This window comes from Spirosoma liriopis, from assembly GCF_023196085.1.
GTDB classification, from domain to species: Bacteria; Bacteroidota; Bacteroidia; order Cytophagales; family Spirosomataceae; genus Spirosoma; species Spirosoma oryzicola.
In genome coordinates, this window is sequence record NZ_JALPRF010000002.1 from 1,728,101 (window position 1) to 1,785,771 (window position 57,671).

Below are 57,671 nucleotides of genomic sequence, written 5' to 3' on the forward strand. Positions count from 1 at the left end.
TCCCCAATCGACGTAGCGAAGCTCGCCCGGCTTGGATTCATTGATAAACGTTGATCCGTTGAACTGACCTACGTAATACTGCATTCCCGATCCGCCAGCCGGGCCGTTGTTGCCCATCGATAGCATCAGTACCCATTTTCGCTCCATCGTGCCATCGACCGGGACTTCTACCAGGTCCGGACACTCCCAGATACTGGCTGGGCTATCGTTCGCGGTAAATTCCCCGGCTTTGGTCCATTCTTTCAGATTAGACGACTTATAGAACAAGGCTTTTTTGTCGGTAGGCAACAACACGATCATGACCCAATGTTGGGAAGGCTCGTGCCAGAAAACCTTTGGATCACGAAAGTCTTTCCGTTTAAGGTCGATAATCGGATTACGGGCGTATTTAATCCAGGTGCGGCCTTTGTCCAGACTATACGCAATGTGCTGACTCTGATTATCCTGACGCGCTCCGGTATAAATAGCTACCATCGGTACGCGTCCGTCCTGCCCAAAACCACTTGTGTTCGTTTTGTCGATAACGCAGCTACCCGAATAAATCATGGTTGCGCCTTCTTCGGGAATAGCCGGAGGAAGCTCTTGCCAATGCACCAGATCACGACTGATGGCATGTCCCCAGGTCATATGCCCCCACTGGTTGCCAAACGGATTGTGTTGGTAAAATAAATGATATTCTCCGTCGTAATAGACCAGGCCATTCGGATCATTGATCCAGTTTGTTCGGGAAGAAAAGTGATATTGCGGGCGGTAAGGTTGCTTATAGGTTGTATCGACCGTTATTCGCTGGGCCAGCAAAGTAGAAGTCATCAAACCGAAAGCGAGCAATACCACAAGGGTACGAGTCATAAATAGTTTACGTCAACAGGTCATTCGTATAATAATTCAGTAAGTTGGTAAGTATTTTTCGCTTATCGTATGCTAACTTATCAACTGGCTGCATTATTCGCATTAAAATAATTCGCGGGCGATTTTCAGGATATTATCGGCTTTTCCCATCGTGTAGAAGTGCATAACGGGAGCCCCATAGGCGATTAACTCGCGGCACTGCTGAACACTCCACTCGATACCGACCTGCCGCGCCTGCTGATCGTTTTCACAGTTTTCAATGGCTTTGACGAGATCCTGAGGCATTTCGAGATGAAAAATTTTGGGCAGGATCTGAAGCTGTTTGCGTGTACTGATTGGCTTTAGGCCCGGAATGATCGGCACCGTGATACCTTCCTGACGGCAGCGCTCCACGAAGTCAAAGTACTTCTGATTGTCAAAAAACATCTGGGTCACGATGTAATCCGCGCCCTTGTCGATCTTCTGCTTCAAGTACTGAAAATCCGTATCGTGATCGGTAGCTTCGAAATGTTTTTCGGGATAAGCCGCCACGCCGATGCAGAAATTGCTGGCCGCCAGCGGAGTATCTTCTTCGTGCAGATAGATGCCCTGGTTCATATTCGCGACCTGTTCGACGAGTTCGCTGGCATACGAATAGCCGTTGTCCTTAGCCTTGAAGGTCGTGAAGGGCTTGGCCGGATCGCCCCGGAGCACCAGCGCGTTGTCGATACCCAGGTAATGCAGATCGATCAGGAAATCTTCGGTTTCTTCGCGCGTAAAGCCGCCACAAAGCACATGCGGTACCGGGTCAACACCAAACCGGTGCATAATTGCCGAACAAATACCGACAGTGCCGGGCCGTTTGCGCGTCACAATTTTCTGAATGGTGCCGTCGGGTAGGGGACGCTCGATGTATTCTTCGCGATGGTAGGTAACGTCAACAAAAGGAGGTTTGAACTCCATCAACGGTTCAATGTTGTCGAGCAGACTCTTTAGGTTGTCACCTTTGATCGGCGGAATTACTTCAATCGAGAAAATCGGTTTGCCGTTGGCGGCTTGTATGTGATCGGTAATTTTAGTCATTCAACAAATCGATTGCTTACCCCTTATTTTGTATATCGCTGGAGACCGCTTAGGTAAACGACTACCACGAACTGCGACAGCAAGCTTGTCCACCTATCGCGAAAACACCAGCAGCCGTGCGTTAATTCCAGTAGCGAAACCGTTGTTCCAGGGCTGTATATGGAGTCGTTGGCTTAATGTGGATTGCCTTTTGACTTCGTGTAATTTAGGAATCCCCCAACCCGCAACGGACCCAAACAAAGCGCCAACCAGGATGTCACTCGGAAAATGATACCCGGCTTCATACCGCATCAGGCTGGTTGTCGAAGCCAGTCCGAGCATCACAACCCAGACAACAGGCTTTAGTTTCGAATTCGGATAAAAATGCCGGAACATCTCTGACGCGAAGACAGCGGATGCAAAAGCGGTTCCAGCGTGCCCCGAAAAAAAGGATTGTCTGCCATTCGGAGCCAGTTTTGGGTCGAGGGGAGCGTCGGGATTGTACACGTAAGGACGTGTTCGCAAGGCGATGTTCTTAACCGTTTGCTGGATGAGTGTTGGTAAAGCGAGGACTTCAATGTACATCAGGGGTACCGTCGCCCAATTCTTGTGGCGAAACAGGGTCGGTACGGCAATCAGACCGGTTGCCACAAAATTGGTGGTCAGCGTCTGATCGCTTAGTTGAAACGCGCCAGGTGACCATTTATACGTTGCCCCCCTATCGAAAGCATTGACCTGACTACGATCAAATTGGCTAAGATCACCGACTTTAAACGGCTGAACCTGTTGTTCTAAAAGAAGTGACGAAACGCCCGCAACACCAACCAATCCCATCAATGTAGCGTCCGTTTTCCAGCTAAGTCGGTACGGATCTGGCCGGAGCCGTGTTGTCGATTGGGAAAGCGTATCCTGTGCCTGCGTAACGGATAGCTGCACGAGAAACAGGACGGAAAAAACGATACGGGTGGTTCTCAACGGGAAACGGTATTTACGACGCAAAGTTACGGATAAAGCCGAGACCTTGAATGAAACTGAAAGCGGGTGTACAGGCCCGTCGATGAACCGTTCGTCCAAGGCTGAATGTCGAACCGACGTCCTACCTTACCCCGGTTCTTTACTTCGTGTAATTTCGGAATGACCCAGCCTACCAACGAGCCAAAGGCCGCTCCAGCCAGCAAATCCGTGTAATAGTGGCGACCGCTCTCATACCGCATAACGCAGGTGGCCGTGGCCAATCCGAGCGTACCCGCCCAGACGACGGGCTTTAGTTTTGAATACGGAAAATAGTGCCGGAATACTTCACTCGTGAAAACGGCAGTAGCAAAGGCGGTGGTGGCATGTCCCGAAAAAAACGATTGCCGGGCATCGCGGTTGAGTTTTCGTTCGAGCGGCACATCCGGGTTAAAGACGAAAGGGCGGGGGCGTTGGGAAAGTGCTTTGACGGTACTCTCAACGCCGTTAGCCAGCAACAACGTTTCGATGTACATGATCCCCAGCGTTTTCACATCCTGGCGCATCGGCTTAAGCCCCAGCGTTAGCAAAGCGGGCAGCGCAACGTTAGTGTACAGCGTAATGTCGCTTGCCTTGGCAATGGATGGGTTCCAGTTGGCTGTCGCGGGGCGATCAAAGGCGTTAATGTCGTTTCGGTCCAGTGCCGATACCTGATCCGGCGTAAGCGGGTCAACCGCTTTGTCGAGTAGTACCGATACGCCATACGTGACTACCCCGGCCCCCAGTAGGCCAAGTTCCCGGCCGGATTTAAGCTCATACGGTGAGTCGGCATACTCTGTATTGAGTAGGCGTGGACTGGTAAACTGCGCCGTGCTGACCAGCGACTGAATGGTTAACCAAAGGAATAAGACCGAAGATGAATGACGGAAACGTAATCGCATATTTTTTACCATTAAACTACCCGTACTACTTGAGGTTCGTCTGCTAAGTAAACCAATCGGCCCTCCACCTCAGGAAAGCCCATGTCACGGTAAAGACTCGTAAAATATTTCAACGAACCGGTGGGGTCTGACTCCTGATCAGGAGCTGATTCCGGCGCTGGCAGCGATTCGTACTGGACCAGCACGACATGACCGTCGGGATAATGAACAACACGATGCGGTGCGCCATGAACGCGTTTCTTACTCAGAATACTCCGGTCGGTATCAATGCGCAGTGTCGAATCGAACAAGGCCGACAAGGTCGGGTGCGATACAACCGCCGTTAGCACCTGCTTCAAATCCGCACATTCGGCGTTACGGACGAGTCCCTCGCTGACGAGCTGCCGGAGTGTTTTATCGATGCTTTCCGGTCCTTTTATCAGGCTCAGAGCTGCACAGAGTTTGCGGTCGCGTTCGCGGGTTCGCTCAAATGTAGCCACGTCAAACACCCGATCCGCCTGCCGACGAAGTTGCAGATCCTGACCACGGTGTCCGCTAATGACATCATCCAGCACAATCTCATCGATTACCTCCTCGGTTTTCTGGTGCGAAAAAGCATCGGCGCACAAACTGATTTCGTAGCTCAGTTGCCCATCCTGCCAGGCACAGCCGCAGTTACGCGCTATCTCACTATCCCGCAAAAAAGCGTGTAACCAATGACTAATGGTATTGGGCTGTCCCTTGCCGAAATCTTTGGCTTCGCTGATAATGTACAACCGGTCGGTTGGGCGCGTAAAGGCGACGTAAAGCAAGTTCATGTTTTCCAGAAACGTGCGCGTCAACTCTTCTTCGTACTGAGCGGCAATCGCGTCGGGAGCACCGCGTAATTTACTCGTCGTGTTGGCCGGGGCCGACAGTAATCGGGCGAGCTGCCCGGAACCGCTTTCATGGGTCAGCATGTCGGTTCGAATCGCCGTTAGGTCAAGCCAGATCGTGCTGTCGTTGATGGGTTCGACTTTCCAGTTGGCGAACGGAATGATGACAACCGGAAATTCGAGTCCTTTCGACCGGTGAACCGTCTGGATGCTGACGGCATTACGCGCGTTTCCTTCCACGGATACTTTCTGACGAACCCCTTCCCAATACACCAGAAAATCGCTCAGGTGACCGCTCCGTTTCTGATTAAACGTGAGCACTTCGTCCAGAAAGCGGAACAGGAACGGATTGTGATCGGCCTGGCTGAACAGGTTAAACTGAGCAGTCAGTCGCTCGGCTAGCTCATACGGGTTGAGTTGACCCAGCGCGTACGGATCGAGCGGATAACCCTGATCGGTCAGGTACGTGTATACGCCCATCGCGTCGCCTTCGGCCACGAGTCGCAGCTCTTCGGTCAGTGCGTCGTCCGGGAAGATACCGCGTACCACCCGGTGAAAAAGATACAGCAATTCGTAGCGCAGTAACTTCTGATCGGGCTGTTGCAATAGTTGCATCAGCGTGACAATCCACTTCACCGGGTCCGAAAATTCCAGTGACAGCGAATCGGCTGATACCAGCGGAATTCGCCGGGCGTTTAACTCATTCGCCAGCGCTTTCGCATGGACTTTTTTGCGGCATAAAATAGCAATGTCGCCGTAGCTGTACCCATCCGCTAACGCCTGTTCCAAATGCCTGATGGTCTGATCGAGCATGAGCGTCGTCAGGTCGGCGTCGTCCTCTTCGTTTTTGGCAACGAAGTCGATCTGAACATGCCCTGCCTGCCGCGCTTTGGGCTGAGGTTTCTGGTGAAACAATTTCTCGCTGTCGAAAACGTCGGCCAGTTTCGGATGCTGGTGTTCAAACTTGCGGGCCGTAAATTCGAAAAAATCGTTGTTAAACCGGACAATCGGCTCGGCGCTACGCCAGTTGGTATCGAGCATTTCGTCCTGCAAATGCCCGTCGAGCATATCGATCCGGTCGGCGGTCCAGGAACCAGGGTTGTGTGCCTGCTTAAGTCCTTCCAGATCTTTTCGGTGCAGGGCCACAATCTGATCCATATCCCCCCCCCGGAATCGGTAAATAGCTTGTTTGCCATCGCCAACGGCCAGGTTGAAATGGTCGCCACCCAACGCGTTTTCGATCAGCGGCAGCAGGTTCGCGAATTGCAGCCGCGATGTATCCTGAAACTCGTCGATCAGGATGTGATTGTATTTCGTGCCCAGCCGTTCGTATAGGAACGGTACCGGCTCCGAAGCGACAATGTTGAGAATTTTCTTATTGAATTCTGAAATGTGCACGCGTCCATCCTTGCGCAGCAGATCGTCAAACTCAATCCGCATCTGTTTCAGGAGCGCCAGTTTCTGAAGGTGCGGCAACAAGCAGTCGAACAAGGTTAGCTGCTGGCCGTTGTCGTCCCGGATCGTATTGATCTGAACCAGGCAGTCGCACAAATCAGCCGCCATGCCGTCGATGATCGCCTGCACCGGTTTGGGCGCTTTTTTTCCGTACCAATCGCCGTTGTTGATGGCATTGTGCACCCGCGTTCCGGCTTCTTTCTTGGCGTTACCTTCGGCAATCGCTTTCAAATAACCGCCAACCCCGCTGGCTCCGTAGCTGAAATCCGTTTCGTCAAGACCCGCGTTGGTGATGAGTTGCCAGGCTCGTTGACCATGCCCGACAATACGGGTTTCGATCTGTTGATTGTAGTTGAGTAGCTGCGTTCGAATGGTTCGCAAAGCGCTGGGCGACAATTCCTGAGCTGCATTGACCGCTTCGTAAAACTGATCGGACGTCAGGTTTTTGCCAAACTCTTTCAGCAGTTCCGGTAGCTGGTTCCAGCTTTTGCCCTCGGCGGCTGTATGCGTGTAGTACTCGCTTAAAATGGTCGTAATCTCGTCCATCTCGTCGGTGCCTGCCTTTTCAATGAGGTTATCGATTGCCAGCTCGAGCACTTCGTCGGTATCAAGCTCGACTTCAAACGAGTAGGGAAAGCCCAGCTCGTCGGTAAACGCCATCACGACGCGCTGTGTAAACGAGTCGATGGTCGTGACACTAAAATCAGCGTAGCGGTGCAGGATCGTTCTGAATACCGATGCGGCTTTCTGGCGCAGGCTGGCTTTGGCCACATCGAACGCGTCTGTGTTCGGCGCAACACCGTGTAATTCCGTAGTCAGCTCATCCAGCAGCGGAAGTTCTTTTCCACCGGCAATGTCGGACAGGCGTTCAAGAATACGGTTCTTCATCTCATTGGCAGCCGCGTTCGTAAAGGTTACCGCCAGAATATGCCGGAAATAGCCATCCGACCCATCCGGCCGGAGCGCCAGTTTGAGGTATTCTTTGGTGAGCGTGTACGTTTTGCCCGATCCAGCCGAAGAACTATAAATCTTGAACATACCCGTGCGCAGAGAAACCAGACGGCCAATGCTCGCTACTATTGCTATTAGAAATTATACCGTAGCCCTAGACCCGTGTTGAGGTTCAGGAAAAACGGAGCCTGGAGCAACTCAACGTAAACGCCGGTTTCCAGAAAAAACGAATACGGCTTGCCGGTGGGGAAAAATTCCAGTCCGCCGATGCCCGAACCGCCCAGCGAGAGTGCATTTTCGTACTCGCCGTTAAGCCGGGGTGGGTAGTAGCGACGCGTGTTGACCTGACCACCGAAGCCATAATAACCGCGTATGCTTTCGCTCTTAGTCAGCGCCTTATGCCAAAGGTAATGACCCTGAATGGCTAGCCCAACGCTTTTGTACTCGCCCGCGCGGTAGCTCCGCTTGGTGCCGTACAGACCGCCGTAGGTACCAATGTTGAGATCGAAAGCGTGGTTTTCGCTGAAATATTTTCGGACGTTGATGCCGGATGGCTCGCCAACGCGGAAGCCCACCGACCAGTTGTTGTATTGCGCCTGCGCCTGGTTTGGGATGAGTACCCAGCCAAACAAAAGGAATGCTACAAGAAGAAGTGATTTTCTCATCGACAATAAATCGAGTTAGGGAGTTGATACAAACTCAGGTTTGGTAGCATCTTCACCCGTGCCTAAAGACGCGTCTGCACCACTCACGTCTGCCTGAGACGAACGGGGCATCTGCCGAAGCGTATCGACAAACCGCTCGTTTTCGGCGCGGGTTCCGATAGAGATGCGTAGACAACCGTCGCAGAGTTTCACTTTTGAGCGATCCCGAACAATCACCTGCTGCTCGATCAGGTACTCAAATGTTTGTTTGGCATCCTCAAACTGAACCAGCAAAAAGTTTGCGTCGGACGGGTGAATAACCTGTACGAAGGGCAAAGAACGCAGAATTTCGGCTAAATTGGTTCGCTCCGTCAAAATAGTTGTAACCATTTCGTCTTTTTCGGCTTCACGGTCGAGCGCTTCGAGTGCCAGGGTCTGCGTAGGAGCCGAGATGTTGTAAGGCGGCTTAATCTTGTTCATGATTCCAATCAACTCTTCCGAAGCAAAACACATGCCTAAGCGCAGCGCTGCCAATCCCCAGGCTTTCGAGAAGGTCTGTAAAACCACCAGGTTGGGGTATTGGTCCAGTTGATTCGTCCACGAGGGGGTATCAGCGAAGTCGATGTACGCTTCGTCCACAATCACCAGCGAGTGGTCGGCGGCCTCAAGAATCGTGCGGATTGCCTCTTCCTGAAGCAGATTGCCCGACGGATTGTTAGGCGAACAGAGCCAGATTAGTTTTGTGTTCGCGTTGATGGCTTTCAATACTGCATCTGTATCAACCTGAAAAGCGGGCGTTAGCGGGACTTTGATAAGCGCAACATCATTGATATTGGCCGACACTTCGTACATGCCGTAGGTAGGCGGCATAATCAGAATGTTGTCTTTCCCCGGCGTGCAGGTCGCTCGTACCAGCAGGTCAATCGGTTCGTCGGAGCCATTTCCCAGAAAGATCTGTTCAGGCCGAACGCCTTTGATTGGAGCCAATTTTTGTTTGATGGCCCACTGGTGCGGATCGGGATAGCGGTTATAGTCACCTTCGGGCGTTGCCGAGCCCAGCGGGTTTTCGTTGGCATCCAGAAAAACGCCTTCTTTACCGGTATATTCATCGCGGGCCGACGAGTAAGGCGTTATACCCAGGATGTGAGGACGCAGGATGTTGTTAAGCGTAAACATGAAGCTAGTTAGTAAATAGCGGTTAAATAGGCGTTGGTCGCCACCGGAACGACTGGTTATCAATGGCGCGCATCGTGCAAAGAACCCCGTTCAGGTGATCGTATTCGTGTTGAATCAATTCGGATAAGCCCCAGTCGGTAACATCCCAAGTGTGCGCTTGCCAGTGCTCATCCCGGTACGACAACGTTAGCGTACGGTGTCGGCGTACGTGCACCAGTAAGTTTGGGAAACTCATACAATCATCCCAAAGTTCACCTGTTTCATCGCTGACGGTTACCAGTTCGGGGTTAATGATGACCTGGGGACGGTCTACATTTAAGTAGATCAGCCGTTTCATGATACCAAGTTGCGGAGCGGCAATACCCCGCCCGAACTGGTATTTGGTCCGAATTTCTTTCATTACCGCGTGCAGATCAGCAACCCAGCTGTTTACCATGGGTAGTTCCGATTCCAGAACGGGGGCGCATCTTTCGTACAAGCGCGGGTCGCCCAGCAATAAAAGGTCGTCGAGGTGCTTCATGCCAGTATTCGTGTCAGCGTGTCAACCAGCGTGGTGATTTCTTCCTCGGTGTTGAAATAGTGGGGCGAAATGCGCAGCGCTGCCGTTGTTATACCTTTTCGGTCGTAGTCCAGAATGGCCGAACCGTGATCACTGAGTGAGGTATTGATGCGCTCGGCCAGCAAGGCACTTTTCAGGTCTGCCGCCGGTTTTCGTTCGCTGAAGAGCGTAATGATACTGGCTAGTCGTTCACCTTCGTCCAGCAGCCGCACATCCGGTAGCTGATTCAACTGACTGCACAAGTTTTCCCGTAAAGCGCTATTCCGCCTGGCGATGGTTTCGAGACCAACCGACAACGCGTAGCGATTGGCCTGGGCGGCACCTTGCAGAAGCGCATGGGGAAACTCCCAATATTCAAATCGCTGGGCCGTTGGCAGAAGCTGATACGAATCGGCAGACTCCCAGACCGCACCGCGCAGATCAACGAATAGCGGAGCGAGTTGGCTGGACAGGACCTTGTCAGAGACGTACAAAAAGCCTACACCGCGTGGTCCCCGCAGAAATTTTCGGCACGTCGCCGTTAGGAAATCGCAGTGAATCTGGTTTACGTCGAGGGGGAGTTGACCTACTGACTGACAGGCATCGACCAGATATAACACGTCAGCTTCCTGACAAAGCTGTCCTATGGCTTCAACGGGCTGAATTAGACCGGAGTTGGTTGGTATGTGCGTAACCGCTACCAGCCTCGGACAAAGTGCCTTGATCTTGCTGGCCATATCCTCAACCGAAACGCCACCTGCCGGGCTATCCTCCGCCCGAACGATGTTGACGCCTAATCGCTTCTGCAACGATAGGAACGCCAGTTGATTCGAAACGTAGTCGTTGACCGTTGTCAGAATCACATCCCCCCGCTCGAACGGAATTGACGACAAAGCCCGCGCGTAGGCATCCGTGGCATTGGCGGTAGCGGCAATGTGTTCGGCGGTCGTATTGAGCAGGTCAGCCGTTGAGGTGTAAAACTGCTGTGTGGCGTCTTGCCGCAACTGGGCCGCTTCATAACCGCCGATCTCTGATTCCAGCGTTAGATGACTGGTAATCGCATCGATAACCGGTTGGGGCATAAGCGACGCTCCGGCATTGTTAAAATGCACGACATGCCGGGTTCCGGGGGTATCGTTTCGAAGCGTAAGGAGATCAATCATAAGCGGAGGTAACTATCGGTACCGTACTTCGGGGGTATTGGTTGTCTGTGGGTGAGTGGAGTCGGTTTCTTAAAACCGACACAAATTGCTGACGCGAAGTGTCGGTTTTGAGAAACCGACTCCACATTGCTGCTAGACAACAAAAACTAGGTCATCTTTTCTTCCAGCAGACTGGCAAGGCGCAGGCTTACGGCCCGCTTGTGCGCATCGAGTGATTCGGCTTCGGCCATGGCTTCAACCACCGGCCCTAGCTTCTGTAAACCTTCCGGACTAATGTGCTGCACCGTAATTTTCTTGACGAAGCTGTCCAGTGAAACACCACTGTAGGCGCGGGCAAAACCGTTGGTGGGCAGGGTGTGGTTCGTACCCGATGCGTAATCGCCTGCTGATTCGGGCGTGTAATTGCCGAGAAAAATCGATCCCGCATTCGTGATCCGTTCGGCTACCGCTTCGGCGTTTTCAACACTCAGGATCAGGTGCTCGGCGGCATAGGCATTGAGTAGGTCAATGGCTTCCTGCTGGGTTTCGACCAAAATAGTTTTGCTGTTTTCCAAAGATTTAGCCGCCAGTTCCTGACGGGGAAGCTTGCCCAGTTGCGTGGGCAGGGCCAGATTAACCAGTTCAACCAGCCGTTTGCTGGTCGAAACCAACAATACCTGACTATCGCTACCGTGTTCAGCTTGCGAGAGCAGATCGGCGGCTACAAAGGCGGGAACTGCCGAATCGTCAGCGTAAACGGCAACCTCACTTGGTCCGGCGGGCATATCGATAGCAACTCCTTCTTTGGCAACGAGCATCTTAGCCGCCGTGACGTACTGATTGCCCGGTCCAAAAATCTTGTATACCTGCGGGACCGACTCTGTTCCGTATGCCATAGCCGCAATGGCCTGTGCCCCGCCGATGCGGAATACCTTGGTGACGCCGACGAGTTTAGCCGCAAAGTAGATAGCTGGGTGGTTGCTGGGTGTACACAATACCACCTCGCGGCAACCGGCCAGTTGAGCCGGAATGCCCAACATAAGCACCGTGCTAAATAACGGAGCCGTACCACCCGGAATGTAAAGGCCCACTTTTTCGATACCAACGCTCCGACGCCAGCACACGACACCCGGCATGGTTTCAACTTTTTCAATCGGCTGTTTTTGCCGTTCGTGAAACAACCGTATATTTTGGTAAGCCTGGCGAATGGCTGCCTTCAATGCATCACTCAACTGTGATTCGGCGGCCTCGATTTCCGTTGCCGGAACTTCCAGACCACTCGTTGATAAGTCTACTTTGTCAAACTTCTGGGCCAGTTCGATCAAGGCGGCATCGCCCCCGGTACGTACCTGGGACAGAATAGGAGCAACAGCCGCTTCGATTTGCTGCGTTGACTGTACGGGTCTGGCCAGTAAGGCAGGCCATTCGATGCGGTCGGGAAAAGAAATGATGTTCATCTGCTTCGAAAAACAAGGTATACAAACAAGAACACGACGGTCTCGGGTCGTTGTTTTACGCTTGTTCGGTCTTAGTAAATCATTTTTTCAATCGGGATCACCAGAATTCCTTCCGCACCAGCGGTTCGGATGGCTTCGATATTTTCCCAGAACTCGTTTTCGTTCAACACCGAATGAACGGAGCTCCAGCCCTCAGTGGCCAGTGGGGTCACAGTCGGGCTTCGCATACCGGGCAACAAAGCCGTAATCGTGTCGAGTGCGTGGTTCGGCGCGTTCAGAACGATGTATTTGTTGTTCTTGGCCGCTTGCACCGCTTTGATGCGGAACAATAGTTTATCGACCAGCGCTTGCTTATCCTCATCCAGTTCGGCACGGGCAATTAGAATGGCTTCGGAGCGGAAAATGGTTTCTACTTCTTTCAAGCCGTTGCTCAGAAGCGTGCTGCCCGAACTAACAATGTCGCAAACGGCTTCGGCCAGGCCAATGCTCGGCGCGATCTCGACCGACCCGCTAATCTCGTGAATTTCAGCCTTTACACCCTGACCAGCCAGGTAATTGCCAAGTAAATTCGGGTACGAGGTGGCAATATTCTTACCGTTCAGACTCTCAATCCCCGTCCAGTCGCTGCCGCGCGAAATGGCAATCGACAGGCGGCACTTGGAAAAACCTAACTTATGAATGGTTTGTACCGGGCGGCCCGTTTCGACGGCCACGTTCTCACCAACGATGCCTAAATCAGCAACGCCGTCTTCGACATAACCGGGAATATCGTCGTCGCGCAGGAACAGAAACTCAGCGGGAAAGTTCGACGAAACAGATTTGAGTTTGCCGGTGCCGTAGTCGAAACGGATGCCACACTCTTTAAAAAGCTGGTACGAATCTTCGCTCAGCCGACCGGATTTTTGTAAGGCAATGCGTAATACAGAAGACATTACTGGATGTATGCTAGACGATTTGGGTTGTATTGAAAAATAAATACCCTACTTCGTTGGTTGTGGGACTTAAACCAATGACGGACAAGTGATTTGTCTGACTTAGGTTGAAACAAGGGGTAAAAGTACGGGAAAACGGTGGACCAACAGGCGGTTAGTCGCGGAATTGACCAACAACAGCCTAGCAGCCGTGCGGATGGCGACGATGTCGAAAAGGAGAGAGTGTTGCCTGTTGGGAAATCATGGACGCAAAAGTAAAGGTACGCCACGAAACGAGCAAGACTTTTGACCTAACATTACTACCAGACGATCTGCTACGGATCTAACTTTTTGATTGCTTTTATTACTGGTAATTAATTTTTGAAATGTGTAAGTTTTCGTTATCTTTGTTTGAAATGTTATCGCTATCGGCCCGCGATGACCATGTGTTATAAAAACAGACAGGAACGAACATGGTAATTGTAAGCCGAAAAGTTATCCGGGAATATGCGATCATGAATTCACAATCGACCGAAGCACTCAATGAATGGTATTTGAAAACAAAAGCTGCCGATTGGGGTAATCTAGCTGATGTAAAAAACACCTTTAATTCAGTCGATTATGTTGGTAATGATAACTACGTGTTCAATATAAAAGGCAACCAGTACCGTCTGATCGTTCGTATTATTTTCCCAGTTCGTACTGTATTCATACGTTTTATCGGTACTCATGCGGAGTACCGATAAAATAAATGCTTCATCTGTTTAAATGAAATCTTTCACGAAGAAGCGACTATGATTCTAACCATAGAAACACCTCATGACTATGAGCAGGTTATGGAGGTGATCGAAACACAGTTAGCGAAAGGTTCGGCCAACATGACCGAAACCGATCTGGCTGAATTGCAACGCCTTTCACTATTAGCCGAACACTATGAAGAGGAGCATTACCCAATGCCTGTTGAGCCAGCTACATTGCCGGAAATGATTCGACTACGAATGTTTCAGGAGAATCTTAAACAGCGCGATACGGCTAGAGTTCTAGGTATTACTGAAACGCGACTTTCGGAGGTCCTGGCCGGGAAACGTAAGGTGAATATGGACTTAGCAAAGCGCTTATATGATAAGCTTCATATCAGAGCCGATTACATCTTGAAAATGGCCTAATAATCTTATCAGGCTTTTCGTTATATTTGTTACAAATCAAGCGGTTTGCTGACCGGGAACGCAAGGTCAGCTGTTTTTCACCTTCACGAGCTGTACCTTGACATTTCAGGAATTTAATCTTCACGACGACCTGTTGGCCGGCGTGGATGCTATGAACTACTTACAGGCCACGCCCATCCAGGAAATGGCCATCCCAAAAATCCTTGCGGGGCAGGACCTCATCGCCAGTGCGCAGACGGGTACCGGCAAAACAGCGGCTTACTTAATCCCGCTCCTCGACCGGATTTCTCACGCGGAGCACGATCATACGAGCACGCTTATTCTGGTGCCTACCCGTGAACTGGCCAAGCAGATCGACGAGCAGGTCGAAGGTTTTGGTTACTTCGTTCAGGTCAACAGCACGGCGATCTACGGCGGAGGAAAGGGCGACGACTGGGATAAACAGCGCAAAGCCCTCGAAACGGGTGCCGACATCATCATTGCCACGCCGGGTCGTCTGATTGCGCACATGCAGCTCGGCTACGTCAGCTTTGACAAAATAGATTATCTGGTGCTGGATGAAGCCGATAAAATGCTGGACATGGGCTTCTCGGACGATATTCTGAACATTGTCAATAAACTACCGACCAAGCGGCAGACGTTGCTTTTCTCGGCGACGATGCCTAACAAGATTCGGGAGTTTTCGCAGCGCATTCTGAAAGATCCCGAAGAGATTCGATTGGCTGTCTCCAAGCCAGCCGCGGGCATCGATCAGCAGTTTTACATGGCGTATGATAACCAGAAACTACCCTTGTTGGCGCACCTGATCAAGAACAGCGTGACGCCCGTGCAGAGCATGGTTCTGTTTACTTCGCGCAAGTCCGAAGTAAACGGCATTGTTCGGGCGTTGAGTAAGCTCGGCTACGAGTCGCGGGGCATCAGCTCGGATCTGGATCAGGATGAACGCGAAATTGTCCTGCGCGATTTCAAAAATAAGGCGTTTCCGATTCTGGTGGCTACCGATGTGTTGTCGCGGGGTATCGATATTGATAACCTGACGCACGTAGTTAATTACGACATTCCCCGTGATGCCGAAGATTATGTGCACCGGATTGGCCGGACAGCGCGGGCGGCTACAACAGGCACGGCGATCACATTCATCAGTGATCAGGAGCAGAAGCGGATTGTCAGTATTGAAAAGCTCATTGAGCGGGAAGTTGAAAAACGATCGATCACGGAGGAATTGGGTATGGGTAAATCACCCCTATTTGAGCCTCGGCGATTTGGTGGAAGAGACCATCGGGGCGATGGTGGTCGCGGAAGTAGCCGTAACAATAAGTCGGGTCGAAAAAATAATCACGCCAGAAGCCGGGATGCGCAGCAACCGTCTGAGGCCATCGCTACACCAGTAGGCGACCAGCCCGCTGACAAAACGGCGAAGCCGCCCCGTAGAAAGCCCAAGCCTCGTCCCGTTGCCCCAGCCGGTGATCCATCAACGAATCTTTCGGCTGAAGCTACTGAATCGGTATCCCCGGTTGTTGCTGAAGGACAGGCCGCTGATAAACCCAAACGACGCAAAAAACGTCGGCGTGGACCGAAAGGTGAAAAACCGGAGGGCACAGCGCAGTCTACGGCTCCTGTTTCGACCGTAGAATAAGTAATAAAGATACTGAATGCAGATAAGCAGGGAGATTACTCTCTGCTTTTTTTGTGCACTTCAGGCTAGTAGTGAACCGCTTACAACAGGTTTACCGCGTACCAAACGTTGCGAGCAGAACGGGTTATCACGAATACTAACAGGCTGGTAAGGTTTAGACCGGAGAAGGTAAGATCTTCCTACCGAAATTAGCGCAGTAAATCAATCGCCGATACGCAATGAGCAAAGCTAGATATGGGGTTAACGCTCCAAGAGCCGCTTGTTCAACGGATCACCTAAAAGAGCAATTCAGCAATGATTTACACGTTCCGACAGTCCCACTTAGGGTAAAACCATTTATTGTTAATGCAAGCCAACAATCTATTCCGCTCAACCTGTGCTGTAATTGCTTCCCTGCTTATCAACGGAGCACAGGCCCAGTCGCTGCGGCCACCTGCTTACCCGCTGGTAACGCACGATCCTTACTTCAGCGTATGGAGTAACACCGACAAACTGACGGATTCGCCCACGCGCCACTGGACCGGTAAGCCGCAATCCCTCCAAGGTATTATTCGGGTTGATGGTAAGGTATACCAGTTTCTGGGAGCTGTTCCAACCACCTACCAAGCCATTCTGCCAACCGGCGAACTAAAACCGTACACGGCTTTATACACGACCAAAAATCCGGGATCAGGTTGGGAAAAGCCCGATTTTGACGCGAAAGGCTGGACATCGGCACTAGGTCCGTTCGGTGACACGCCCGAAGCAAAAACCCGGTGGGTCAATAGCGACACGATGAAGGATGGTATCTACGTTCGCCGTGAGTTTACCTACGATGGGAAAGCGAATCCCGCCAAGCTGCTGCTATCGCTCAACCACGACGATGATGTTGACATTTACCTGAACGGCACAAAAATTCTGTCTAAGGCGGATTACGTAAGTGAATACGTTCTGTTGCCGTTGTCGGCAGAAGGGCAGAAGGCGCTAAAAACGGGTAAAAACGTGCTGGCGGTCCATTGTGTCAGTCCACGCGGTGGATCGTTTATTGATGTCGGTATTGTCAACCTGATAACGTCATCGGCGATAACGACGGCTACGCAAACGGCTGTCAACGTGTCGGCCACCCAAACCGAGTACACCTTTACGGCGGGTCCGGTTGGACTGACGGTCAACTTTCTGTCGCCCCTGCTCTTGGATGAACTTGACGTTGCCGCCCGCCCGGTGACTTACGTTACGTTTACGGCGAAATCGAGCGACGGTAAGCCTCATTCGGTGCAGGTTCTTTTCAGTGAATCGGCGATGATCGCGACGAACAATGCCGGGCAGACGGTCACGGCGAAGGCTGGACAGACGTCGGGGGTAACGTATCAGATGGTCGGCACTCAGGAACAGCCGGTACTACAGAAAAAAGGCGATAACATCCGTATTGACTGGGGATACGCGTACCTGGCCCTACCACAGGCATCGACGGGTAGCCGAACCGCATCGGGTGAAGCCACCGCAATGAAGCAGGCCTTTACGGCGAATGGACAACTGCCGACTGCAACCTCTAAAGCCGGAGCCGAACCGGCACAAACGATGGCAATGGCCGCCGTGCTCGATCTGGGCAACGTGAAGCAGGCAACGGCAAAGCACCTGATGCTGGCCTACGACGATCTGTATTCAGTGCAGTATTTTGGTCAAAACCTACGGGCCTGGTGGCGTCGGGATGGGAAGACAACGATGCCGGATCTGCTGCAAACGGCAGAGAAAGACTACGACAGACTACAGAAGAAATGCACGGATTTTGACGCCAAAGTACGGGCTGATGCCGAAAAAGCGGGCGGAAAAGAGTACGCGGATTTGTGCGTTCTGGCGTATCGTCAGGCTATAGCGGCTCATAAGATTGTGGCTGGTCCAAGTGCTGCGGGCAAGGAGGCTCCCGTGCTGTTTTTCTCGAAGGAGAATTTCTCGAACGGCTCAATTGGTACGGTGGATATAACGTACCCGTCGGCTCCGCTATTCCTGTTGTATAACAACGAACTGGCCAAGGGATTACTACGCTTTATTTTCGATTACAGCGAATCGGGTCGGTGGAAAAAAGATTTTCCGGCGCATGACGTTGGAACGTACCCACTGGCGAACGGACAGACATACGGCGAAGACATGCCGGTCGAAGAAGCGGGCAATATGATGATTATAACAGCCGCTGTCGCTCAGATCGACGGTAAGCCTGATTTTGCTCGCGAGCATTGGCCGACGCTGACCAAATGGGCCGGGTTCCTGAAGCGCGATGGCTTCGATCCAACCAATCAGCTCTGTACTGATGACTTTGCGGGGCATCTGGCCCGTAACGCTAATTTATCGGCAAAAGCGATTGTGGGCATTGCCTGTTACGCGAAAATGGCGCAGATGATGGGCGACCAGAAAACAGCGGATGAACATTTTACTCTGGCGCGTGAGCTGGCCCGTAAATGGATGCAACTCGATGGGGAGGGAGATCACTATGCGCTCACGTTCGACAAAACGCCCGGAAGCTGGAGCCAGAAGTACAACATCGTCTGGGATAAACTTCTAGACTTAAACGTTTTCCCGGCTGAGGTAGCGCAGAAAGAAATTGCCTTCTACCTGAAGCACCAGAACACGTACGGATTGCCACTCGACAGTCGCAAAACCTATACCAAATCGGACTGGATTATGTGGACGGCTACGCTGGCTGATTCCGACCAGGATTTCCAGGCGTTAATTAAACCAATCTGGAAATTTGCCAACGAAACGCCGTCGCGCGTACCCCTTTCCGACTGGCACGAAACGACCGATGCCAAGCAGGTTGGTTTTCAGGCTCGCTCAGTCGTTGGCGGATATTATATCAAACTGCTGGAAGATCGCTTAAAGAGCAAGAAGTAGCGAGGTAACGGATTGGAGTCCGGGCGAAACCTAAGCTTGGTGGCGGGCTGTGCTTAAGGACAAAAGTCAAATGCGGATAAAAGGGGGTTAACAAAACAAATGCTTGTTTTGTTAACCCCCTTTTTGATCAGTAATCTACGGTAAAATTCGTTTAGGAAATTATAATTCTAACAATATAGATCACAATTGACGCTTAAATAATGCACGTATAAGTTGGACTTAAATTATATTATTGTTAATTTTAGTGATGAAAAAAAGAGTATAGGGTAAACCCTATATTTCTAAACAGTTGGGTTTTTACTATTCTCTACGCCGGGCGTTAATCCTACTTTTGATAAACAAAGTTCTATTTGTTGCTGAGAGGAGGAACGGTACTATCATTTTTAATAGGTCAGCAATACGAATCAAACTACACATAGCTGTTTTCCTTTGCGTCTACTAGTACACAAAAAAATTAATGATACGAGTACTTATCGCTGATGATCATAACGTGTTTGTTGAGGGCATCGAATCGCTTGTTTCGGGTTCGCCGGATATAGCGGTGACAGAGCGATGCTACACCGTGCAGTCGGTTATCGAACGGCTGATCCTGACACCAATCGACGTCGTTTTATTAGACATTTCGTTTCCGCAGATAGAAGATGGCCTGGGTTTGTGTGAACACATAACGCGTACCTATCCGAATACAAAAGTTGTGGCGCTAACCATGCACGACGATGCTAGCCTTATTAAGCGGGTTGTTAAAAAAGGAGCTAAGGGTTATCTGTTGAAGAATACAACCAAGACGGAGTTATTACAGGCCATTCAGACGGTTCATCAGGAGAGGCAATATTTCAACGATACCATAACGCACATTCTGCTAAACGATAGTCCAAAGGCGCGCAAGTCAACCGCTGGGGTGGGTATAAAGCCTAATCTGACACCCCGCGAATCGGAAGTGCTCGCCCTGATGGCACAGGGAATGACGACCCAGCAAATGGCTACTCAACTGTTTGTCAGCGCGAAAGCCGTCGAATTTCACCGGAGTAGTTTACTAATGAAGTTTGGCGTACCCAATACAGCCCTGCTCATTAAGACTGCTATGGAAATGCAATACATTGATTAATAGCTGCTGGTTGTCGAAATAGATTAATGAAGGTTCATTTTACGCGCTTGATACTTCCTTTTTGGTGGATTGCGGCTTTGTTGCTCGTTGGAGTAAGTGGCCGCTTCCAGCCGGTTAAGGCTGTGTCGGAATCGGCGTCGATTGACAGTTTGAAAAACCAGATCAAGCGCCAGGTCAACGATAAAAACTATGAGCAGGTTGCCAAGTCGTACGAGCAATTGGGGTGGCAGTACCATCAACGGTACGGATACAACAAGTACACAATCGATTCGTACTTCAATAGCCTGAAATACTACAGCTTAGCCGACGATTCATTAGGTTACTACAACGAGCACATTGTCATTGGCGATTACTACACCCATGATTATTTCATGCAGCCGTACGCCGATAAATACCTGCGGAAAGCGCAGTCCTATTTTGAGCGAACCCACAACATGCCTAAAGTCATCGAGTGCAGACTGGGGCTTGCCAACATCGCTCAGAACAAAAATCCGATACCACGTAACCTGATTACACAATTGCGCGAAGCCGAACGGTTAAGTGTTCAGTACAAACAGGCATACTCGCAGGCCTATGCGCAAAACTTGCTGGCGAACACGTACTCACGGTTGAAGCAACCCGACTCCGCTGACTATTTCGCCAGTAAAAGTTTGGTGTTATCGACACGATTGAAAATTAACTGGTTGATAGCCTTAGATCATTTTTATCTGGGCCTTGTCAAACAGTTCAGAGATCAATCGAAAGAAGCGATTGAAGCGTACCAGAGAAGTTTTAAAATCGCCAGGACCGAAAACAACATAGCCATGCTTCGGGAGTTGTCGCGGCATACGGCAGACAGTTACTCACGCATCGGGGATTACAAAAACGCCTATGAAGCTTCCTTAAAAGCGCTTGATTTTGAGCATCAGTTTTATTCATCCGAACAAACGAAAAGCATTCGTTTGCAGGAGTTGGACAGTCAGATCAAAACATTGGCCGTAGAAAAACAATTGGCGGAACAGCAGAGCCAGCATCAGCGGGTTCTCAATTCAATGCTGGCGGTTGGGCTACTAATCAGTGTATTAGGTGTTGGTGCCTTGATCTATCTGCGTCGTCAGCAAAAGTTGATTGCCCACCAGCAAACCGTTATTGCGCAGCAGCAGATTCGCCAGCTGGAATTGAAATCGCTGCGGGCAATGATCGAAGGGCAGGAGGGGGAACGCAGTCGTATTGCCCGTGACTTGCACGATGGTCTGGGTATTCAGTTGTCTCGTATCAAGTTGTTTGTCGAAGCGCACCAGGAGCAGTTACCCTTGTCCGTTAAGGAGCCGTTAAACCAGTTTTTAGATGAAGCCTGTACCGAAACTCGATTAATATCCAATGATCTCCGTCCGTATGCCTTGTCTACGTTTGGTCTGATTCCGGCGCTAGAAGATCTGGTTCAAAAGTTAAACCTTGTCAATCAGACCAAGCTCGTGCTGGAACATTACGGCGAAGTACCCGCGCTGGATGATGAAGCCTCGGTTATGATCTACCGGGTCGTGCAGGAGTTGCTGAACAATGCGCTCAAACACGCCAGTGCGCAGACTATTACGGTGCAACTCATGGCCAGTGATGAAACAACGCTGATCAGTGTTGATGACGACGGGCAGGGTGGAGACTTTGAAAATACCCCATTAAAAGGCAATGGCATCGCCAATATCAAATCGCGTATAGCGTACCTCGGTGGGCAGGTTATGTGGCAGAGTGAGCCCGGTAAAGGAACCTCTGTGATGATTTCGCTGCCCGTTCATAGACAAGCTCAACCAATACTATCCAGTGCGTAAATCTTCCAATTAACTGTAAAACTGTTCAGGGATGGCATAATGCAGGCATTTAACCTACTACGTCTACATCCTTAGTTCCATTTAACTTTTCGTATGATCAAACATGTGCTTTCAGGCGTGTTCGTCCTGAGTAGTTGGCTTACTGTCTCTGCTCAAGACCGAACCATCAGCAGAATGGCCCTCGACAAAAATCGATCTGTTCTGGCTACTACCAAAGATGCCAAAGCGGGCATCAACAACGCATCGGACGTAAAGGCGCTCATCAAAGGGGTCGTTTCGGACGAAAAAGGCAATACGTTACCCGGTGCAACTGTGTCAGTGAAAGGTACGCAGCTTGGTACCACAACCGACGCAGAAGGGCGTTTCTCGATCAATATGCCCGCTGGTTCCAAAGTACTGGTTTTCTCGTTTATCGGGATGAAAACGCAGGAAGTTGAAGTCGGCACGCGCACGACGCTGAACATTACACTGGCAACCGGCGATCAGTCGCTAGACGAAGTCGTGGTGATCGGGTATGGTACGGCAAAACGGTCGGACGTTACATCGTCCATCACAACGGTCAAAGCGGCTGAGCTAAAAGATATTCCGGCGGCTGGTGTTGACCAACTTCTCCAGGGCAAAGCGGCTGGTGTAACCGTAACCAGCAACGGCGGACAGCCCGGCGGTGGTGTATCGGTTAAAGTACGTGGTGTTACGTCCATCAACAGCAACGACCCCTTGTTTGTAATCGACGGGGTGCCTTTTGTCAATGGGAACACCTCGGCGAGTTCGGGCTATGCGGGTCTGGGCGGTGGCGATGGACAAACCGGCAACAGCGTCATGGCGATGCTGAACCCGAACGACATCGAATCCATCGACGTGTTGAAAGATGCGTCGGCGCAGGCCATCTACGGTTCTCAGGCGGCCAACGGGGTTATTCTGGTTACGACCAAAAAAGGTAAGCAGGGCGAAGGTAAGATCAACTACGAAATGTACACGGGCGTTTCGGAAGTAGCGCGTCGGATGGATCTGATGAACCTGCGCGATTTTGCCCGCTATCAAAATGAAGTGCTGCCGATTATCGGGAATCCGGTCGCTGACGAATTCAAGAATCCCGATTTGCTAGGAACGGGTACGGATTGGCAGGAAGCTATGTTCCAGCGCGGAGCGATCAACAACCACCAGCTAAGCTTTTCGGGTGGCCGCGACAAGACGACGTACTACCTGTCACTGAACTACTTCGACAACAAAGGGATTCTGCTTGGTTCGGATTTCAAACGGTACGCATCACGTTTCAGCCTGGACACGCAGTTGAAAAACTGGGTTAAAGTCGGCTTGAGTGCCAACGTCTCGCGCAGCATTCAGAACGTCTCGCTGGCCGATGCCGCCGAAGGGACCATCTGGTGGGGCGCATCGACCAGCCCTCTGATTCCCGTCAAAAATCTGGATGGCTCCTGGGGCGGTGGTCAAACCGTCGGTGGTGTCCAATACAACAACGCTAACCTGGTGGGCAACAGCCAGTACCGGGGCAATACCAAAACGACGAATACTGTTTTCGGTAGTCTGTACGCTGAACTGCAACTAACCAAGGATCTGTCGTTGCGGAATGAGCTGTCGTATTCGTTGGGGCAGGACAACAACGTGGCGTTCCAGAAAGCCGGAAACGTAGGGGGCACATCGTTCCGGAGTAAACTGATTGATTCGCGGTCGGACAGCTATTACTACTCGATCACCAATTACCTGAACTATAACAAGTACATCAACAAACACGGTTTTCAGGCAACGTTGGGCCATCAGGCGCAAAACTCGTACTACCAGTCGATTTCAGGTACCAAAGTCGATTTGCAGGCCAACATCTTTGACCTGAACACCGGTAGCGCTGACCAGACTACCTGGGGCTTAGGTGGTGGTAAAGGCCAGTGGGCAATGGAATCGTATTTTGCCCGGGCTAATTATACCTACGATGATCGCTTCTCGCTGTCGGCTAGTTTCCGCGCCGATGGTTCGTCAAACTTCGGTCCGAACAATCGGTGGGGTTATTTCCCCGGTGTGTCGGCTGGCTGGACCCTTTCGAACGAGAAATTCATGAAAGGCGACATTTCGAAAGTGCTGAGCTACGCAAAACTTCGCCTAGGCTACGGGATCGTAGGTAACCAGAACTTCCCCGGTGGGGCGCCAAACCCGGCTTACGTAGGAGCTGTGCAGTTTTTCTCGGGTCCGGTCGGTTTCGGCTCATCGAACATGATTAACGGGATTCCAAACCCAAATCTGAAATGGGAGTCGGTAAAAACGGCCAACGCCGGTGTTGATCTGGGCTTCCTGAATGGCCGGGTCGACGCGACGATCGATGTGTACCGGAAAGTAACCTCCGACATGATTATCTTCCTGACGGGGCCTAACCTGATCGGCGTGGGCGACCAGTGGGACGATCTCAAAGCACCGCTGGGCAACGCTGGTCAGATGACCAATACCGGAGTTGATATTGGTCTGACGACTACGAACATCAAGAAAGGCAATTTCAGCTGGAAGTCGAACGTCGTATTTACGCAGTTCACCAACCGCTACGAAAAAGCCGCTAGTGCCGCTTCTGCGCTCGATGGGAAAGTGTATTACAACAACTACCTGGTTACGCACACCACACCGGGCCGTCCGGTAGGTTCATTCTGGGGATTGGTAACGGACGGTTTGTTCCGTACGCAGGCGGATCTGGACGCCAGCCTTCCTCAGTTCGGGTATAAAGTAAACACCAACGAAACCTGGCTGGGCGACATTCGCTACAAAGACATCAACGGCGATGGGAAAATTGACGCGCAGGATCTTACCTTCATCGGTAGCCCGCTGCCGAAATTCACCTGGGGCTTCACCAACACTTTGAACTACGGTGATTTCGATTTCTCGTTGTTCTTCCAGGGTAGCCAGGGGGCCAAAGCGTTCAACTTCCTGCGCTGGCAGTTGGAAGGACTAAACAACGCCTATACCAACCAGCTGAAAACGGTGACGGATCGCTATACTGAGTCGAACCCGAACGGGTCGCTGCCGCGCTTCACGAACACCAACAAAAACAACATAGCGATGTCGGATCGCTACGTGGAAGACGCGTCGTACGCTCGTATTCAGAATATTACGCTGGGCTACCGGCTGCCGAAAAACTTATTGAACAAAGTGAAGGTGTCTAATCTGCGCGTCTACGGTTCGATTCAGAACCTGAAAACATTCACCAAGTATTCGGGCTACGATCCAGAGATCGGTGCGTTTAACAACAGCATCAAACTGATGAACGTAGATACGGGCCACTATCCAAACCCACGCACGTTTACCGTAGGTGCCAATCTGCAATTCTAACATTCGTTGGTGAATGAACGGTTGAGCGAACAATGCCACTCAATCGTTCATTCACCCAACCACTCAATACAAGATTATGAAACTAAAGCCATTATATGCCCTGATGCTTCCGGCCGCTTTGTTGTCTTCGTGTTCGAAAGACTTCATTGATCGACCTTCGCTGTCAGGCACCACAACCGGAAATTATTACAACAATGCCGACGAGGTACGGTCGGCGACTAGTACGCTGTATAGCGGCTTGCCCTGGCGTAACTACGAGAGCCGGGCGCAGGATGCGATTGGCGACGTGATGGCGGGTAACATGTTTACCTACACCGACGTCGAATACCTGAACTTCACCGTTTCTGGAGCTTCCGAACGGGTTGGAGCCGCCTGGAGTGCGTTTTACAAGATCATTGGCTACGCTAACGTAATGATCAAAACGTTCGAAGAAAAGAAAGCAGCGGGTGGTGGCGCGGCTTACCTGGACCCCGCCATTGCGGAATGCCACTTTATTCGGGGTGCCGTTTATTTCTACATCGCCCGCACCTGGGGAGCGGCTCCGATCATTACCGATCCGGGCGAAACCGCCTTGTCGGGTAACTTCAATATCCCGCGTTATCTGCAAAAAGACGTGCTTCGGTTCGCGCTGGAAGAATTGAAACTAGCCGAAGCAAGCTTGCCCGAATCTGATGCTGCCGGACGGTTGACGAAGTATTCGGCGAAGGGAATGATGGCGAAGCTGTATCTCTACAGCAAAGATTACGCGAACGCGAAAGCAAAGGCCGAAGAGGTAATCAATTCAGGTCGATACAGCCTGGTGAGCGATTACAACGGCATGTTTACCAAAATGAGCATGAACAACAACGCGGAGTCGCTTTTTTCGATTCAGCATCAGTTGTCGGGTGATCCCTGGGGAACCGGTAACCTGAAGAATGCCGACCGGGGTGCGGGAAACCTTCGCACGGCCGAAGCGGATGCGTGGGAAATGTACGTTCCATCGCTTGATATCCTGAAAGAGTACGAGTTCGGTGATCTGCGTCGGAAATGGTCGGTGATGGAACACGGCTGGACGAACCCAAACTGGAAGCCCCAGCGTGTCAACGCGCCGAAGTATAATGCGTTTATGGCGAATGGGTTTAAATACGACACGCTGCAACCAACCGAAGACGGTGGTATCCTGAACGCTACCCGCTCCAACATCGCCAAGTACTTTGCTGGTCCCGGTAAGAGCTTTGGCGGAGATCCGGTGCTTGGCCAGAATTCGGGCAATAATGTTGTGCTGCTGCGTTACGCCGACGTCCTGCTGATTTACGCCGAAGCGACGCTGGCAGGTGGGCAGTCAACGAGTGATGCGAAAGCACTTGACGCGTTGAATAAAGTACGGACCCGCGCGGGCTTATCGCCCAGAACGTCGTTTACACTGGACGATATTTTGCACGAGCGCCGGGTTGAGTTTGCGTTCGAAGGTGATTACTGGTACGACATTCAGCGTCAGGGATTTGCAAAGGCAAAAGCGATGATCGAAAAACAGAACAGGGGCACCGTTACCGGGGCCAACTACATCACCAACTTCACGGAAGACAAGATGTATTTGCCAATCCCTGCCGGCGAAATCGTACAGGACCCAGAGCTGAGTAAAGAGCCTGTTCCGTACTACAAGTAATTCGGTCAACGTCTCACGTAGCTGATACCAACGAAATAATCAAATGAAAATCAATAGATTCAATCGAATAGCAGGCTTGTCTTTCCTAACGGTGCTGACCGGTTTTGTGATTAGTTCCTGCGAAAAAGATACCGACGGAAGCCCGCAGATTGGTCCGGGTAACCCGGTTGCAACGGCCCTTTCTCCTGATTCGGCCTCTGGCGGAACGGTTATCACCCTGACGGGTACCGGCCTTGGCGACATACGCAGCATTATGTTCGACAAGCAGAACGTAGCCGCCGGTTTCCAGCCTACGCTGAATACCGACAACGCCATTATTTTCCGGGTACCGACCGAAGTAGTGGGGGGTACCCAGAACATTGTGTTTACCAACAGCGCCGGACGAACGCTGACCGTACCGTTCAAAGCACTGGCTTATCCGACGGTTTCGGACGTGTCGAATTACAACTTCTCCGCAGGAACCGAGATTACGCTTACCGGAAACAACCTGAGCGATGTAAGTTCGGTGATGCTTTCCGACTCGGTTCGGGGAATTGCCGATCCGGTGACGATTGTGTCTAAAGACCAAAAGCAACTGGTTGTTAAAATGCCTTCGTCTAAACTGAGCCGCGCCACGCTGGCCATCGTGAACAGCACGGGGCGGATTCGCACCAAGCAGGAATTTGTGAACATCGACCAGTCGTACCAGATTTTTACCGATGCCTACGGCGATGGTTTTCAGGATGGTTCATGGGGCGACGCGGCTGCCGTATCGACCAAGGAATTTAAGTCAGGCAAAGCGTCGATTGGTAAGAACTTCCAGAAAGGCAACTGGCACCTGATCGCTTTTGCAAACTGGTCATCGGCCCTTGCGTACTCCGCTGATTACACCTATGTAACCGGCTGGATCAAAGGCGGATCTGCTGATTATTCGCTCTACCTGACAACGGATGCTGGTAAAGGCGGGTTTGGCGATTTCAACGATAAAAATAAGATCGATGTGAAAGCCGGAACCTGGACGTACTTCAAACTCAAGCTCTCCGACATTGATTTTTGGGTAGCTGGTAAAAAACTGAGCCAGGTAGGGTTCCGGATTCAGGGACCGAATAACCAGGATGAAACGTTCTACTTCGACGACATCATGTTGGTTAAATAAATAAAAACGATACAGGTAAGAGGCAGGGTAAAACTTGCCTCTTATGCTGTAAAGCCTTTCCATTTGATTCGCCTACTTCGCAGCCCGAATCACTACGAATCCGTTACTGATACATACCGCCGAAGTTGTATTCTACAGCTTTCCAGCTACCCTTTTGCCTTTTTATTTCATGTTTATGCCCAGCGGTTTACGTACGTTGTTCCGGCAAACGCGTATCCTTTTGCTACTGTTATTCTTCGCCGATAATGCGGCTATATCTGCCGCCAGTTTGAATCTAGCCAACGTTTCAGCGACTCGCAACGCTATCCACGAATCATTGGGTGTTGTTCCGTTGGTAAACGGGCGGGCCGAGGCTGAACACGGTGAGATGACTGGTGTTGATGTGTCCTCTGTCAATCCTGGCTTTTCGGGAACCGGCTACGTAACGGGTTTCGTCAATCCGACGGCCAAATTAAGCCTGACGTTCAGGGCATCGGCAGGTCTGTATGAATTAGCCATCGGTTACGCATCTCCCCGTGGTGACAAAGGCGTTGACTTTCAGGTGAATGACGAGAAGGGCAGCGGCAAGCTCCGGCAAACGTCAACTGGTTTTGGGTCAAGCAATTTCGGTAAGGTGCTGTTACACGATGGTCTGAACACCATTACGATTTATCGCGGCTGGGGTTTTTTCGATGTCGACTACATTCAACTGACGCCGACCACGATCATCGTACCCGTTAAACCACCTAATCAGCTTGTCGATGTTCAGGCCATGCCATCAACGAAGGGTCTGTTCTCATTTTTGATTGACCAGTACGGCCGTAAAGTTATCTCGGGCCAGCAGGATGACATTGAGTACGTTCTGGAAAAAACCGGCAAAGAGCCTGCCATTGGTTCGTTCGATCTCATGGATTACTCGCTGACGCGTGTTCGGCAGGGTGTCAAACCCCTACGGACAAGCGAAGCCATGATTGACTGGGCCAAAAAGGGGGACGGCAGAGGTATTGTTAGTCTGCTGTGGCACTGGAACGCGCCTGCCGATCTGATCAACGAGGCTCCCAATAAGCTATGGTGGCGCGGTTTTTATACGGAGGCCTCCACATTCGACATAGCTTCGGTGCTAGCCGATAAGAAAGGCGAACGGTATGGGCTTCTGCTCAAAGACATTGACGCCATTGCCGAGCAGTTGAAGAAATTTCAGGCTGCCGATGTGCCGGTCCTGTGGCGACCGCTGCACGAAGCACCCGGCGGCTGGTTCTGGTGGGGAGCCAAAGGAGCCGGGCCGTTCAAAGAACTCTGGCAGATCGTCTATGATCGCCTTACCAGATACCATCAGTTGCACAATTTGATTTGGGTGTATACGGGCACCGACACGTTTAACAACGACTGGTATCCTGGTGATCAATACGTTGATGTGGTCGGTCTGGATATTTATACCGATGCAACGGCAAATATGAGCGGCAACTGGGCCAGTGCGCAGGCGCAGTTGAACGGCAAAAAACTCGTCGCCTTGTCAGAAACAGGCAATCTGCCTGATCCCCGCAAAATGCGCGGCTTTGGCACCCGATGGTCCTGGTTGTCGGTCTGGACGGGAGCGGATTACATCAAAAAGCAACCGCTTGATCGACTAAAAGCCTTATTTACGGATGAAGATGTCATCACCCGCGACGAACTCCCCAACTGGCGGCTCCCCGTCAGCGTGGGCAGCGGTTTGATTAAGCCCAATTCTACAGGCATCGATAAGAAAGCGGCTACAGACCGTCGTTCTGACTAATACGTACCTTACTCACCAATAGAGAGCTGGTTGTTTAATGAGCAGGTAGAAAGTTACCTGCTCATTTTTGTTTTGATACACGTCACTCATCCAGTAGGGCGACTACGCGTGCCGGAGCTGCCGACGCCCCAATGATGTTGAGTGGAAAAACACAAACTTTAAAACCAAAGGGTGGCAACGCGTCCAGGTTGACAAGCTGCTCCATATGGCAGTATTCCTGTTCGCGGCCAACCAGATGAGCCTGCCAGAATAACTCCGAATCACCGCTTAGCTTGGCTTGTTTAATCATGTACGGAAGCGGTAAGTCCCAACCCCACTGATCGATACCCATGACTTTGATGCCCTGATCAATTAGCCAGCGTGTAGCGTCGGGGCTCATGCCGGTTCCTTTTTCTGGAAATTCTTTGGTACCGTTCAGCTTGTCGCGACCCGTACGTATCAAAACAATCATGGCGGGTTTAAGGATTGCGCCCGTCTTCTGAAGCGCATGCTGTAGGTCATCTACCGTGATCGGATCGAAATCCGCTTTGTGGCTCATGTCGATAACAACGCCGTCGCCGTAACACCAGTCCAGTGGTATCTGATCAATTGTTTTGGCTGGTTGGCCAGCTACGGTAGGAGCGTAATGCCAGGGCGCGTCGATATGCGTAGTCGAATGAACGCCCATCGACTGAATCGTGTCGTCGGCCCAGCCAACGAAATCCTTGGGAAATAAGCGAAAGGGGAGGCCCAGCAGTCGGATAAGCCATTTGGCCTGACGGTGTGGTTTGTGTTTGATTTTAACCCGCATAAACCACGGGTCGCTTGAATTGTAACGAATCGGTTTGGAAAGGTCAATGATGCGCGGCATAAAGAAGGGGCTGTGCTATGGATGGTATAAAGGTAGGATAACCCCCGAATATGTTCGCGACAGCGCACCCAAAACGCGTAGTCTGACTACGGACGTAACCGCGTAGTTCGGGTAGAAGCGGTTGATCCTATCGCTTTATAAAAGCTAGTACTGGTTTAACCTCTTTTCCGAATGATACGTATAAGCCTGACCGTATTTTGCCTGCTTACAGCGCTCACGAATTACGCGCAGACACTAAACCAAAAAGCGAGTGGATACCGTGGTATCTGGTACTTTATCGGACCCACCAAGAACGAGTATGCCTACAAGTACAGCGGAGGATTGGGGACGTATCCGGCTAATCACTATCCTTTTTCGGTTTATGCGTCGGCTGTGAACCGGACGTTTTTCTGCTACGGTGGCGTCACGGATTCGTCTTCGCGCGATCTGTGTCACATGGTTGGTTATTACGATCACAAAACGGGGCTGGTCTCCCGGCCTACGCTGCTGCTGAAAAAAGGCACAGACGACGCGCACGACAATCCGGTTATTCAGCTCGATGAACAGGGCTACGTCTGGGTGTTTTCTACCTCGCATGGTACCGAACGACCGTCATTTATTCATCGGAGCCGTAAGCCATACGACATAAGCCAATTCGAGTCGATTCCGGCTACGCGTCTTGACAATAAAGGGCAGCGGATTCCATTCGACAACTTTTCGTACCTGCAAACCTACTACCAGCCGGGACAAGGATTCCTTAATTTGATGACCCACTATGACCGCGATGTGCTGGTTTACGGGGCTAATAAACCCCGTCGGACCATCTCGTTTATCACAAGTCCGGACGGCACGACCTGGTCGGCCTGGCAGGATCTGGCGATTATCGAAGAAGGGCACTATCAGACGAGCGGGCAATGGAAAAACAAAGTGGGTAGCGCTTTCAATTACCACCCAAACACCAAAGTTGGCGCTGGACTGGATTATCGCACGAATGTGTACTACGTCGAAACGGACGATTTTGGCAAAACCTGGCACACCGCTGGCGGTGAATCGCTTAAACTGCCATTGGCGGAGGTCAATAATCCGGCTTTGGTGAAGGACTATAAATCCCTGGGGCTGAATGTGTACATCAGCGATGTCAATTATGATGGGGCCGGGCGACCGATTATTCTGTACATCACCAGCAAAGGCCCCGAACCCGGTCCTGCCAACGGGCCCTTCGGCTGGCACATTGCGCACTGGACGGGGAGCCAATGGGGTATCTACGACGTGACTCAGTCGGACCATAATTACGATATGGGATCCCTTTATGTCGAAGGCAATATCTGGCGAATTATTGGTCCCGCCGAAGCTGGTCCGCAGCCCTACGGTACAGGTGGCAATCTGGTGTTGCTGGAAAGCCGCGATGGGGGAAAAAGCTGGAAGTCGGCGAAAGCCATTACGGCCAGTACCGTTCGGAATCAAACCTATCCCCGTCGGCCGGTTGCCGTGCATCCTGATTTTTACGCATTTTGGGCCGATGGAAATGCTCGTCAACCATCCGCGTCGTTTCTATATTTCTGCAATCAGGCTGGTGACGTTTTTCAGTTACCAGCCGTGATGAAAGCCGATCTTGAGAAGCCTATTCCGGTCAAAAAGAAGTAAGGTATAGAAGCACGAAAAGCGGACTCATGCCCGCTTTTCGTGCTTCTATACCTTACTGTTTGTTAGTTGCCAACCATAAAGACGGCGTTACCGAAAAGTAGTTTGCCGTTGTACCAGAAGCCCCGGAAAAGTGGGTCATCCGCGAGGTAAACGATACTGCCGCGACCGTAATTCTGAACGCCCATCAGCAGCGTATTTTTCAGTTTGTCCTTCGCGTTCTTACCCGAGAAACCAGCCACGTAATTGTCGGTTTTCAGGTAACCAACGTTCCAGCCATCTTTCAGAAAATCGAAATTGAACGTGTTCTGCACGAGTGTGTAATAACCGCCACTCAGGCCAAAACCCAGCGGGTGCGTCGTGTCGATGTTGACGCGGTAGATGCTACCCGGCGTTTCGTCGGAGATCGCTACCCGTTCGCGGTCGCCGTACACCTTTAGTGAGTCGGCGGGATTACCTTTTCCTTTGTCTTTATCCTTACCGCTCTTGTCTTCTTTTTCTTTCAGATCGAAGCCGTCCTTGCCCGCCAGAAACGACGTAGCCCGTTCCAGGGCGATGAGTTTACCACCGGCCCGTACCCATTCTTTAATGGCCAACAAATTTTTGTCGTTCAGGAAACGGGCGTAGTTGTAATTCGTCGGTAAGATCAGCACGTCCAGCTTGTTCCATTCAACGTTGCCCAGTGTGTTGCCATCCAGCAATGAAATCGGATAATTCAGCTCCTGGTCGAAGAAATGCCAGATTTCCCCCGCCGATGGGGGAGGGGTACCGTCACCAATGACAAGTCCTACGCGCGGGGCTTTCAGGCCCGTAACAAAATCAGAACCAAAGTCGGAGCCTTTCGTTACAAAACCGGTCTGTACAGGCGTAAGGTCAGCGCCAACTTTGGAGGCTTCGGCCCGGACCAGCGCATCGAGACGATCACCGAATCGTTCGTTACCCGCCCGCGTTACGATGAGCGTTCCCGATGGGTACGTTTTGTTATCTAACTCGAACGGCTTTTCGGCGGCTCTAACCCGAACTTTCTGTTTCAATAGACCCGCCAGCAGTTGCACCGCTGGTAGCGACTGCCACTGCGCGATGTAGGCGTACGGCTTCGTAACCGTGCTTGAAGAAGGCTTGCTGGACGCTGCGGGTTGAGTACTCGAAGGCGTAAGTTTTGTCGTCAGACCATACGTTTGCAGCCCGAACGCGTACGGCAACGACCAGGCTGTAATGTCGTAAGTTGCCGAATCTTCCAAAGCAGAGTTGGGTTCAAACAGAATCTTGAGTAGCGTCGATTTGGGCTGATACGAACTAATAACCATATCCTCGGCGGCTACGGCAACACTCTTTTCGTTTTTCTGACTCGTGTAGTTAAAACCGTTCAGGGTTTGCGCTTTCCCGGCGTAACCATAGGTGATTTTATTACGATCCAGCAGTTGTTGTAGTGCCTTCAGGCGGCCAGCGTCGCCATTCGCTTTAACGACGTAGCTTTTGTAAGGGCCAATCGGCGAGTTGCGCGATTTGTCGAAAAACTGACCGAACTCTTTTACTACTTCCGCCGGACGATCGGCCACCGATTCAAGCGTAGCAATACTGGCTACGTAGTGGTGATCGATCCGCTGACGAAGGGTTAGCGTATCACCGTCTTTTCTCTCGATTGCCAGGCCCGCGCGGGTGTTACCGCCCTGCTCGTAGGTCATCCCAATAGCTCCGTTATAAGTCGGATAGGTATCACCGTAGCTTGGATAAAATAAATCAAAGCGTTCGCGGGTGTAATACAGCCAGCCGTTTTTGTCGAAGTAGCGACTGCAATACTGACCAATGGTCTGCTGAAATTGACGCTGGAATGGCGTAATATCTTCGTGGTACGGCTTAGCCGACGGCGCAAAATAATATGGACTTTCGACGCCCATTTCGTGGAAATCACCGTGCAGATGGGGCATCCACTGCTGATAGAGTGCCATACGCTGCTGCGTAATCTCCTGAGTTTGCCAGGCCCAGTCGCGGTTCGGATCGAACAGATAGTGGGTATAGCGGCCACCCGGCCAGGGTTCGTTGTGTTCGCGGGCAAACGGCGTTGGGTCTGGGTTCTGACCCAGCATCTGGTTGTACCAGTTTACGTACCGGTCATGCCCGTCGGGATTTAAACCCGGATCGAGGATTACGACCGTTGTATTCATAATTTTCTGCGAAACCGGGTCAGATGTATCGAGCAAGCGGTACAATACTTCCATGAACGCTTCTGAGCTGACAGCCTCGTTGCCGTGAACGTTATAGCTAAGCCACGCAATTGGCGGTTGTGAGGCACTCGACGGCTGACCATCGACCATACCAATGCGTTTGAGGTTGTTTGTCCGAATTTCCTCGAGACGAGCCAGGTTTGCTTCTGAAGCAACGGCAACCGCCATTAGCTGACGACCTTCATAGGTTGTGCCGTAAGGAAGCAATTTAACCCGGGATGGCATCTGTCGGGCAATTTGTTCCGCATACGCAATAACACGGTGGTGAGGACTGAATCGTTCGCCAATCTTGTAGCCAAGAAATTGAGCGGGTGAATCTGGACGAGAGGAAGTAGTGCTGGTTGTTTGCGATGAAGCCGATAGCGACGCAACCAACAGGCCGACCAGCAACAAAAGATGTTTCATGAAGGCGAAAAAAATTTTAAAAGCTAACACCCTCAAAAATAGCACTAAATCGCTGAGAGACGTTTTTTTTGAAAAAATTTTAGGGCCATCTATTGCATTATCAAAATATAGCCCTACTTTTGCATCACGATTCGACAACGAAGTAGCGGTAACGCAAAAAGTTGGGTCTTGGACACAAGATGGCCGATTCGTCTAGCGGTTAGGACATCGCCCTTTCACGGCGGTAACACGGGTTCGATTCCCGTATCGGTCACTAACGAGCAACGATGTTGCGCAAAAACCCTGAAAACATTGTTTTCAGGGTTTTTTGTTTAAATTATGTCTGTGCTACCGATTTTGAGAACATAGTGGTACAGAAAAAGCGTCTAGTGATCCCAGCGCAGGCCAGCTACCCTGAATTTAACCTGGTGCGTACCCTGGCTGTTGAACCCAATAGTGACGACCATCTCTTTGGCCGTTTTTAGCTGACGAATCAATTTTTGCTCGGCATCGAAGAAAATTATATTGGCCCTACCGTTTTCGGCTCCCGAAAAGAAGTACGAAACTGGCGATCCGTTGTCAAAACGAATTTGGGCGTTTCCCCCCTGAAAACTTCGGTTAAACTGACCTTTCGATACTTCCAGGTAAACCGTTGTGCCTGTGCTGCGCTTGCGAATGGTCAAGGTGCCGACCGAGCCACCGGCATAAGGAAAAGCAAAGTCAAGCACGTTGGACGAAACAACCGACGCTTTGTAGACCGGATTATTCGTGTTGTCTGTTGTTCGTTCGTAATGCCATGTACCAGCCCCGGCGGTCAGCGCATTTTTTGTAGGCTGTTTTTCGGGCAGCGTCTCCCTGGTCCGTATCGGACCCGAATCGATTGTCGTCTGAACACTATCCGTGGGGGTCTGCGGGGGCGATTGTTTCTTTGTCGAGCAACCAATAGCTGTTAAAAGCCAAACCAAATAAAGCGTTCTTTTCATCGCTGCTTGCCATCAGGAAATCGTGACCTGATAGTCACTAAACGCAAGATGTGGGTTTCTGACGAATAGTTTATCTGGTTTCTCTAAAACTAATTGTTGTCGGTGACCATCTGCGTGGAATGAACCGAAAATCACGGAATCTAAAACGTGCTGTAAACTGTCGAAGTACTTCGCTGTCATTCATATTGGTAGCTGTCCAGAAGCGTACGGAAACTGTCCGTTTGTGGACAAGCTATGAACGGCAGAAATCGGGCAAATGGCCGCTCTGAACACCTAGAAGCACTATTCGTACTTTGGCAAGGCATTTGTTTAGCAAAGTATAAGTAAATGCAGACGTAGCCGTTTGACCCGATGGGAAGACCGTACTTAGGCGAATTTGAAGAGTTGGTTTTACTGACCGTAGCGGTGTTGCAAGGCGATGCGTATGGCGTTACGATTGCCGCAGAACTGAAATTGCGTACCAGTCGAACAATCAGCCTTAGTGGCGTACACATTGCCTTGTATCGGCTGGAGGAAAAAGGCTTTGTAGGTTCGGAATTGGGTGGAGCGACCACCACTCGGGGAGGACGCCGAAAGCGCCTGTTTACGATCACATCGGCGGGCAAGGAAACGCTGAGTGAGATGCGCAATGTGCGCAATCAACTGTGGGATTCCATTCCTAACCCTTCGCTGACGTAGATTATGGATGATAAGCTGCCAACTCCTCCGGCCTGGGCCGACCGCTTACTTAAATGGGTGTGCCCGCCCGAACTGCTAGAAGAACTGCTAGGTGATCTGCACGAGCAGTTTGCCGAGCAGGTAATAGCGGTTGGCGAGCAAAAGGCGCGACAGGATTATCTGCTCGAAGTGATCAAGTTTGTTCGTCCCTACTTCATTCGGCAACGGGCTGTCCAACTTTTAACGCAAAAAACGACGCTACCCGATCCCTTAACGACGGCTAACAACATAAGCAATAGATCGATCCGCTCTCAGCACAAAGCAAGTGATTACCCAAGACCTCTTTTAGTAAGCCCCGATATGCTACGCAATTATTTGAAAATCGCCTTCCGTACGCTTTGGAAGAGTAAAGGCTACGCGGCTATCAATGTGGTTGGACTGTCCGTTGCCTTCTGCATCTGTTCCTTTCTGTTTCTGACGGCCTACCTGCAACTGACGTTTGATCAGTTTCATCAGGACAGCGACCGGATTTTTCAGGCGTATCTTTTTTCGAATGACCCCCAAAAAGTGAGCAGGACGGGTACTTTGCCGCTGCCGCTGATGCCCGCCCTGAAAGCCGATTATCCAGAAATTGAAGCCGCCACCCGGCTGGTAACAGGTCGGAAGAGTCTGGTCGAAGTGAAGGGCAGGTATTTCGACAAGCTGGTCTCGATGACCGATCCCGATTTTCTGAAAATCTTTTCGTTTCCACTCATCAAAGGCAATCGGGCAAACGCGCTCAATAACCTGAGTAGTATCGTGCTCAGCGAAAGCATGGCCAGGGCAGCCTTCGGTACCGAAGATCCCATTGGTAAGCCCGTAAAAGTCGGTAGTGACAATACCGTTAAACAATACATTGTCAGCGGTGTGATCCGTGATGCGCCTTACAATTCATCGATTCGGTACGATGCGTTGGTCCGGGTGGAGAACGCACCCAGCTACCAAACCGAAAAAGAAAATTGGAGCGCTTTTTTTCATCCCGTATTCGTCAAATTGCCCGCCCGCGTTGATCCAATTACGTTGGAGGAGCGATTGAAGCCGTTTACGCAAAAATACTTTCCGGGCAATCTGGAAGAGCTTGTCAAGAAGGGAGCCAAGCCCGATCAACGGGGCGATATAATGGCTGTTCGGCTGCAAAAACTAACCAACGTTCATTTTGACCGTGACATATCGAACGGGCGAGGAGCACCAATAGCCGTTGTTTATGTGCTGTTAGGCATCGCTTTTTTTATTCTGTTGATTGCCTGTATCAACTTCATCAACCTGAACATTGCCCGGTCGTTTACCCGCGCTCGTGAGGTGGGCGTCCGTAAGTCGTTAGGCGCGCTGAAAAATCAACTTTTTGTGCAGATCGGCGGAGAGGCTACCTTGATTTGTCTGATCGGCTTTCTGGTTGGTCTGCTGCTTACTTACCTGCTTTTCCCGCAATTTAACGCTACGTTCGACTCCCGGCTATCGTTCGATTATCTGCTGCAACCGGGTTTTGTCGCGCTGATGCTGAGCGTTTTTATTCTGGTAGCGTTGGTGGCGGGCGGTTACCCGGCCTGGCAAATGACCAAGTTCAACGCAGTGGAGGTACTGAAAGGAAAAATCTCCATGAGACGTCCCGGCATCTTGCGGAACTCACTCATCGTTACCCAGTTTGCCATGTCCTGTCTGCTGGCTTGCTGTACCATCATTGCCGCTCAGCAAGTCGATTATCTGCGAACAAGGCCACTCGGCTTTCAGAAAGAACAGGTGATCAGCATTCCGGTTGGCAATCAGGTCAATGGACGTCAGGTGTTACAACGCTTGCGAAACAAACTGGCTACCGACCCGGCTGTACTGGCGGTTACTGGTACGGGCGTCAATTTGGGGCAGGGGAAAGATCGTGTCAGTTCGCGGTCAACGATTGGACTTACCTACAAAGGCAAAAAGATCGCCACGGACTGGCTGCTGGTTGACTACGATTACGTCAAAACGTTGAACATTAGAATGTTATCAGGTCGGGATTTTAACCGGGCTTATGCTGCCGACTCCGTGGATCGGGTGGTCGTTACGGAAAGTTTGGCCAAGCAACTTGGAGAGACTAATCCCGTCGGAACTTATTTCCGAGATGATGAAGACACGACGGGGGCCAAGTCGCAGATTATAGGCGTCGTTGCTGACTTTCACCTGTATTCGGTTGCTGACGAAAAGAACCCGATTATGATGCACGTTTCGCATTCGGAGCCCATTCACTACATTTTCGTTCGCGTGTCGGAGTCGAGTTTGGCGGGGGCAATGGATAAACTGAAAAGCGTCTGGAACGAAGTCGCTCCGCAGGCCGAATTTATGGGCTCGTTCCTGGACGAAAACGTGGATGCTTGGTATCAGAATGAAGAAATGCTTTCCCGGCTGTTCAGCCTGGCCTCGGGCATTGCCATCCTATTGTCCTGTCTGGGGTTGTTCGCTATTGCCCTGATGGCGATTGAGCAGCGAACCAAGGAAATCGGCATCCGGAAAGTGATGGGAGCCAGCATCCCCAGCCTGGTTGTGGTGCTCTCGCAGGATTTTGTCAAGCTGGTGATCATTGCGTTGGCTATTTCTACGCCGATAGCCTGGCTGGGTATGCAGTCCTGGCTTACTAATTACACGGAGCACGTTGCCATAAGCGTGTGGGTTTTCGTTCTGGTTGGTCTTGGGGCTGTGCTCATTGCGCTGGCAACAATAAGTATTCATAGCGTTAAGGCGGCATTGATGAATCCGGTGAAAAGTCTACGCAGCGAATAAACTGTATGAATCCATGAAAATGAAACTGTGTTGTTTGCTGCTACTCGTCAGCTCACTGTCAATGGCCCAGGGGCCTACCTCGTCAACCTTGAGAACGCGCATTAGCGATGACCAGCAAACGCTCTCGATTCAAATCGATGGAAATAAAGCGGGCCGAAGAATCCATTACGACGAGTCGTTTGCTGTAACAGGTAAGAACGAGCTGCAAAAAGAAGTACTTAAATGCCGGGCCTTCGAGTCGCAGGGAATCACGGTACCGTTCAGCCAGATACCGTACTTACTTTTCTCGGCGGCTAGCTTGGTTATTGCCGTCAGCATCCTCATAGTCACACGCTTCCGGCGGTCTCGGAAATCGCTCGACAGCTTATTGACGAAGTAGCAGTAAGAGCGTACGAGAGTTTTCTTTTGGGTATACGCTAAACCTATACTCATGAAAAGTAAGCTCTCAACAGTAGGTCTGATTGCTTTGTCGATGCTGGCAGTAACGTGCCGGGTAGCCCAGAAAACCGCCACCACGGCTACCGAATCGACCGCGCAGCAAGTAGATACCGTACCGGCTTTTACGGCCAATCCGTCGCCCACGCAGTTAACGCCCGAACAAAGCCTTCGCTCGTTTCGAGTGCCCAAAGGCTACCACATGGAGTTGGTCGCCAGTGATCCGATGATCAAAGAGCCCGTTGCTATTGCCTGGGACGGAAATGCCCGAATGTATGTAGCGGAGATGGACACCTACATGCAGGACGTGGACGGCTCTAACGAGCATACGCCGGTAAGCCGGATCATGCTGCTGGAAGACACGGACAATGACGGAAAAATGGACAAAAGTTCGGTGTTCATCGATAAGCTGCTGTTGCCGAGAATGATCCTGTGCGTTGGTCACGAATTGCTGGTCAACGAAACCGACACCTACGACATTCATAGCTATAAAGATACCAACGGCGACGGCGTTGCCGATTCGAAAAAAACCGTTTTTCAGCTCGGGAAAAAAGCACCCGGCAATCTGGAACACCAGCGAAGCGGTCTGGACTGGAACCTGGACAACTGGATTTACGTAACCGTCGATCCGGTACGGTTTCGGTACACGAACGGTATGCTAAAAGCGGATACGATGCCGAGCGGCTCAAACGGGCAGTGGGGACTTACGCACGATAACTATGGACGTCTGTTCTTTTCGCGGGCGGGCGCTGAAGTTCCCGCATCCGGTTTTCAGATCAATCCCGCATACGGCGGTCTTGAGTTTCCAGACCAATACAATGAAGAGTTCAGCGCGGTATGGCCGATTATGGCCACGCCCGACATTCAGGGTGGGTTGCGTCGGCTACGGCTTCCCGATAGTACGCTTAACCATTTCACAGCCAGCAACGGTCAATCTATTTTTCGGGGCGATAAACTCCCGGCTGATCTGGTTGGCGACTACCTGGTTGGCGAACCCGTTGCCCGAATCATCCGACGGGCTAAGGTCATTAACACGAACGGAAAACTACGATTAGAGAACGCGTATAAGCAGCAGGAATTTATTGCCTCGACCGACATGAACTTCCGTCCGGTCAACACGTACACGGGGCCCGATGGCTGTCTGTACATCGTAGACATGAACCGGGGCATTATTCAGGAGTCGCAGTGGACGCCAAAGGGCAGTTACTTGCGCCCACAGATTCAGCGGTTAGGACTGGATAAAAATATTCAGCACGGACGTATCTACCGACTGGTCTATGATGGCATGAAACCGGGTCCCCAGCCGCACATGCTCGATGAGTCCGTTGCTAAGCTGGTTACGTATCTGGATCATCCGAATGGCTGGTGGCGCGACAATGCACAAAAGCAACTCGTAATCGCAGGCGACAAATCAATCGTGCCCGTTTTGAAGCAGATCGCCGTCGGGCAGCAAGGTTCTCTCAACCAGAAACCTTCGGTGTTGGGACGACTCCACGCTTTGTGGACGCTGGAAGGGTTAGACGCAATCGATAAAGATATTCTGTTTACCATGATGAAAGACAGCGACCCGCAGCTTAGACGAGCCGCTGTCTGGATTGGTGAGCGGTACGTAAAGCAAAACGACGAGCAGGTATTGGAGAAGCTGAACGAACTTAAAAATGACCCAAGCTACGACGTTCGTACCCAAGTCATTTTGTCGACGCATACCAGTACGTCGGCAAAAGCCAAGACGCTAGCCAGTGACATTGTGGAGCAAAGTACCAGCAACGAAATGCTCGTTAGTGCAAAGAAAAGTCTGCTTAAGAATGACGATGTAAAGACGTATGGTTTGCGGCTTGGCCGTCTTGAGGCCGCCGACCGTAAACTGGTGATGGCGGGAGCCAATACATTTAAAACACTCTGCGCTACCTGCCACGGACCGGATGGCAAAGGGCTGGCCATTGGTGGGAGCAGCATGGTTGCACCACCGTTGTTCGGTTCCAAGCGCATTGTCGGCGAAAAAGAAGACGTGATCAAAATTCTGCTCCACGGTCTGCAAGGGCCGGTTGACGACAAAAACTACCCGGACGTTATGCCGTCGATGGGGACCAATGACGACGAATGGATAGCCTCCGTACTGAGCTACATCCGCTACGAGTTTGGCTACACCGGCAATTTTCCGCCTAGTCCGCCACCCGCAGGGCCACGGCCTACGAACGCAGAAGGAATTCCGCTGGATGTGCTCAAACGACGCAACTTCAAACCCTTCGTTCAACCCGAAGACGTCAAAAAGATTCGGCAGGAAACAAACGGACGAACTAAAGCCTGGACATTAGCCGAGATTGAAAAAGCAGGACAGTAGCGCTGTCAATCTTCTGTGATGTCAGGTTTGAGAACCGCGCGGGCGGCCCCGCCGACATCATGAGATTAAAGCAATTTGTGGTGTCAGGTTTGAGAACCTGACACCACTTTAGTTTGGCAATGACTATACCTAAATCACGTATGTACATCCGAATTCTTACCACACTGATTAGTCTTACGTGGGCTTGGCAACTTAGCGCCCAGCCTAATCCCGATCGCCCTGACTTATGCCAGGGGGCTTATTATACCGAAGCGCAGGGAGCGGAGGCTTTACGAACGTTTGCCAGTACCTACCACGACCGAACAAGTTGGGAAGCGCGTGCCCACCAAATTCGCCAGGGACTTCGGGAGGGAATGGACTTGCCAACGAAACCTTTGTTTGCACCCCTTCGTCCGATTCGTCACAGCCTCAGGAAGATGGATGGGTATACGGTCGAAAACGTAGCGTTCGAAAGCTTACCGGGCATTTACTTGACGGGCAATTTGTATCGGCCCCTCAAGGCTACGGGCAAATCGGCGGGCGTTCTGTGCCCACACGGACACACAGCCAACCAGGACGCCCGGTTCTTGGAGCAGGCGCAGCAACGGTGTGCGACGCTGGCCCGGATGGGAGCCGTGGTATTTATCTACGACATGCTCGGCTATGGTGATTCAAAACAGTGTTCGCATAAGATTCCAAAGGCGCTGAAGCTACAAACGCTGAACGGATTACGCGCCCTGGATTTTCTAACCAGTTTACCCGAAGTCGACACAGACCGGATCGGTGTATCTGGTGAATCGGGTGGAGGAACACAAACGTTTTTGCTCACGGCGCTTGATTCGAGGGTAAAGGTTTCCGTACCGGTTGTAATGGTCTCCGCGCATTTTTTCGGCGGTTGCGTCTGCGAGAGTGGTATGCCCATTCACAAGCGTCCTACACACCAGACCAGCAACGTAGAAATTGCCGGGTTGGCCGCCCCGCGCCCTATGCTGCTGGTATCGGACGGAAAAGACTGGACAAAAAATACGCCTACTGTCGAGTTCCCATACATCCGTACTATCTATGAATTCTACGGGGCTACGGATAAACTCGAAAACGTTCACTTACCGGACGAAGGACATGATTATGGCCCTAGCAAGCGCATGGCTGCTTATCAATTCCTGGCAAAGCACCTGAAACTAGACCTAAACCGAGTGCTGAAAGACGGTCAGATTGACGAAAAGCGGAATACATTACTCGATCCAAACGCTCTGCGGGTGTTTAACGATGCTTTTCCTCAGCCCAACTCTGCTGTTGTCGGTGATGAAGCAGTGATGACCTTGCTAAAATAAACCGACAGTTACGTGGTGTTACTTTACTGTTAATCCTTCGCGCTGCTTGGCATAGGCTTGGCGGGCACATTGTTGCACTATTGTATCTATACTCTACAGAACTTGTGGAAAAATAGAAACAATTGTATCACCTTCAAATAGGTAAGTTGCAGACTATCAGCGGTTGGCATGGAATTGGTACATTGAGGGACAAGACAATAAACTAACTAACCTTAAAACCAGTAGCATTATGGCAACGTTTGGAGAACGCATCGCTAATTTCTTTGGAGGTAATGATTCAGCCACACAAGAAGGTCTTCATGGCCTGTTCGTTACCGAACTAAAAAACATATATTATGCTGAAAAGCAAGCCGTGGACGCGCTAGGCGAACAAGCTGATGCATCTACGACTGACGAAGTACGCAGTGCCTTCCTGCAACACCAGGACGAAACCCGGAACCAGGTGACTCGGCTGGAGCAAGTCTTCAACAGCATTGGAGTTGATGTAGAAGAAGGAGCGTGTGCTGCGATTGACGGATTGGCCGACGACGCACAGTTAGTCGTATCGAATACCGAATCCGGTTCGCTGACACGTGACGCTGGTCTGATCATCGCCGGTCAGAAAATCGAGCACCACGAAATCGCTGCGTACGGTTCTGCTGTTACGTTGGCACAGGTGCTTGGCTATACCGAAGCCGCTCGACTGCTTGAACAGACGCTAGACGAAGAGAAAAATACGGACAAAAAACTAACCGCGTTGGCAGAGTCGTTTATCAACAGCCGGGCCGCGTCGGAAAGTGACAATGATTCGTACCGGAACGATAACGATCGTGACGACTACAGCCAGGGTGGCGTGGTTAGTCCAGACGGTACGCGTTACTCAGACAGCTCGTACGGTAGCACGACTTCGACCGGCTCTGGTTATACCAACTCAGGAACAGGATACACCTCCAATGGACCAATCGGTGGTACATCGGGTATCTAACCAGACAAGTAATAAAAAAGGCCCTTCCAACGAAGGGCCTTTTTTATGCCATATAGTAGGCAGAAATAGACTAGTTTGAATAGTCGGTCTCTTCGGGATCGTCTTCCGTACCGTCGTTGTTACCGAGGGTATCACCGTTTCCGTAGTTAGAATAGTCGGCTTCCATGTTGGGACTACCCGAAACGGCACCCATACCATCGTTGCCTGTTGCAGCTTCCTCTTCGTCGGTTGGGGTTGTCGGTACCGAATGAGCATCTCCTGATAGATCCGTTGGATCGTACTCTTGGTTCAGCATTGTGCTTTGGTCGGGTGCTTGTACAGGGCCGCCTGTATCGGGAGTAAATGTTTGTCCCTGTTCGTTCAGCATAGCATCCTGATTCGTGTTTTCCATATAGTTGAGCGATAAAATAAATTACGCTCAACTACCAACGGAGAACATCGGTGGATAGTTGAGCGTACTAAACCTTAATTAACCTCTTGTAAATACTTCCCAAAGTCGATTGTACAGTTTACCCGCATAGCTTGTAATATCGTGATGAGACGCGTGAATGGTAAACGCTGCGAATGAAGTTGCCGACGATGAAAGCGGCTCGATCCGAACAGTCCGACCAGTAGTCCACCGCCCTGCCAGTCGCCGGACAGAACCGGTTAAGCGTATACCCGCGTCGGTTAAATCGACCTGACAGGTTTCAGGATAATGGGCAGACGCTAACTCCTGCGAGAAGCGCTGTAACTTACTGGCATCAAACCACGATAAGGTGGGAATGTGCAGCAGATTTGTTTTGCGATCTTTACGCAAGAGGAGACGTAAAGAAAGTAATGATTTTCCCGTAGCCGTTTTAGGCACAACCTGTAAGTCGAGTACTTCCAGGGGAGCCGTTTCGAATGCGGTAGCAACTTCAATATTCATGGGGTGTGATGCTGAAAAAAAGTGTAAGGTGTAAACCTGACAAAGGTACAGGATGTTTTGCCTTCTTTACACGTAGATCATCTTCCGGGTGATCCCACCGTCCACTATAAAGTTCTGACCGGTAATAAAATTATTTTCCGGTGCAATCAGGAACAGAATCATGCGGGCAATATCATCGGCCTGACCGACCCGGCCCGCCGGATGCTGGGCGTGGTCTTCGGGACGTAGCTCCTCCGATTTTGCCTTGGCTTTCTTTTTCAACGCCGACACATCAATCCAGCCCGGACTAATGGCATTGACGCGTATATCGGGTCCTAAGCTAACGGCCAGTGCGTGAGTCAGCGATAGAATACCTCCTTTGCTGGCTGTGTAAGGAAACGTGTCGGGTTCCGACTGAAACGCCCGTGTTGAGCCCATATTGATAATGCTGCCTTTTTGTAAGGCCAGGTATGGGGCTACGTGTTTGGCGCAAAGGAAGGCTCCGGTCAGGTTCGTACCGATGACGCGGTTCCATTCATCAAGCGTTAATTTGTCGAGCGACTTTTCAATCATTATAGCCGCATTGTTGATCAACGTGTCGATCTGCCCGAAATGCGAGAAGGTTTGTTCGGCGGCTTTACGCACGTTTACTTCGCTGGACACGTCGCAGGAGACAAATAGAATTTGGGCTGAAGAGGCTTTAAACGCTTCGCGGAGTTCAGCCAGCGCATCGGTATCGGCCTCCCAAATAGCCACGCGGTAGCCATGCGTGAGCAAATACTGTGTGACAACTCGGCCAATTCCCTGACCACCCCCGGTAATAATAGCTGTTTTCATAGAAGTTGGATGAACTCTAGAAACGCTCAAACTACTCGGATTGGTAACACAATCAATCGATGTTGGGTTAAGTAAGCCGTATCCTTATCAAACGGGACACGTATACGTACATGCTTCAAATTGCCTTTTCGCCCGTTTATCGGCTTCGATTACCTGAGGGTCACCGCTTTCCAATGCTTAAGTACGAACTAATCCACGAACAGTTGCTTTATGAGGGCACTTGTACGGATAACAATTTTTTTGCCCCCGCGCCCGTTGGCGACCGCTGGGTCTTGGGCGTACATACATCGGACTATGTGGAGGCACTGAAAACAGGAACGCTGGCACCCGCTATGGTGCGTCGGATTGGCTTTCCGCTTACGCCTGAACTAATCGAGCGCGAATGGATCATTACGCAGGGAACGATTGACTGTACGCAGATTGCTTACCGGGATGGCGTCGCTATGAACATTGCCGGTGGAACACACCATGCTTTCCCAGATCGGGGAGAAGGTTTTTGTATGCTCAACGATGTTGGGGTTGCGGCCCATTACCTGCTGGAAACGAATCAGGCCCGAAAAATACTGGTCATCGATCTGGATGTGCACCAGGGCAATGGTACCGCCGTGATGTTTCAGCAGGAGCCACGCGTATTTACGTTCAGCATGCACGGGAAAGATAACTATCCGCTCCGGAAAGAACAGTCTGATCTGGATGTTGAACTGGCGACGGGTACCGCCGACGAATTCTATCTGAATACACTCTACGATAGCTTACCTGCACTGATTCGGCGCGAACAGCCTGATTTTTTATTCTACGTATCCGGAGTGGATATTCTGGCGTCAGATCGGTTGGGTAAATTGGGGGTAAGCCGGGAGGGTTGTAAGACACGCGATGTGTTTGTGTTTGAACAGGCCATACATTTTGGTCTGCCCATTACGGTGTCAATGGGAGGAGGCTATTCACCCCGCCTGACGGATATTGTAGAAGCGCACTGCAATACATTTCGGGTAGCGGCTGATCGATTCTTTTAACAAAAAATGGTCGTCCTGCGTGACCAAGACGACCCGTGTTGTTAGATTGAGTAACCGACCGGTGTGGATAAAAACTAAGCAAAGCTACTCCACATAGATTAGGTAGACAATACCCAAATCCGGGTATATTTCCCGTGTCTTACAGGCCCATTTCTATCGCAAAACGTACCAGATCGGCTACGGTACTAATGCCGAGTTTGGCGTGAATGTTTTTCCGATGGGTATCAACCGTATGCTGGCTCAGGTGGATTTTTTCGGCTATTTGGGGGCTACTCAGTCCCGATTTGATATGACGGATAATCTCTACTTCGCGGGGTGACAACCGGTATTTTTTCAGAAAAATATCATCGGTATGATTGCTGAATTGTTTCTCGTCGGCGAGTTTGGGGTCAAAATAAAGGGTACCCGCTGCCACTGACCGAATGGCCGTCACCAGTTCTTCCTTACTCGATGTTTTTAGCATATAGCCAGAAGCGCCTGCTTTGCGGAAGTCGTCAATATACCGACTCTCGCCGTACATGCTTAACACCAGAATGCGTTGTGGTCCAAGAGTCGCTGTGAGTTGACGAGTGAGATCGAGGCCATCGATTTCGGGCATATTGAAATCAATGATCAGCACATCCGGACGACGTTGTAACACTTGGGCAATGGCTTCGCGGCTGTGGTAAATCTGGCCCACGACCGTAATAACAGGGTCGTCAGCCAGCATCAGGTTTAAGCCATCGTTGAACAGACGATGGTCATCAATAATCAAGACGTTAATGGGAGGCTGATCCGGCGGCTGCATCATAAGGAACGTCGAGCATGACAGTGTAACTCTGAGCATTGCTGTCGGTGCTTAACACGGCCTGCAAGTACTCGGCCCGATAAGTTATGTTTTTTTGACCGATTCCTGCTGATTCCTGCTTAGAAAAAGTAGTGTTTAGTCGATTATCGCCCAGTGGAGTTTCAACAAGTATATTCAACTGCTTACTGTGATAACCCAATTGTACGATAGCGAGCCCTTCGCCACCGTGTTTCAAGGCGTTCTGAATTAACTCGGCAATAATTCGGTAGAGAACCAGTTCACGCTCAGGATTTAGCCGATGAACGTCACCGAAAAGAATGAATTCGAAGGTGGTGTTGGATGAGCGGTTTGCCCGGTCTACCAGGTGCGAGATAATATCGGGTAGCGCATATTTTTCGAACTCGATGGGCATCAGATCGTGGGTGATGAGTCTGAGGTCATTACTGGCTTTATCCAGCATTGCGTAAGCCCTGGCTACTTCGGGTATCTGAGCGGCCACGGCAACCCGGTCTTGGGCCAGGCCCAATAAGCCTTTAATAGCGGCCAGTGTATTCCCCACATCGTCATGCAGATCGCGGGCAATACGTCCGCGCTCCGCTTCCTGCGTTGCCAGCGTATTCTGGAGAAGCCGTTGTTGCTGAGTAAATTTTCGGCGGTTGTAGCGGGTTATCGAGTATGTGACACCCAAGGCGATAAGGAATCCACTGAATAACCAGAACCACCACCGTAACCAAAAGGGAGGCTTGATATTGATCTGCAACCGGGTGATCGGTGTCGGCTGTCCGCGTGCATCGATGGCTCGTACCTGAAAAATGTAGTCGCTGGGCGACAGATCCGCGTATCGTACCTGGTTGGCGTCAACAAGTGGCACCCAATCCTCATCGACTTCCGACAACCGGTATAAAAATTGACTTTTGCCCTGACTCAAGTAATCTAGTGCCGCTAGTCCGATTGAAAAAGTGTTTTGCTTGTGGGAAAGGTTTAGGGCCTGCGTTTCTCCAACGAATGTATCAGTTTGATACGGCTGATCATTGACCTCAAAGCGCGCGATGCGTACGGGTACGCTGGCTTTGTAGCTATCCAGTTGGTCGGGCATAAATCGATCCAAACCGTGTACGCCACCAAAATAGAACGTACCGTCTGAGCCAATTAGGGCAGCATGGCTGTTGTATTCCCGCCCTTTCGTTGAGACGACCGGACTGGCTATTCCTTCATTCGGAAAAAATTTAGCCAGTCCGTTGTTTGTACTGAGCCAGAATCGCCCTTTACGGTCGGGTAGCAAACAGTACACTACGTCGTCGGGTAAGCCGTCACGCACAGTATAGGTACGAACCGCTTTCCGGGTGATTGGATCAAAGCGAACTAACCCCCGGTCGGTACAAAGCCATAAACACCGACGAACGGTGTCCGGGTAAAAGGCCATAATGTTATAACCCGGCAAGGTTATGTACTGCCGCACCAACTGATCGTGCTCATAGCGGTAAACAACCAGATCCTGATCACGACGGGCTGTATACAGCAGACTGGTTGCCGGATCAAAATACAGAGAACCAAAGTAGGTTCCATCAGCATCGACGCGGGCAAGAGGCTTAAGGTTGGGACTGAGCAGAAACAAGCCGCCATAGGTTGCCATCACAAACCGGCCATCGGGCAACTCGCAAAGTCCCCGCGCGAATTGACAGTCAGCGTCGTTGCAGAGGGGATTAGGAATATCAACGAACCGGTCCTTTTTAGGATCATACTGAAGCAGACCCTGTAAATTAGCAACTAACAACCGTCCATCGCGCGTGCGTAGAATGTGCCGAACATTGCCCTCGGTGGTGACGCCCTGCTTTGCGGTGTAAGCCTTCATGGAACCCGTAGTAGAGTTGTAATAACGGATACCGCCGTCGATAGTGCCGATCCAGATAGTACCACGCTGATCTTCGCTCATACCCCGGATCGGGTGATTATTCAGATCGGTGGTATCCGTCGGATCATCAGCGATCGTTTCGACCATGTACGCATTGGGATATATGACGTCAATACCAAACGGATCACTGTTAGTCCAGACCAACCCCAGGTTATCGACGTACACTTCCGCTACTTGATTGGTTAGCAGCGCACCTACCTTCGGTCCACCAGGAGTTATTTCTCGTAGCAAGCGCATCGAGTCGGGGTTGTAGAGCCATACTCCCGATCCGGAAGCGCCTAACCACCAGCGACCCTGCGCGTCTTCGTCTATGCTGACAAAGCGATACAGTGAAGTACCTGACCGCAAAGGATGATGGCGAATTAGTCGGGTAAGGGTGGCATCAAACTCAAAAATTCCCTGTGCGCCAGCCAGGCAGTAGTTGCCGTAGTGAGGCCCTCGGACGTGACAACGGTGAATCGAGTGAAATAAAATTCCTTTCGTGGAAGGATATGCGTGTTTGTTCTGAATAGGCTGATCGGTGGGGCTGCCCGTCAGGAATGTTTTGAGTTCGTGAGTCTGGTAGTTGTAGCGGGCAAATCCGGTGGGTAAGAGGTAAATCAGCGTTTTTTGAGCAGGTTGGTGCTCGATCCATTCGGTGCTGATGCTAAACTTGGGTTTCACAGACGGATGAATACTCGTTTTACGCCCGGTACGGTAATTCAACTTCATAATCCCTTCCTGATTACTGGCGTACCAAACGGTTGAATCATCGGCGAAGAATGGTTCCTGGAGAGCGGACAGTCGTCGTCCCTGCCGATCCGTAGCGTAGATCCGTCGGAAAGTATTCGTTCGCCGGATGTATTGATTCAGGCATTCTTCAGTGCCTATCCATAAGTCGCCGGAAGGTGCTTCGACAATGCCCCGAACCTCACCCTTGCCAATCGTTGTCGAATCCTGATCGTTAAAACGGTAAGCGGTAAATTGAGTGCCGTCAAAACGATTAAGCCCGTTCTGCGTACTGATCCACATAAAGCCACGTGAATCTTTTATGATGTAGTAACAAGACCCCTGAGAAAGTCCGTCGGCAGTAGTAAGATGACGGACATAGAAAGGACGTTGCGCCCGTGCCAACTGAGTTGAGACAAGTAAGCAGAAGAACAGCCAGCGCATACCAGAAAGAGAAAGTAAGTTTAAATCTACGCGACAATCTCCACTTGTAAACTATCAGGATATCAGTATTTCGCAGGAAGAAGCCACTTCTAGATCTGTAAAAGCGGCAACAACCCGATTTTCTTGTTGAGCGTTTCGGTTTTGGCTGATTATGTATTCAAACTAGATTCAGTCGTATCTTGCCACACGAAGCAATCGAACCGTACAGCACATCGGGTTGGTCGTTGACAATATCTAACGCAAAACGAGTTCGTTCACAAACCGTTCTGCATGACTCTATGAAGCAAAATATCGTTAAAACGCGGCTTAAAAACAACCAGCCAGTGCTGGGTATTCTTTCGAACAGTACCGACCCAACGGTTGCCGAACTCTGTGGTTTTTCGGGGCTGGATTTTTACATGATCGACGGTGAGCACAGCCCAGTCACAACGGCGCAGGTGCAGGACATTGTACGAGCTTGTGAGGTGAGTGGTATAACGCCCCTGGCCCGTGTTCGCAGCAACGATTCCAAACTTATTTTACAGTATCTGGATGCCGGTGTCATGGGAATCATGATGCCGGGTGTTAACTCGGTAGCGCAGGCCGAGGCTCTGGTGCAAGCCGTAAAATACCCGCCGATGGGTAGCAGGGGCTTTGGACCTGCGCGGGCTTCGGATTATTTGCTGGGTACGATGAACCAGGGTGAATACGTCGAATTTTCCAATGAGCAAACGTTGGTGCTGCCGCAGATTGAAGATCGGGAAGCGATTGATAACCTCGACGATTTGCTGACGGTCGAAGGAATAGATGGTTTTGTGATCGGACCGCGCGATCTGGCTATGTCGATGGGCTATTATGATGGTCCCGGTCATGACGAGGTTAAGCGGACGATTGCGGGCGTTGTCGAAAAGATTCGTAAAGCCGGATTAATCGCTGGGACTACAGCCGCAACGGGTGATCAGGCCCGGGCGCTGATTGATCGTGGGGTACTGTTTTGCCTGAATTCGTTTGCGGGGCTGCTCAAGTCAGCAACGACCGATTTCATGAAAGGTCGTGAGTAACAATCGATGATTTAATCGTCATTCTTGGCAGAAATGCTGCCGAAATAGGCTCAACTCGATTAAACGCAAGGAACTAGTTCACAAGTACTCATCCGTCATTTAATAAAGTCAGAACTAGGACATATAAATGATTAAATAGAAAGCAATTTGTAGGTATTCGGTAAAATAAGGTAGTCTTAAACCTTTCAGATAACTGGCAGTTAATAACCAGCACGAGACAAAACTGAATTGCCTGATGAACAAAACCGACGAAAAGGATCAAGCTGTACACCTGCCGCCGGTCTATAATAATGCACAGAAGCACGCCGTGTTTCCTAATGTTTCGCAGGATGAAAAGGCTCGCTTTAATTTTCTGACCGCCTTACAACAGCACCTTGCTTCGACGGTTGAGTTAGGAAACAAAGCAACTTTCGACAAACGGGTAAAACCCCAGTCGCTGGCGCGTACCGGTCGGGATTTTAAAACGCCGGAGCAGGTAGGGGAGGCCATGAGTCAGGACCTGTATTACCAGATGTGGAGCGCTTTACAGCGGTCCGCTCAGGAGATGATTCAGCAGGCAGGTCGTTCGGTGGTGTTGCGCCAGATTGAGAACCTGGTCGAAAAAGTTAAACAATACAACGCGCAGCGTCCCGAAACCCTCAGCCTTGATCCCTCATTGGCGATTCCTCACTATTTAACCCGCGTCGATCACCAGTGCATGCCCGGCGGTTACCATACCGAATACATCGCCGATGATGTGACGAATGCCGCTGTAGAGGAGATTACGGGATCACTGGAAATTGGTAAGGGAAGCGGTCTGTTATCCGATGGAAAGAGATATGCCGTCGTTGACTGGTTAAAAAAGAACTACCCTGATTTCAAGCCCAAACGAATTCTTGACATTGGTTGTGGTATAGGTAATAATACGTTGCCGTTGGCTGTTGGTTATCCTGAGGCTGAGGTCGTAGGCATTGATGCAAGCGCAGTAGCATTACGGTATGCTCATGCACGCGCAACGGCCCTAAAAACACCAAATGTTCGGTTTGTTCAGGCCAATGCTGAAACATTACCCGTTGATAACGGTTCATTCGATTGGGTCCAGTCAACCATGTTTCTTCACACAACGTCGGCCAGTGCTATAAACGCTGTCGTTCGCGAAACGTATCGGGTGTTGACTAGCGGTGGGCTAATGTTGCATGTCTGTCCAGCACCCTACCCACCCGGAACATCGTTATTCGAACAGTTTATGGGTAATTGGGAAACCTTCAATAACAACGAACCTTTTCTAGGAGTTTTGCATAAAATGGATCAAGTAGAGTGGATGAAATCGGCTGGTTTTCTAGAACGGAATTTACTCCAGTTTGGGCTATCAGTTGCCAGTAATAATGACAATAAAAGTCAGTCGTTAGTTGATCATTCATATGGACATGGGGTCCTGACTGCGCAAAATGCATTTGGTGCCTGGAAAGAATAAATTCTAGGGGTTATATAAATTGATCGTGATTTATATAGTGGCCTACACTATAATCATAACCTGTAATTATGATTAATGACATTCTGCTTTCGAACAATAAAGCAAAAGGCCAGCGGCCCTATTTTTTTGGTGATAAATCGGTTGAGCGGGTTTTAAATATTACAATGGCGGTTGCTGGCGAATTAGCCGTTACGCGCGAACGTTTAGACACCCTGGAACAATTATTAATTACAAAAGAAATAATTACTAAAGATGAAATTGAATCATTTCAGCCAACGCCTGAGCACGCAAAAATGCGGCAACGCTGGCATACGGAGTACGTAGCCCGTATCCTTCGTATCGTGCAACAGGAACTGGAAGCTATCCAACAACCGGCCGAAAACGATCGAAATATGGAAGAAATCCTAGAAGAATTGGGAAGAAGCTAGGAAATTAAAAGTTATACGAAACCTTTTGTTGGGTAATTAGCAGTTAATACCTATACTTGACGGTCAATATAATTTGACTGTACGTAGCGAAGAACCGCTTTATTTCGACGGGTAAACATGGTTAGGTAGACTAAGAAAGTAGCGTAACCAACTGTAGCTTTTACTGAAACCTTTCCATACTTTTTTTATTTTTTCCAACGAAAAACTTGCAAAAGGAATCCTGTAGCAAGAAGTTGACTAAAAGACTTTTGGACGATCAGTGCTTATCAATGATCTTCGTCTTTTTTGGAAAAAAATAGGCTCGTTTACTAGAATTGACCGTCTTTGTAATAAAGTTATCCTAGTTTTGCGTGGCAAAAGAAGCGGTAAACCGTATGAGGGCCATTGACCGAAACTAACAAGAAAAGTACTTGGTGAACAAAAAGTAAAATGAGTTAGTCAAGTAATTTGACCGTTCCATAAGTTTCTTTAGTGGCTTTTGGTAGAATTAAAGTTTAGTTTGAAACATTGCGTCAAAATTAATTACGTACCTATGCGAACATTTATCCAACGACACCCCCTGCGGATGCTGGCTGGACTCGTGTTGCTGAGTTTTGCTGCCCCTTACGGCACACAGGCCCAACAGGCCGACACTGTTCGGACTACTTCTCCGACAACGACAAACCAATCTTATCCACGCGAGAATATCTATCGCTTAGGGAAAGGAGTTTATACCGATACATTACGTCGAGATGAATTCAAAGCCCAAGCTAGCGATGTTGCCGAGTTGGACGATTGTGACACAACTTTCCAGACGTTCGTGTTGGTACGCAGACTCTCACCCTGGCGTATCGGTTTATTTGCTGGTCCCAACTTCGCTTATTGCGGTACTTGGGAGAACACGTTCGGACCAACCAAGCGGGATAATACATTGTACAATGGTGCTGGTTTCAACATCACGGCCAATGTAGACTATTTCTTCACGCCTGCTACCCGTCGGCTGCGTTTTGGCGTAGGAACGGCGTTTGGTTACCAGAATTACATCACTCGCAGTATCTACCGCGATTATTTGTATGGTCTGGCTGCGGCCCGCACACCAAGCGTCGGTCGTGATCAAGTGACAATCAACCAACGGGCTTCTGAAGATATGTTCCTAACGGTTGGACCGGTGCTGACGTTTACCATCGCCCGGAGCCGCAAGAACCCAGATGCAACGACGTTTATTGAAGCAGGTGCACGCGGAGGTTTGTTCCGTACGGAAGCCGCTACGATTGCCGCCTTCATCCCGTCGCAGGGTGGTGTGATCCAAAGCGGACCGCTTGTAACGGGTGGTAGCCTGATTCGCTCGGTAAATCCAAGCTCTAACCTATACCACTTAGGTGCTATCGGTAACCTGGCGATCTTCTTCCCGATTGGTCGTAACAACTGGAACATCGGTATTCAGGGACAAGGGTTCATTACCAAGCTTAACTACCTGATCGTTAACGGTCAGCAAGATCTGCTGTATGAATTCAAACGGACTCACGGTGGATTCAGCGCTGGCTTGGCCGTTCGTAAAGGATTTGTTCAGAAGAAGCTTATCCCAAAAACACCAACGGTTTGCCCAACTTGCGACTCTATCCCAGAGCTTCGTGTACAGTTCAATGGCAACTCGCTTAAAGGTGTATCGCTTGCTTATGTTGACAGCACCAACGCGCAACAACAGCAACCTGTTAACACGTCGGCAACGGCTCCCGTTATTAGCTGGCGCAGCACAACCCCTAATCCGAAAAACGAAACATTCACCGCTCGTCTGTACTACCGTCCGGATTCTGTAGTGGCTGGTGCATCGGATCAGGTAATTGCTCAACTGGAGAACACGACAGATACAACATTGACGTTCCCAACGACCTACTTCTCGAACGGTCAGGTGAACCCAGGTTTCTACTATGTAACGGTTCACAACCGTCAAACAGCTAAGTGTGGTACCTGTATGAGTGAGGTTGCAACAACAAGCTTCTCGGTGGTTCGTCCGAAGAGAGACGTGGTTGAGTGCGAATACCGTCATCGTCTGGAACGTCTGGAAGTATACTACCGGACTCCATACACTCGTGAAGTTGCTAACGTTTGTTACTGTAACGGTACAATCACTTCGGTTGGTGACACAGTTACTCGCCTACGCTACCGTGGTCTGAACCGTCGTCTGGCAACCAGCGCTATCGAATTTGATACAAACACGGTTATCCTGAACCTACGTGACCTACCAGGTGATCTAGCTCAACAGCTACAAGCTGAGAAAGCTAAAATCGAAAGCGGTAACGCGATTCGTTACAAAGGCCGTCGGGTACGCCCACAAGTTCAGTACTTCCGCGCAGTGTTCACGGTTACGAAGCTTCCATGCAACGGTCAGCCTGAACAACCAGTGGGTAGCTTCAACACGACGATTAGCGACAACAGCTACTCGATCACTGACCTGAAGCCGCTGACAGATGCTCAGAAAGCGAAACTGTTGACACCACCTGCTCCAGCTAAAAAGAAAGCGACTCGTCGCCGAGCTGGTAACAGCGGTCGTCGTTCAGACGTAATGTTCGGAGTAGAATAATCTGATCTGAACAACACAATACAAAAAAGCCGGGAGCCAACGCTTCCGGCTTTTTTGTGTATAAAAATGATTCTTCAATAAAGGACTACGTTACTAAAAATGGCTACCTAGTGATCAAAATAGGCTGCGACTGCTTACGGCTTCATTCTATACGCTGAGGCCGTAAGCAGTCGCAGCCTATCGCTGTTGAAATAAGAGTAGTAGGAAATCAGTTAAAGAATGCCTCTTATGATATCAAGCAAATTGACACCTAATCAAGACCATTGGTCGGCATTCTTCTAAGTTCTCTTGTTAGTAGCTTAGTTTTTAACCACCGTAAACGATGCAATTCCTTCGTATGATTTTACCCGCTCCATACGGGGTCCTTTAGGCTTTGCAAAAACGTAGAGTGTTGAGTTACCTCGTTGCGCGACCGGAACAGTAAGTTCATACTTGTTGCCTGATCTGCGTACAGAAACCGGCACATGCGAAGCGGTTGAACCTCCCTGACGACCAATCGAGCACATGAACTCAACGTCTTTCTCGTTTTGCAACGACAGCGTTAAGCCGTCACTAGCTCGCATCAAACCCGACTTGGGAAAGTCAGAATCGAAACCTAAGCGGAAGTAAGCGTCGTAAATTTTAGGGAACTGATCGAATTGCTTTTTGCTAACAAGTGGATCGAGAAGTTGCCAGCGTGTATCTGTTGGGAAATGGTTGGCCGCAAAAGCAACGGGTTCAGTCAAAAAAAAGAAATCATTGGGCTGTACTTTCCCGTCAGGACCGGGCTTTGCAGTTGTTTGCGCCCAGGCAAGGTCTAGCAGGTACCAATCGCCATCAAGCTGAACGGCATTCCATTCGTGATCTAGGCGTTGAATAGGCTGACCGGCTTCGCTGTCATTCGTTCGTGAGTAGCCTTTGATATTAGCGACCTGAATCCCTGTTTGATTTAACAGATGCTTGAATAGCAAAGCAAAGCCAGTACATACTGCTTTCCGACTCCGCAATACGCGGTTTGCATAATCAACCTCGGAAGAGTAGCGCTGACCACTGAATGCCGATTCGTCATACCGGATATGTGAAGTAATCCAGGCGTATACCGAACGGGCTTTTGCCAGATTCGTTCGAGCGGGTGACGTGAGGTACTCGCTAAGCGTCGTTAAGTTTTTAGCCGCCGACTCAGGTGCATTACGAGCATAGTTGTCAATCGTGCTGTAGTCGATTTCTACAAACTTCGAAGGGCGTGGAATATCCGGCCCGGTCCGAGTTGGAAAAGTAAGCGCTGTGCTGAAAAATAAAAGAAAAAAAAGTAATATAGGGCTTCCTGTGTAGTTTCGCATTCCTCGGTTCTGTCTCACAATCTGATAACACAAATGCGAAGATTTTTATTGCTACTTGTCCTGTATTGCTTTATGACACCTTCTGATGCACAACCACAACCCAGTCACGCAAGCGCGGTAGCCGTTGATGCAACCATGCATACGTACTCTGTTCGGCTACGGCCGGGACAGGATTTAAAGAAAGAGTTGGACGCGCTCGTGCAAAATCAGCGAATCGGTGCAGGAGCCATTCTGACCTGCGTTGGTAGCCTAACCCATGTGAAGCTTCGTTTAGCGAATCAGGAAAGCTTTACCGAGTGGGAGGGGCACTTTGAGATTGTGTCACTTGTCGGAACGTTATCCGCCAATGGGAGTCATGTTCATTTGTCGGTGTCAGACTCA

Annotated in this window: 44 protein-coding genes and 1 tRNA gene (2 of these 45 running past the window's edge); 25 read left to right on the forward strand and 20 right to left on the reverse strand. The window is 50.5% G+C overall.

Translation table 11 applies throughout. The annotated features are described in order from the left end of the window. From M0L20_RS16155 to hisG, 11 genes are all read right to left on the reverse strand, one after another. A protein-coding gene (locus M0L20_RS16155; RefSeq protein ID WP_248477950.1) for a glycoside hydrolase family 32 protein crosses the window boundary here: on the reverse strand, nt 1-849 show its 5' portion. Its footprint begins 696 nt before the window's first position; the window shows 849 of its 1,545 coding nt (coding positions 1-849); it begins with the start codon at nt 847-849; the stop codon falls past the left edge of the window. Between the two features lie 102 nt (nt 850-951). Then, a complete protein-coding gene (metF, locus tag M0L20_RS16160; protein ID WP_248477951.1) occupies nt 952-1,911 on the reverse strand; it encodes a methylenetetrahydrofolate reductase [NAD(P)H] in 960 nt (319 codons plus the stop codon). A gap of 93 nt (nt 1,912-2,004) precedes the next feature. Continuing rightward, the gene (locus tag M0L20_RS16165) at nt 2,005-2,865 is read right to left on the reverse strand and encodes a phosphatase PAP2 family protein (RefSeq protein WP_248477952.1); all 861 of its coding nucleotides are present in this window, start codon (nt 2,863-2,865) and stop codon (nt 2,005-2,007) included. Between the two features lie 26 nt (nt 2,866-2,891). Continuing rightward, nucleotides 2,892-3,782: a phosphatase PAP2 family protein gene (locus tag M0L20_RS16170; protein WP_248477953.1), complete on the reverse strand. Its 891-nt coding sequence runs from the start codon at nt 3,780-3,782 to the stop codon at nt 2,892-2,894. An 11-nt stretch (nt 3,783-3,793) separates the two neighbouring features. Then, nucleotides 3,794-7,129, reverse strand: a complete 3,336-nt coding sequence (locus M0L20_RS16175; RefSeq protein WP_248477954.1) for a UvrD-helicase domain-containing protein — start codon at nt 7,127-7,129, stop codon at nt 3,794-3,796. A gap of 47 nt (nt 7,130-7,176) precedes the next feature. Beyond that, the gene (locus M0L20_RS16180; RefSeq protein ID WP_248477955.1) at nt 7,177-7,707 is read right to left on the reverse strand and encodes a hypothetical protein; all 531 of its coding nucleotides are present in this window, start codon (nt 7,705-7,707) and stop codon (nt 7,177-7,179) included. A gap of 15 nt (nt 7,708-7,722) precedes the next feature. Continuing rightward, on the reverse strand, nt 7,723-8,862 hold the full coding sequence (hisC, locus tag M0L20_RS16185) for a histidinol-phosphate transaminase (RefSeq protein WP_248477956.1): 1,140 nt from the start codon (nt 8,860-8,862) through the stop codon (nt 7,723-7,725). Nucleotides 8,863-8,884: 22 nt separating this feature from the next. Then, nucleotides 8,885-9,382 (reverse strand): peptide deformylase, encoded by a 498-nt coding sequence (locus M0L20_RS16190; RefSeq protein ID WP_248477957.1) that lies wholly within the window; start codon nt 9,380-9,382, stop codon nt 8,885-8,887. Continuing rightward, entirely contained in the window at nt 9,379-10,563 is a 1,185-nt protein-coding gene (locus M0L20_RS16195) for an aminotransferase class V-fold PLP-dependent enzyme (protein WP_248477958.1), read from the reverse strand. The genes M0L20_RS16190 and M0L20_RS16195 overlap by 4 nt, the downstream gene beginning before the upstream one ends. A gap of 146 nt (nt 10,564-10,709) precedes the next feature. Continuing rightward, complete coding sequence (gene hisD / locus M0L20_RS16200; protein ID WP_248477959.1) at nt 10,710-11,999, reverse strand: histidinol dehydrogenase; 1,290 nt, start codon at nt 11,997-11,999, stop codon at nt 10,710-10,712. 71 nt (nt 12,000-12,070) lie between these two features. Next, nucleotides 12,071-12,931 carry an ATP phosphoribosyltransferase gene (gene hisG / locus M0L20_RS16205; RefSeq protein WP_232561956.1) on the reverse strand — a complete coding sequence of 287 codons (861 nt, stop codon included), beginning with the start codon at nt 12,929-12,931 and terminating at the stop codon, nt 12,071-12,073. A gap of 452 nt (nt 12,932-13,383) precedes the next feature. Between hisG and M0L20_RS16210 the strand changes: the two genes are divergently transcribed. From M0L20_RS16210 to M0L20_RS16255, 10 genes are all read left to right on the forward strand, one after another. Then, nucleotides 13,384-13,656: a type II toxin-antitoxin system HigB family toxin gene (locus M0L20_RS16210; RefSeq protein WP_248477960.1), complete on the forward strand. Its 273-nt coding sequence runs from the start codon at nt 13,384-13,386 to the stop codon at nt 13,654-13,656. Nucleotides 13,657-13,704: 48 nt separating this feature from the next. Beyond that, a complete protein-coding gene (locus M0L20_RS16215) occupies nt 13,705-14,076 on the forward strand; it encodes a helix-turn-helix domain-containing protein (protein WP_232561958.1) in 372 nt (123 codons plus the stop codon). Nucleotides 14,077-14,227: 151 nt separating this feature from the next. Further along, complete coding sequence (locus M0L20_RS16220; RefSeq protein ID WP_248478098.1) at nt 14,228-15,712, forward strand: DEAD/DEAH box helicase; 1,485 nt, start codon at nt 14,228-14,230, stop codon at nt 15,710-15,712. A gap of 345 nt (nt 15,713-16,057) precedes the next feature. Beyond that, nucleotides 16,058-18,577, forward strand: a complete 2,520-nt coding sequence (locus M0L20_RS16225) for a glutaminase family protein (protein WP_248477962.1) — start codon at nt 16,058-16,060, stop codon at nt 18,575-18,577. 457 nt (nt 18,578-19,034) lie between these two features. Next, complete coding sequence (locus tag M0L20_RS16230) at nt 19,035-19,682, forward strand: response regulator transcription factor (RefSeq protein ID WP_248477964.1); 648 nt, start codon at nt 19,035-19,037, stop codon at nt 19,680-19,682. Nucleotides 19,683-19,729: 47 nt separating this feature from the next. Continuing rightward, the gene (locus M0L20_RS16235) at nt 19,730-21,487 is read left to right on the forward strand and encodes a tetratricopeptide repeat-containing sensor histidine kinase (RefSeq protein WP_248477966.1); all 1,758 of its coding nucleotides are present in this window, start codon (nt 19,730-19,732) and stop codon (nt 21,485-21,487) included. A 93-nt stretch (nt 21,488-21,580) separates the two neighbouring features. Then, a complete protein-coding gene (locus M0L20_RS16240; RefSeq protein WP_248477967.1) occupies nt 21,581-24,808 on the forward strand; it encodes a SusC/RagA family TonB-linked outer membrane protein in 3,228 nt (1,075 codons plus the stop codon). Between the two features lie 76 nt (nt 24,809-24,884). Further along, complete coding sequence (locus tag M0L20_RS16245; RefSeq protein WP_232561963.1) at nt 24,885-26,453, forward strand: RagB/SusD family nutrient uptake outer membrane protein; 1,569 nt, start codon at nt 24,885-24,887, stop codon at nt 26,451-26,453. Between the two features lie 43 nt (nt 26,454-26,496). Further along, entirely contained in the window at nt 26,497-27,588 is a 1,092-nt protein-coding gene (locus tag M0L20_RS16250) for an IPT/TIG domain-containing protein (RefSeq protein WP_232561964.1), read from the forward strand. A gap of 175 nt (nt 27,589-27,763) precedes the next feature. Further along, nucleotides 27,764-29,341, forward strand: a complete 1,578-nt coding sequence (locus tag M0L20_RS16255) for a glycosyl hydrolase (protein WP_248477968.1) — start codon at nt 27,764-27,766, stop codon at nt 29,339-29,341. Nucleotides 29,342-29,423: 82 nt separating this feature from the next. On the opposite strand, the gene M0L20_RS16260 is transcribed toward M0L20_RS16255, so the two are convergent. Then, nucleotides 29,424-30,191, reverse strand: a complete 768-nt coding sequence (locus tag M0L20_RS16260) for a cyclase family protein (RefSeq protein ID WP_248477969.1) — start codon at nt 30,189-30,191, stop codon at nt 29,424-29,426. Nucleotides 30,192-30,362: 171 nt separating this feature from the next. Between M0L20_RS16260 and M0L20_RS16265 the strand changes: the two genes are divergently transcribed. Next, nucleotides 30,363-31,814 carry a BNR-4 repeat-containing protein gene (locus tag M0L20_RS16265; protein ID WP_248477970.1) on the forward strand — a complete coding sequence of 484 codons (1,452 nt, stop codon included), beginning with the start codon at nt 30,363-30,365 and terminating at the stop codon, nt 31,812-31,814. 62 nt (nt 31,815-31,876) lie between these two features. Here the strand turns inward: M0L20_RS16265 and M0L20_RS16270 are convergent, their stop codons facing one another. Beyond that, on the reverse strand, nt 31,877-34,441 hold the full coding sequence (locus M0L20_RS16270; RefSeq protein ID WP_248477971.1) for a M14 metallopeptidase family protein: 2,565 nt from the start codon (nt 34,439-34,441) through the stop codon (nt 31,877-31,879). On the opposite strand from M0L20_RS16270, the gene M0L20_RS16275 reads away from it, so the two are divergent. Beyond that, complete coding sequence (locus M0L20_RS16275; RefSeq protein ID WP_248477972.1) at nt 34,440-34,637, forward strand: hypothetical protein; 198 nt, start codon at nt 34,440-34,442, stop codon at nt 34,635-34,637. The two genes, M0L20_RS16270 and M0L20_RS16275, sit on opposite strands and share 2 nt — an antisense overlap. Next, nucleotides 34,623-34,694: transfer RNA gene (locus M0L20_RS16280), tRNA-Glu, on the forward strand. The genes M0L20_RS16275 and M0L20_RS16280 overlap by 15 nt, the downstream gene beginning before the upstream one ends. Before the next feature lie 112 nt (nt 34,695-34,806). Here M0L20_RS16280 and M0L20_RS16285 read toward each other — a convergent pair. Beyond that, on the reverse strand, nt 34,807-35,403 hold the full coding sequence (locus tag M0L20_RS16285; protein ID WP_248477973.1) for a hypothetical protein: 597 nt from the start codon (nt 35,401-35,403) through the stop codon (nt 34,807-34,809). A gap of 351 nt (nt 35,404-35,754) precedes the next feature. On the opposite strand from M0L20_RS16285, the gene M0L20_RS16290 reads away from it, so the two are divergent. The 6 genes from M0L20_RS16290 to M0L20_RS16315 all read left to right on the forward strand — a co-directional run bounded on the left by M0L20_RS16290 (nt 35,755) and on the right by M0L20_RS16315 (nt 43,900). Continuing rightward, nucleotides 35,755-36,081 (forward strand): PadR family transcriptional regulator, encoded by a 327-nt coding sequence (locus M0L20_RS16290; protein ID WP_232561970.1) that lies wholly within the window; start codon nt 35,755-35,757, stop codon nt 36,079-36,081. A gap of 3 nt (nt 36,082-36,084) precedes the next feature. Next, complete coding sequence (locus tag M0L20_RS16295) at nt 36,085-38,850, forward strand: FtsX-like permease family protein (RefSeq protein ID WP_248477974.1); 2,766 nt, start codon at nt 36,085-36,087, stop codon at nt 38,848-38,850. A gap of 13 nt (nt 38,851-38,863) precedes the next feature. Then, nucleotides 38,864-39,229 carry a hypothetical protein gene (locus M0L20_RS16300; protein WP_248477976.1) on the forward strand — a complete coding sequence of 122 codons (366 nt, stop codon included), beginning with the start codon at nt 38,864-38,866 and terminating at the stop codon, nt 39,227-39,229. A 51-nt stretch (nt 39,230-39,280) separates the two neighbouring features. Next, nucleotides 39,281-41,626, forward strand: coding sequence for a DUF7133 domain-containing protein (locus tag M0L20_RS16305; RefSeq protein ID WP_248477977.1), 2,346 nt, complete (start codon nt 39,281-39,283; stop codon nt 41,624-41,626). A 140-nt stretch (nt 41,627-41,766) separates the two neighbouring features. After that, nucleotides 41,767-42,936, forward strand: a complete 1,170-nt coding sequence (locus M0L20_RS16310) for an alpha/beta hydrolase family protein (RefSeq protein ID WP_248477979.1) — start codon at nt 41,767-41,769, stop codon at nt 42,934-42,936. A gap of 229 nt (nt 42,937-43,165) precedes the next feature. Continuing rightward, on the forward strand, nt 43,166-43,900 hold the full coding sequence (locus M0L20_RS16315; protein ID WP_232561975.1) for a YciE/YciF ferroxidase family protein: 735 nt from the start codon (nt 43,166-43,168) through the stop codon (nt 43,898-43,900). Nucleotides 43,901-43,970: 70 nt separating this feature from the next. Here M0L20_RS16315 and M0L20_RS16320 read toward each other — a convergent pair whose 3' ends face one another. From M0L20_RS16320 to M0L20_RS16330, 3 genes are all read right to left on the reverse strand, one after another. Continuing rightward, complete coding sequence (locus M0L20_RS16320) at nt 43,971-44,291, reverse strand: hypothetical protein (protein WP_232561976.1); 321 nt, start codon at nt 44,289-44,291, stop codon at nt 43,971-43,973. A gap of 78 nt (nt 44,292-44,369) precedes the next feature. Then, entirely contained in the window at nt 44,370-44,810 is a 441-nt protein-coding gene (locus tag M0L20_RS16325; protein WP_248477980.1) for a hypothetical protein, read from the reverse strand. Between the two features lie 66 nt (nt 44,811-44,876). Beyond that, the gene (locus M0L20_RS16330) at nt 44,877-45,626 is read right to left on the reverse strand and encodes an SDR family oxidoreductase (RefSeq protein WP_232561978.1); all 750 of its coding nucleotides are present in this window, start codon (nt 45,624-45,626) and stop codon (nt 44,877-44,879) included. Between the two features lie 110 nt (nt 45,627-45,736). Here M0L20_RS16330 and M0L20_RS16335 point away from each other — a divergent pair, with 110 nt between their 5' ends. Then, nucleotides 45,737-46,639 carry a histone deacetylase family protein gene (locus M0L20_RS16335; protein WP_248477982.1) on the forward strand — a complete coding sequence of 301 codons (903 nt, stop codon included), beginning with the start codon at nt 45,737-45,739 and terminating at the stop codon, nt 46,637-46,639. 139 nt (nt 46,640-46,778) lie between these two features. On the opposite strand, the gene M0L20_RS16340 is transcribed toward M0L20_RS16335, so the two are convergent. Continuing rightward, on the reverse strand, nt 46,779-47,429 hold the full coding sequence (locus M0L20_RS16340) for a response regulator (RefSeq protein ID WP_232561980.1): 651 nt from the start codon (nt 47,427-47,429) through the stop codon (nt 46,779-46,781). Continuing rightward, nucleotides 47,398-50,490 carry a ligand-binding sensor domain-containing protein gene (locus tag M0L20_RS16345; RefSeq protein WP_248477983.1) on the reverse strand — a complete coding sequence of 1,031 codons (3,093 nt, stop codon included), beginning with the start codon at nt 50,488-50,490 and terminating at the stop codon, nt 47,398-47,400. The genes M0L20_RS16340 and M0L20_RS16345 overlap by 32 nt, the downstream gene beginning before the upstream one ends. A 278-nt stretch (nt 50,491-50,768) precedes the next feature. On the opposite strand from M0L20_RS16345, the gene M0L20_RS16350 reads away from it, so the two are divergent. The 4 genes from M0L20_RS16350 (at nt 50,769) to M0L20_RS16365 (ending at nt 55,971) form a co-directional block, all read left to right on the forward strand. Then, nucleotides 50,769-51,530, forward strand: a complete 762-nt coding sequence (locus M0L20_RS16350; protein ID WP_248477984.1) for an HpcH/HpaI aldolase family protein — start codon at nt 50,769-50,771, stop codon at nt 51,528-51,530. Nucleotides 51,531-51,765: 235 nt separating this feature from the next. After that, complete coding sequence (locus tag M0L20_RS16355) at nt 51,766-52,983, forward strand: class I SAM-dependent methyltransferase (protein WP_248477985.1); 1,218 nt, start codon at nt 51,766-51,768, stop codon at nt 52,981-52,983. A gap of 68 nt (nt 52,984-53,051) precedes the next feature. After that, entirely contained in the window at nt 53,052-53,411 is a 360-nt protein-coding gene (locus M0L20_RS16360) for a hypothetical protein (RefSeq protein ID WP_232561984.1), read from the forward strand. A gap of 565 nt (nt 53,412-53,976) precedes the next feature. Beyond that, complete coding sequence (locus M0L20_RS16365) at nt 53,977-55,971, forward strand: hypothetical protein (RefSeq protein WP_248478100.1); 1,995 nt, start codon at nt 53,977-53,979, stop codon at nt 55,969-55,971. A 299-nt stretch (nt 55,972-56,270) separates the two neighbouring features. Here M0L20_RS16365 and M0L20_RS16370 read toward each other — a convergent pair whose 3' ends face one another. Next, the gene (locus M0L20_RS16370; protein ID WP_248477986.1) at nt 56,271-57,290 is read right to left on the reverse strand and encodes a transglutaminase domain-containing protein; all 1,020 of its coding nucleotides are present in this window, start codon (nt 57,288-57,290) and stop codon (nt 56,271-56,273) included. A 72-nt stretch (nt 57,291-57,362) separates the two neighbouring features. Here M0L20_RS16370 and M0L20_RS16375 point away from each other — a divergent pair, with 72 nt between their 5' ends. Continuing rightward, nucleotides 57,363-57,671, forward strand: the 5' portion of a protein-coding gene (locus M0L20_RS16375) for a PPC domain-containing DNA-binding protein (protein ID WP_248477987.1). The gene runs 159 nt beyond the window's last position; 309 of the gene's 468 nt are visible here — the first part of the coding sequence; it begins with the start codon at nt 57,363-57,365; its stop codon lies off the right edge, out of view.

Excerpts from the sequence above, each read along its gene's own strand:
- M0L20_RS16265 (WP_248477970.1), top strand. The coding sequence starts at position 30,363 with ATGATACGTATAAGCCTGACCGTATTTTGCCTGCTTACAGCGCTCACG.
- hisD (WP_248477959.1), bottom strand. The coding sequence starts at position 11,999 with ATGAACATCATTTCTTTTCCCGACCGCATCGAATGGCCTGCCTTACTG.
- M0L20_RS16255 (WP_248477968.1), top strand. The coding sequence starts at position 27,764 with ATGCCCAGCGGTTTACGTACGTTGTTCCGGCAAACGCGTATCCTTTTG.
- M0L20_RS16225 (WP_248477962.1), top strand. The coding sequence starts at position 16,058 with ATGCAAGCCAACAATCTATTCCGCTCAACCTGTGCTGTAATTGCTTCC.
- M0L20_RS16365 (WP_248478100.1), top strand. The coding sequence starts at position 53,977 with ATGCTGGCTGGACTCGTGTTGCTGAGTTTTGCTGCCCCTTACGGCACA.
- M0L20_RS16295 (WP_248477974.1), top strand. The coding sequence starts at position 36,085 with ATGGATGATAAGCTGCCAACTCCTCCGGCCTGGGCCGACCGCTTACTT.
- M0L20_RS16180 (WP_248477955.1), bottom strand. The coding sequence starts at position 7,707 with ATGAGAAAATCACTTCTTCTTGTAGCATTCCTTTTGTTTGGCTGGGTA.
- M0L20_RS16325 (WP_248477980.1), bottom strand. The coding sequence starts at position 44,810 with ATGAATATTGAAGTTGCTACCGCATTCGAAACGGCTCCCCTGGAAGTA.
- M0L20_RS16245 (WP_232561963.1), top strand. The coding sequence starts at position 24,885 with ATGAAACTAAAGCCATTATATGCCCTGATGCTTCCGGCCGCTTTGTTG.
- M0L20_RS16260 (WP_248477969.1), bottom strand. The coding sequence starts at position 30,191 with ATGCCGCGCATCATTGACCTTTCCAAACCGATTCGTTACAATTCAAGC.
- M0L20_RS16335 (WP_248477982.1), top strand. The coding sequence starts at position 45,737 with ATGCTTCAAATTGCCTTTTCGCCCGTTTATCGGCTTCGATTACCTGAG.
- M0L20_RS16370 (WP_248477986.1), bottom strand. The coding sequence starts at position 57,290 with ATGCGAAACTACACAGGAAGCCCTATATTACTTTTTTTTCTTTTATTT.
- M0L20_RS16330 (WP_232561978.1), bottom strand. The coding sequence starts at position 45,626 with ATGAAAACAGCTATTATTACCGGGGGTGGTCAGGGAATTGGCCGAGTT.
- M0L20_RS16215 (WP_232561958.1), top strand. The coding sequence starts at position 13,705 with ATGATTCTAACCATAGAAACACCTCATGACTATGAGCAGGTTATGGAG.
- M0L20_RS16250 (WP_232561964.1), top strand. The coding sequence starts at position 26,497 with ATGAAAATCAATAGATTCAATCGAATAGCAGGCTTGTCTTTCCTAACG.
- M0L20_RS16175 (WP_248477954.1), bottom strand. The coding sequence starts at position 7,129 with ATGTTCAAGATTTATAGTTCTTCGGCTGGATCGGGCAAAACGTACACG.
- M0L20_RS16300 (WP_248477976.1), top strand. The coding sequence starts at position 38,864 with ATGAAAATGAAACTGTGTTGTTTGCTGCTACTCGTCAGCTCACTGTCA.
- M0L20_RS16230 (WP_248477964.1), top strand. The coding sequence starts at position 19,035 with ATGATACGAGTACTTATCGCTGATGATCATAACGTGTTTGTTGAGGGC.
- M0L20_RS16345 (WP_248477983.1), bottom strand. The coding sequence starts at position 50,490 with ATGCGCTGGCTGTTCTTCTGCTTACTTGTCTCAACTCAGTTGGCACGG.
- M0L20_RS16220 (WP_248478098.1), top strand. The coding sequence starts at position 14,228 with ATGAACTACTTACAGGCCACGCCCATCCAGGAAATGGCCATCCCAAAA.
- M0L20_RS16350 (WP_248477984.1), top strand. The coding sequence starts at position 50,769 with ATGAAGCAAAATATCGTTAAAACGCGGCTTAAAAACAACCAGCCAGTG.
- hisG (WP_232561956.1), bottom strand. The coding sequence starts at position 12,931 with ATGTCTTCTGTATTACGCATTGCCTTACAAAAATCCGGTCGGCTGAGC.
- M0L20_RS16315 (WP_232561975.1), top strand. The coding sequence starts at position 43,166 with ATGGCAACGTTTGGAGAACGCATCGCTAATTTCTTTGGAGGTAATGAT.
- M0L20_RS16290 (WP_232561970.1), top strand. The coding sequence starts at position 35,755 with ATGGGAAGACCGTACTTAGGCGAATTTGAAGAGTTGGTTTTACTGACC.
- hisC (WP_248477956.1), bottom strand. The coding sequence starts at position 8,862 with ATGTTTACGCTTAACAACATCCTGCGTCCTCACATCCTGGGTATAACG.
- M0L20_RS16210 (WP_248477960.1), top strand. The coding sequence starts at position 13,384 with ATGGTAATTGTAAGCCGAAAAGTTATCCGGGAATATGCGATCATGAAT.
- M0L20_RS16340 (WP_232561980.1), bottom strand. The coding sequence starts at position 47,429 with ATGATGCAGCCGCCGGATCAGCCTCCCATTAACGTCTTGATTATTGAT.
- M0L20_RS16270 (WP_248477971.1), bottom strand. The coding sequence starts at position 34,441 with ATGAAACATCTTTTGTTGCTGGTCGGCCTGTTGGTTGCGTCGCTATCG.
- M0L20_RS16320 (WP_232561976.1), bottom strand. The coding sequence starts at position 44,291 with ATGGAAAACACGAATCAGGATGCTATGCTGAACGAACAGGGACAAACA.
- M0L20_RS16305 (WP_248477977.1), top strand. The coding sequence starts at position 39,281 with ATGAAAAGTAAGCTCTCAACAGTAGGTCTGATTGCTTTGTCGATGCTG.
- M0L20_RS16190 (WP_248477957.1), bottom strand. The coding sequence starts at position 9,382 with ATGAAGCACCTCGACGACCTTTTATTGCTGGGCGACCCGCGCTTGTAC.
- M0L20_RS16355 (WP_248477985.1), top strand. The coding sequence starts at position 51,766 with ATGAACAAAACCGACGAAAAGGATCAAGCTGTACACCTGCCGCCGGTC.
- M0L20_RS16310 (WP_248477979.1), top strand. The coding sequence starts at position 41,767 with ATGTACATCCGAATTCTTACCACACTGATTAGTCTTACGTGGGCTTGG.
- M0L20_RS16195 (WP_248477958.1), bottom strand. The coding sequence starts at position 10,563 with ATGATTGATCTCCTTACGCTTCGAAACGATACCCCCGGAACCCGGCAT.
- M0L20_RS16360 (WP_232561984.1), top strand. The coding sequence starts at position 53,052 with ATGATTAATGACATTCTGCTTTCGAACAATAAAGCAAAAGGCCAGCGG.
- metF (WP_248477951.1), bottom strand. The coding sequence starts at position 1,911 with ATGACTAAAATTACCGATCACATACAAGCCGCCAACGGCAAACCGATT.
- M0L20_RS16240 (WP_248477967.1), top strand. The coding sequence starts at position 21,581 with ATGATCAAACATGTGCTTTCAGGCGTGTTCGTCCTGAGTAGTTGGCTT.
- M0L20_RS16275 (WP_248477972.1), top strand. The coding sequence starts at position 34,440 with ATGAAGGCGAAAAAAATTTTAAAAGCTAACACCCTCAAAAATAGCACT.
- M0L20_RS16285 (WP_248477973.1), bottom strand. The coding sequence starts at position 35,403 with ATGAAAAGAACGCTTTATTTGGTTTGGCTTTTAACAGCTATTGGTTGC.
- M0L20_RS16170 (WP_248477953.1), bottom strand. The coding sequence starts at position 3,782 with ATGCGATTACGTTTCCGTCATTCATCTTCGGTCTTATTCCTTTGGTTA.